This is a genomic window from Streptomyces sp. MS06 (assembly GCF_047200655.1).
GTDB lineage: Bacteria > Actinomycetota > Actinomycetes > Streptomycetales > Streptomycetaceae > Streptomyces.
In genome coordinates, this window is the sequence record NZ_JBJZOJ010000016.1 from 1 (window position 1) to 57,671 (window position 57,671).

A 57,671-nucleotide genomic window follows, 5' to 3' on the forward strand; every position below is an offset into this window, starting at 1 on the left:
CTCCGCGTCGGCGACCCGGTCACCGTCCTGCCCTCCGGCCGCACCACCACCGTGGCGGCCATCGACGGCCTGGGGCACGCGGTCGGCTCCGCCCGGGCCCCGGAGTCGGTGACCGTCCTGCTGGAGGACGACATCGACATCTCGCGCGGCGACCTGATCGCCTCCCGCGCCGACGCCCCCGCGCCCACACGGACCATCGAGGCCACCGTCTGCCACCTCGCCGACGGCCCGCTCACCGTCGGCCGGCGCGTACTGCTCAGGCACACCACCCGCACGGTCCGGGCGGTCGTCGAGGACATCCCCTCCCGGCTCGTCCTCGACGGGCTCTCGAAGTCCGCGCACCCCGGGGAGCTCGTCTCCAACGACATCGGCAGCGTCACCCTGCGCACCGCGGAACCGCTCGCCCTCGACTCCTACGCCGACTCCCGCCGCACCGGCTCGTTCCTCCTGATCGACCCGTCCGACGGCACCACCCTCACCGCCGGCATGGCGAAGCCCCCGGCACCGGAGGGCAGTTCCGTCACGAGCACCACGGGAATGTGACCACCGTCGGTCGCTCGGTCCCCGTGGACCCGTGGACCCGTCAAAACGTCCGCAGCAGAGCCGTCAGCAGGCGCGGGCCGGCGGGTCGGCGCGGTCGGGTCCTGTGTCCGGCGTGGCCGCCGCGTGGCGGTGGTCAGCGGGAGAGGTCGGGCGGGAGGGCACCGGGGGTGGCCCGGTCGGCCTCGGCGGCGTCGGCGAGGGCCTCGGCGGCGGCTTCCTCGGCCTGCGCCTTGTCGCTGGCGGCCTGCGCTGCTCTGTCGTCCGGCTGCTCGTCGCGGGTGGCCGGTGACTGGGGCAGCACCTCGCTGAAGGCACGCGAAACGCCCTCGAGCGCGGAGGTCATCTCGCTGGGGACGACCCAGAAGGTGTTGCCGGGGCCCTGTGCGAGCTGGGGCAGCATCTGGAGGTACTGGTAGGCCAGCAGCTTGGGGTCGGGGTCGTTGCGGTGCACGGCCTGGAAGACCTCGTCGATGGACCGGGACTGGCCCTCGGCCTGGAGGATGGCGGCGGTGCGGTTGCCCTCCGCGCGCAGGACGGCGGCCTGCTTGTCGCCTTCGGCGGTGAGGATCTGCGACTGGCGCTGCCCCTCGGCGCCGAGGATCGCGGCCCGCTTGTCCCGCTCGGCCCGCATCTGCTTCTGCATGGCGTCCTTGATGGTCTGCGGGGGATCGATGGCCTTGATCTCCACCCGGTTGACCCTCAGCCCCCACTTCCCGGTCGCCTCGTCCAGCACGCCGCGGAGCTGGCTGTTGATGGTGTCCCGCGAGGTCAGCGTCTTCTCCAGGTCCATGGACCCGACGACGTTGCGCAGGGTGGTCACGGTGAGCTGCTCCACCGCCTGGAGGAAGTTCGCGATCTCGTAGAAGGCCGCTCGCGGGTCGGTGACCTGGAAGTAGAGGACGGTGTCGATCTCGACGACCAGGTTGTCCTCGGTGATCACCGGCTGGGGTTGGAACGAGACGACCTGTTCCCGCAGGTCGATCATCGGGTGGACGCGGTCGATGTAGGGGATGACGAGATTGAGGCCCGGGGTCAGTGTCCGGTGGTAGCGGCCGAGCCGCTCGACGTTGCGAGCGCGCGCCTGGGGCACGATACGGACCGCCCGCACCACGGTGAAGACCGCGAAGAGCGCGACGATCAGGCCTGCAATCAGGTACGCCGAGTTTCCCATGGTTTCAGTCCCGGGGGTAGACGATCGCTGTGGCACCACTGATCTCGATGACGTCGACGACCGTGCCCGAAGGGATCACCAGCGTCTCGTCGTAGGCGCGGGCCGTCCACTCCTCGCCGTCGATGCGGACCCGGCCGTCCCGGCCGGTCACCTCCGCGACGACGTAGGCGGCCTTGCCGACCAGCGCCTCCACGCCGAACCGCGCTCCCGGGGGCTGGATCATGTGGCGGAGCGCGAGTGGACGCACGAACAGCAGCGTGACCGTGGCGACGGCGGTGAACACCAGGAGCTGGAGCGGCAGCGGCAGTCCGGCCGCGGCGGTTCCAGCCGTGACCAGCGCGGCCGCACTCAGCATCCCGAGTGCGGCGGTGAGGCTGAAGATCTCCGCCAGGGCGAGCACGGCGGCGATGACCAACCAGATCACCCACAGTTCCATTGCCTGCCCCCTCCGGCCGGCGCGGTTGTGCGAGGCGTGACGTCCACCATTGGACCCCGGCGGGGGCCGGCCCGGATAGCCCCGGGAAGGTGCTCGTGGCGCGAGCCCCGGTGGGGCCTGCCCGGCGGCGGACCTCCGCTGCGGTCTTTACGGTCATATTGCCCGTACCGAACGAAGTAACCACCGGGAGGCGTGTGAGTGCGCCGGGTGGGCGACGGTCGGTCCGGGCCGGGCGGACGCCGGGGACCGGCGGACGGGCGGACCGGCGTGGTCCGGTCAGCCGCGTGGAGGGGTCCCTCCCAGGCGCTCGGGCCGGCGTCCGCGACCTGGCGGGGCCGCGGCGGCCGGTACGAGGACGTCCCCCGCGGAACGGCGGCACAGGTCCGGTGCGGCTGCCGCACCGTTCGAACCGTTCGAACCGTTCGAGGACCCCGGCGGTCGTCACGGCCGGGTTCGCGCCGACGAGGCCCGTCAGGCGGCGCGGTCGCGGGCGGCGAGCCGCGCGAGGTAGGCGTTGTAGGCGGCGAGTTCGGCGTCGTTGTCCCGGTCGGCCTGCCGGTCGGTGCGGGCGGCGGTGCGGCGGTCGCTGGCAGCCCACTGGACGAGTACGGCGAGCAGCACGAGCACGGTGGGAATCTCGCTGAAGGCCCAGGCGATGCCGCCGCCGGTGGTCTGGTCGGAGAGCGGATCGAGCTGCCAGGCGGCCGGAGGGTGCCCGAAGAACGTGACGACCAGCGTGCTGGACATCATCACGGCGATGCCGAAGAACGCGTGGAACGGCATGCCGATGAAGAGTTCCAGCAGCCGCATCAGGTGGGTCGGGCGGCGGGGCGCGGGGTCCACTCCCAGGATGGGCCAGAAGAACAGCAGGCCGGTCATCAGGAAGTGGGCGAGCATGAACTCGTGGCCGAGCCAGCTCCCCATCAGGAAGTCGAACAGCGGGGTGAAGTACAGCCCGTAGAGGCTGGCGATGAACAGCGGCAGGGTGAACAGCGGGGAGGACACCACGCGGGCCAGGCGGCTGTGCAGGAGCCGGGTGAGCAGTTCCCGCGGGCCGGTGCGGCCGCGTCCGGCGGTGGGCAGGGCCCGCAGGGCGAGGGTGACCGGGGCGCCGAGCAGCAGCAGGATCGGGGAGAGCATGGAGAGCACCATGTGCTGCACCATGTGGACGCTGAACATCTCCATCCCGTAGCCGTTCACCCCCGTGCAGGTGACGGCTGCGGCGGTGAGGACGCCCGCGGTCCACAGCAGGGTGCGGTGGAGCGGCCAGCGGTCGCCGCGCCGCCGCAGCCGCCACACGGCCAGGCCGTAGAGGGCGAGGGCGAGCAGGCAGGCGAGCGGCTCCACCGGAACCGGCTGGGGGTGCCAGTCCAGCAGGCGCCCCAGGGTCGGCGGTGCCGTGGGCATCCACATCGGCCCAGTCATGTGCATGTGCTGCATGCCGTCCATGCCCCCCATGCCGTTCATCCCGTCCATGCCGTCCATGTCATCCCTCCAGCGGCCTCCGGCCGACGTTCTCTCCCGGTGCGGCACCGCCGGGCACGGCTGACTCGGCACGCGACACGTGCCGGATGAGGCGGGTCGGGCGGGTCCGCTCCCTCGGGCGGGATCCGCGCCGTGGGGCGGGATCCGCGCCGTGGGGCGAGGTCCGCGCCTGACCCGCGTGCGGGTCAGTTCGGGGGTTGGTACGTCGCCGGCTTGACCGGGACGTGCAGGGTCATGGTGTCGGAGGCGCCGAACCGCAGCTGCAGGGTGACCGTGTCACCGGCGGTGAGCTTCTTCTTGAGGTTCATCAGCATCAGGTGGTTGCCCCCGGTGCGCAGGGTCAGCGAGCCGCCCGCGGGTATGGGGAACGCCTTCACCGCCTCCATCTGGTTCTCGGCGGTGGTGCGGTGCATCGTCACCATGCCGGCGATGTCGCTGGTCACGCCGGTCAGTTTGTCGGGCAGGCGGCCGGAGTTGGTGATGGTGAGGTAGCCGGCCGCCATCTCGGTGGTCACCGGCTGCCGGATGTAGGCCCCGGTCACCTGCAGCACGGGCTCGTCGTAGGCCACGGAGCCCGCGGGCGCCGGGGACGCCGGGGACGTCGTGGGCTGCTCGACCGCGGGCGACGTCGAGGGCGACGCGGCCGGGGAGGCCGGATCCCCGGCCGCCGAGGGCGAGGAGGAGCAGCCGGCCAGCGCGGTGCAGCCAGCCAGCAGTACGGCGACGGAGGTCAGGCGGACGCGGACGCCGCCCTTTCGGAGGCGGGCGGGACGGCGGGTGTTGCGGGACGTCATGGCATCTCTTCCTGGACGGTCTGGGGCAGGTCGGTCGGTTCACGGCTGCGGCGCGGCACCACCGGTCCGGGGAGCACGCACCCGGGACGGTGCCGCCCGCAGAACGAGCGGGTCCCGACCCCGGCGCGGCGGCCGGCGCGCTCCGGCCCCGGATCGACGTGCGCGGCGGTACCGCGCGCGGCGCGGAGCCGGTACGTGCCGGGCGGACGCGCGCAGGACGGATCCGCCCCGCACGGTGGGTCTCGCCGACGGGTGCCGGACAGCCCGGCCGCGCCCCGGCCGACCGGCGCGGGGAGGCTCAGGCTGCCACGGCCGTCGCGGGCGGGCCCCGCCGGGCGACCGCCGACCACACCACAAGGGAGCGGGCCCGGCGGGACGGGCCGTCCTGCGCGCGGTACGGGGCGAACGCGCGCAGCAGCCGGTCCAGCAGAGCCGCCACGCTGCCCCTGCGGACCGCGGTCAGCAGGCCGGTGGCGCGTGCCAGCAGGGCCAGCCGGACCAGTTGGTCGGCGACCAGCGCGGGCAGGCGTACGACCCGCCACAGTGCGATCTCGCAGCGGCGCAACAGCACTCCGGTGACTACGGCGGCGGCCAGGTGCGCGGCGAGCATGGGCAGCGAGAACATCGAGGCCATCGTCATCATGTGCGCGCCAGGGCCGCTCACCGCCCCCGTGCCGGGGCCGAGGTGCGCCTGCTGCACGATACGGGCCGCCTGCGATTCCGTGAGGTGGGCGGCCTGTCCACCGCACAGCAGCCGTTCGGCCAGCGCCACCACGTGGTTCGGCCCGCCGCCGACGTGGCCGGGCAGCGCCGGCAGGGAGTGTCCGGGCATCGCCGAGAGCTGGCCGGCGCAGAAGAGCAGGTGGAGGCCGAGCTCGCCGGCGAGCAGAGTGAGGGCGATGCCGGGCAGGGAGCGCTCCCGTCCGGCCAGCGGGCCGACCGCACCCAGTACGGCGGCCCAGCCGGCCACCAGCGACCACAACGGGACCCAGGTGCCCGAGGCCAGCACGTGACCGGCGGCCGAGAGCGCCACGCAGACCGCGGAGAACACCGTGGCTCTCAGCAGTCTCAGGTCGGCGGCGGCGCGTACCGGGACGTTCATGGCGGTGGCCATCATTCCAGGCGCCCCCCGGCTCCGGACGCGGGGGGTCCGCTGCCGCACCGCGGCGTGCGGGGGCCCGGCCTGGCTGTGCGCCGGGCCGGGCCGCTTGCCGCGACGACTGCTGTCGGCTCGCTCCGGTCACGCCCCTTTCACTGTCTCGGGTGCATCGGTCGTATCGGGTGTCTCGTGTGTGGTGTGCGTTCCGGAAGGCCCCGAACGTCTGCCGTCGTTCCGGCCGCCGCGGCCGCTGTGGCCGCTGTGGCCGCTGTGGCCGCTGTGGCCGCTGTGGCCGCGGCCGGGCGCGCCGGGCATCGCGGACGCCGTGGGCTCCGGATTACACGGCGGTCCTCCTCCTTCCCCTCGGCCGCGGTCGGCGGGTCCGGCGCAATGCCAGGGCTCCGGCGCCGGCGGCCACCAGCACGACCGCCAGGACGAGGAACGCGGCGCCGCGGTCGAGCCCGAGGATCGTGCCGCCCGCGTCCTCTCCGGCGCCCGGCGCCGCCAGGTTCAGCGTTCGGCAGGCGGTCGGCGCCGCCGCGACCGGTGCGCCGTCGGCGACCCGGAACTGGAAGGCGTTGGTCTGGGTGTCGCCGTCGGTGGCGGTGACGGTGTACGTGAGGGTGGTGACGCCCGCTTCCAGCGGGCTGACGGCGGCGCAGGCGACCGAGCCGCCGGCCATCGCGGGCTGCCCGACGGGCACCGGGCTGCCGTCGGCTCCGGTGATGCTGATCTTCGGTGTGGTGCCGGGCTCGAGCTTGACGAAGGTCAGTGCGACGACGCCGGTTCCGGTGCCGACCGTGGAGCCGGGTGCCGGAGTGGCGTCCTTCAGCGCGGTGTGGGCGAACGCGGGCGCACCGCCGCAGAGCAGCAGCGCGCACAGGCAGGCCAGCAGGGCGGCCGGCGCCCTCAGAAGTCGAAGTCCGCGCATGTTATCCGGTTGTCCATCGCTTCCACGGGGTGGACGACCAGGGCGACCGCGCCCTTGCCGGTCTTGCGGGGGTTGTTGACGGTGGTCATGGCCTTGCCGGCGGCGTCCGCGTCGAACTTCAGGTGCACCTCGTTGGGCGGGAGGGTCGGACCGCCCTCGGTGAACTGGAAGTGCGGCCCGCCGTTGTCAGCGGAGCAGTGCCGGGCGTGCAGGTGGGCCATGTAGTGCCCGCCGGGCTTCAGGCCGGTCAGGGACACGGTCACGGTGGTGCCCCGGGCGCCCTGCGCGAGCCAGGCGGTGCCCTTGACGTCGTCCATGCCGGGCGGACGGGTGTCCAGCAGCTTGAACGCGCCCTTGACCACCTCGGCGCCGGGCAGTTTGTCGGCGGGGGTGGCGTGGGGGTCGCCCATCGCCATGCCGGACATGCCGTCCGCGCTCGGGGCGGACGAGGCCGACGGCGCGGCGGACGCCGGGGGCGCCTTCTGCGAGGTGTCGGCGGAGGAGCCGCTCCCGCAGGCGGACAGCAGCAGGGCCGCCGCTGCGGCGGTGCAGCCGGCCGCGAGGCGGGCTTGCGGGATCCGGGGGCGCGGTCCCGGGCGTCGCGGGGCCGGCGTCGGCGGCGCGGCCGGCGCGGAACCGGACGAGGGCGCGGGGCCGGTGGTGTGGTGGTCCATGAAGAGGAACTCCTGATCGATGGCGGGGCCGGCTCCCGCCGGCGGCGTCGCGGCGGACGGCCGCGGCGGACGGCCGCGGTGGACGGCTCCCCGTCGGCGGAGCCGCCGGGCAGTCGGGCAGGGAGGAGGGGCCCCGGGGGGCGAGGGGTGGGCAGGCCGGTCGAGCCGGACGACCGTCGGCCGTCAGGCCACCTGTCCCCGGTTCGCACCGCCGGTCCGCGACCGGTCGGGATTCAGGACCGTGCGGCAGGGAGCGGAGCGAGGGCCGGGCAACGTGCTGTGGATCGGCGTCCGGGCGGGCCTCTGCGGACGACGACGTGTCGCAGTGCCGACGCGGCCGGCCGTCGGCGTTTCCCGTCCTGCCGTGTCACCCGCCGCGGCGGAGCCCCCGTTCCGCCCCGCGGGGCGAGGAGCGCGCGCAGGATCCTCCGCAGCGGGGCGAACAGTACGGCGGCCAGGGTGCGGCCGAGCCGGTGGGCCGCCGCCTCCCCCCGCCACAGCCACAGGCCGCACACGACCGCGGCCAGCACATGCGCCAGGAGCATCCCGCCGGAGCCGTCGTGCGGCACGGCGGCGGTGAGCGGCAGGTCGGGCAGTCCCGCCGGGGCCCCGGCGTCGCCGACGGCCGACGAGTGGCGCAGCGCCGTGCGCGCCGGGGAGGGCGTCACGCCCGCCGGGGACAGCGTCGTCACCGGCGTTCCGGAACAGCAGTCCGCCCGGGACCCCGGCACAGCCGCGGGCGGACCCGCACGGTTCGCGGACCGGGAGGCCGAGGCGAACAGCAGGTGCAGCAGCACCTGTGCGGCGACCGTGGTCCCCACGACCGTCGCCGCCGCACGCTCGCGCCCCGTCAGCCACCATCCGCCCGTCCCGGCCGCCGCGAGCGCGAGACCGGCCGCCCACCAGGGCAGAACCCGGCCTGACATCAGGGTGTGCCCCAGCGCGGTCGTCACCGCGCACACGGCGGCGAAGAGCCCGGCCCGGGCCAGGCGCACGATGTCCGCGGGGTTCCGTGCCGGGGCGGCCGCGCGGCGTCCGGGTGCGGCTCCGCGGCCGCGGTGACGCGCGCGGGGGGACATGGAGGAACTCCTCGGGTGGCCGGAGGACTGCGTCGGGCTTCCTGTCCCTTACGCGTGTCCGGGCACCGGTGTTCACCGCCCCCTGCGGGGCGCTCGCCACCCCCGCTCTTCCGGAGGAACCTCCGCCGGGCACGGTGGGACCGGGCAGCTCCCTCGGCTCACCGGGCCGGGCCGGCCGTCCCCCGGGCAGCGCGCGAGCGGAGCGCGAGGCGGGCGCCCACCGGGCTCCGGTGGCGGCCCGAGCTTCCGCCGAGCACCCGGTCGCGCTCCGGAGCTTCCGCCGCGCGTCGGTGACCGCCGGAGCACCCGGTCGGGGCCGCCGGAGCGCCCTCGGGCGTCAGTGGCTGCCGGCGAACTGGCCGGCCAGCCGGCCGTGCATCTCGGCGCTGGGCTCGTTCAGGCCGACGATGGTGACCTTCTTGCCGCGCTGGGCGTACTTGGTCTCGATGGCGTCCAGGGCCGCGACGGAGGAGGCGTCCCAGATGTGCGCCTCGGAGAGGTCGATGACCACGTCGTCCGGGTCGTTCCGGTAGTCGAACTGGTAGACGAGATCGTTGGAGGAGGCGAAGAACAGCTCGCCGGTGACCGCGTAGACGACCTGGTTGCCGTCCGGGTCGACCACTCCGGAGACGTTCGCCATGTGGGCGACGCGCTTGGCGAAGACGACCATCGCGGTGACGGAACCGACGACGACGCCGATGGCGAGGTTGTGGGTGGCGACCACGACCACCACGGTCACCAGCATCACGACCACCTCGCCGAGCGGCATCCGCTTCAGCGTCCTCGGCGCGATGGAGTGCCAGTCGAACGTGCCCACCGACACCATGATCATCACGGCGACGAGGGCGGCCATCGGGATGTCGGAGACCACCGGGCCGAAGACGACGCACAGGACCATCAGGAAGGAGCCCGCCAGGAAGGTGGAAAGGCGGGTACGGGCGCCGGAGACCTTCACGTTGATCATCGTCTGGCCGATCATCGCGCAGCCGCCCATACCGCCGAAGAAGCCGGTGACGATGTTGGCGACACCCTGGCCGACGGCCTCGCGGGTCTTGTCGGAGTGGCTGTCCGTGATGTCGTCGACGAGCTTGGCCGTCATCATCGACTCCATCAGTCCGACCAGCGCCATGGCGAGCGCGTACGGGGCGATCACGGTCAGCGTGTGCATGGTGAACGGGACGTCCGGCAGACCCGGCACGGGCAGCGAGGACGGCAGCTTGCCCTTGTCGCCGACGGTCGGGACGGCGATGCCGGCCGCGACGGTGATCACGGTGAGGATCACGATGGAGACCAGCGGAGCCGGGATCACCTTGGTGACCTTCGGGAACAGCACCATCAGCGACAGGCCCCCGACGATGAGGGGGTAGACCGCCCAGGGCACGTCGTGCATCTCCGGGACCTGCGCCATGAAGATCAGGATGGCGAGGGCGTTGACGAAGCCGACCATCACGCTGCGCGGCACGAACCGCATCAGCTTGGCCACCCCCAGCGCGCCCAGGATCATCTGGAACACGCCGGCCAGGATGACGCAGGCGACCAGGTAGCCCAGGCCGTGCTCGCGGTTGAGCGGGGCGATGACCAGGGCGACCGCACCGGTCGCGGCGGAGATCATCGCCTTGCGGCCGCCGACGACCGAGATGACCACGGCCATCGTGAAGGAGGCGAACAGGCCGACGCTCGGGTCGACCCCGGCGATGATCGAGAAGGAGATGGCCTCCGGGATCAGCGCCAGCGCGACCACCAGGCCGGCCAGGACCTCGGTGCGCAGGACCTTCGGGGACTGGAGCCAGTCCGGCTTGGACAGGCGGAACTTGGGGGCTGCGGGCAGCGGTGAGGACATGCAACCGTTTCTGTTCGGGCGCCCGCGTCCGAACAGACGGGACGCACACGCGCGTGTACCTGATTCCTCCGTGGAGAGGGGAATCCCTCCGGCGGCCCGACCGCCTGGGCGGGGCCGTGCCGGGCAGAGCGGCGGCTCGCCGGCCGCCGATCGGGCATCATTGCCCGGAAGTCTTCGGGTGCCGTCTGCGACCGGGCCCCGGTGAGGGCCCCGCGCTTCGGCGCGTGCACCGCCACCGCGGACCGGGCGGCACCGGCGGGCACCCTGGTGACTCTACCCTGACGTGAGGGCAGAGTGCGCTGCGCGGCTTGCGAAACACAGGCGAAGCGACCCCGAGACCCTGTGATTGTTCTCACGTAGACTGGTTCACTTCACGGTTTCGAAAACCGGCGGACATCCGAAGGAGACGACGCGGTGACGAATGAGCGGCGCATGCAGATCGGCGAGGTCGCCGAGCGGACCGGTCTGTCACTGCGCACCATCCGTCACTACGAGGAAGTCGGGCTGGTGACGCCCTCGGCACGCAGCAAGGGCGGGTTCCGGCTCTACACCGAGTCGGACGTCCAGCGGCTGATGGTGATCCGGCGGATGAAGCCGCTCGACTTCTCCCTGGAGGAGATGCGCGACCTGCTGGAGATCACCGATCGGCTCGGCGCCGCGGACGATCCGCCGGCCGGGGAGGAGCTCCAGCGGCTGCGCGAGCGGCTGGACTCCTACCGCAAGGTCGTCGACGCCCGCTGCGAGACCCTGCGGGCGCGGCTGGAGATGGCCGAGGACTTCGCGTCCACCCTGCGCCGCAGACTGGGATCGGCCGCACCCGCGGGCGGGTGACACCGGGCGGCGGGACGCCCCCGGGGGCGCCGGCGGGGCTCGGACCGGCGCCGGGGCCGTTTCCTCCGCTCCCCGGCACCGCTCAGTAGCACCACCACGAGCCGTCGGCGGGCTGCGGGAGCCAGCCGTAGCCGCCTCCGTCCACGGGGGCGCGGCGGAACACCGCGGTGACCGCCTCGGCCCGGTAGGTGTGCAGCCGCTCGCAGCGTCCGAGATCGTCGACGCGTTCCAGCACGACCTCTCCGGCGTCGGTGCGGCCGGCGACGTCCGCCTCGATCACGGCGTCGCGCCCCTCGGCGAGTTGCAGCAGGAACGTGGCCATGGTGCGGCTTCCTTGTCGTTCGGGCGGCGCTCGGTCGGGGACGGGACGGCACCGTCCGCGGGAGGCGACAGCCCGTGCCGGTCGCGCACGGCGTGCGAGGTGGGCGGGCCGGCCCGAGCGGGCGGCACCGGCGCCGTCCCGGGGAGGTGGCCGCGGCAACGGCGGCACCACCACCCGGGACAGCTGCGAAAGCAGACCGGCAGCGCACTGCCGGCGAGCACGCGCCACTCTAACGCAACGGGAAGGTTGCCGGAAAAACCGACCCCTCAACCCCGCGTGTCACAGCGGACGATGAGGCGGGAAGGGGCTTCCGACCCTGGGGCCGCAACCATCACCGCGGGGGAGAGTACGGGTGCCGACCGGACCTCGCGGACACCGGACATCGGGCACCGGGCGGGAGGCACGGGCCGGCCGGGACGGCGTCCCGCACGATGGTGCGGCCGATCAACCGGTCGTCGTGGTGGCGGTGTCGGGGAGCGTGGGGACGACGCACCGGCGGCGTCCGGTGCGGCGGGGAACGGGTGGCCGGGGCCCCGGGCGGGAGCGGCGCGTTCACCGGAGCGGAGGATCGGCGGCCCCCTCCAAGGTGCCGCGGCCCGTGCCGTCCCCGGAGAATGAGCACGCGCGGGCGCAGGCCCCGTGGAGCGGGCGGACGGGCGCGGGAAGAGACGGGCACGGGAAGAGGGGGCGACCTTGAGCGAGGCGGCGGCGTCCGGGGCGGAGCGGAGCGGACGGTGGCCACCGGTGCGGGTGGAATGGGACGACCGCGACCGGCACCGGTGGGTGGGTCCGCTGGCGGCGGTCGGGCTGGTCGCGGGGGCCGCGCTGGCGCTGTTCGGGCTTCCTCCGGTGGACCTGCACACCCCGCTGCACTACGCCGGGGTGATGACACCGATGTGCGGCGCCACCCGCGGAATCCACGCGGCGCTGCTGGGCCGGTTGGGCGATGCCTGGCGGTACAACCCGCTCAGCGTGGTCCTCGTGCTGGGTGCCGCCGCCGCGCTGCTGCGGGAGGCCGTCGGCCGGCAGCGCGGTCGGTGGGTGAACCTGCGCCTGACGCACCGCCCCACGGCGTACGTCGCCGGCGCGCTCCTGCTCGTGGCGCTGGAGGCCCACCAGCAGGCCCACGCCGACCTCCTGCGCAGTGGGGCGGCCGCCCGCCCGCCGGCCTGGCTGCTGCTGCCGATCGCCCTCCCGGTGACCGCCGCGGTGACGCTGCTGGTGCTGTCGCTGGTACGCCGGGCGGCTGTGCGGGAGCAGTGAGCGGGACGGTGCGCGGCGGCCGCGGGACGGAACCGAGGACGTCGGCCGGGGCGTACGCCGTACAGGGCCGTACGCCTGCGCCCACCCGACCCCTCGGGGGTCCCGCCCGACCCCTCGGGGGTCCCGCCCGCGCGTTCCCGGACACGGCCGGGCGGCGGATGCCGGGATGCGATCAGCGGCCGGGGGAGGTGCCATGGGGAAACAGGAGGTGGGAAGGCCATGGCACGAGCCGTCTGGAGCGGTGCACTCTCGTTCGGGCTCGTCGCCCTGCCGGTGCAGCTGTTCAGCGCCACGGAGAGCCACACGATCCGCTTCCACCAGCTCCAACGCGGAACGTCCGACCGCGTGCGCAACAAGCGGGTCAACGAACGCACCGGTGACGAGGTCCCCCCGCAGGAGATCGTCAAGGGTTTCGACATGGGCGACGAGTACGTGGTGGTCGAGCCGGAGGAGCTCGACGACATCGCCCCCGGCCAGTCCAAGTCGTTGGAGATCACCGGGTTCGTCGACCTGGACCGGGTCGAGCCGGTCTTCTTCGACAAGACCTACTACCTGGCCCCCAGGGGCAAGGAGTACGCCAAGGTCTACGCCCTGCTCCACAGCGCCCTGGCCCGGGCGAACAAGGTCGGTATCGCCACCGTCGTCATGCGCAACCGCGAGTACCTGGTCGCCGTGAAGGCCGAGGGCGACGTCCTCGCGATGCACACCATGCACTGGGCGGACGAGGTCCGCGACCCCCACCGGGAGATAGGGAGCCTCCCGGAGGAGACGCAGGTCGCCGACAAGGAGCTGCAGACGGCGGTGCAACTGGTCGAGGCGCTGAGCATCGACTGGAAGCCGGACGAGTACCGCGACACGTACCAGGAGAAGGTGCTCCAGCTGGTGGAGGCCAAGCGCACCGGTCAGACGGTCGAGAAGGGCGAGCCGCCGCCGCGCTCCACCAACGTCGTCGACCTCATGGACGCGCTGCGGGCCAGCGTCGAGCAGGCCGAGACGGCACGGAAGGAAGAAGGGACGGCAGGCGGGACGGCAGGCCGGAGGAAAGGCGGTGGGGAAGGGCGCGCCGGACGTGCGTCCGAGAAGGCCGCGAAGCCCTCGTCGTCGGAACTGGCGGAACTGAGCAAGGCCGAGCTCTACCGGCGTGCGTCCGACGCCGACATTCCCGGTCGTTCGTCGATGACCCGCTCGGAGCTGCTCAAGGCTCTCACCGGCAAGGGGGGCAGGCGCGCCGCACGGGCCTCGTGACCAGGAGAGGCCGTGGGCCGGACGTGACCGCGGCCTGCTGCCCCGTCACCCGCGCCGTTCCGGCGCCGACCGGCGTCCTCCGCCCTCGCTCAGGGCTGACGGTCACCACCCACCGCCCTGCGCCGACGCGAACCCTCCGAGCGGAGCAGAAACAGCCGGCGGCGTGAAACCCGTGCGGCCCGGGACCGCGAGAGCGCGCCGCCTGAGCGTGATCCGCCGCCCTCGATGCGACTCCGACCCATGTCTGGGATTGTCGTCCTATGACGCCGATCACGGAGGTGGAGGGGCGGCGGATCACGCTCAGCAACCTGGAGAAGGTGCTCTATCCGGCGACGGGCTTCACCAAGGGCGAGGCACTGCACTACTACGCCACGGCCGCCGGGGTGATGCTGCCGCATCTGCGTGACCGGCCGGTCTCCTTCCTGCGCTATCCGGACGGCCCCGGTGGCGAGGTGTTCTTCACCAAGAACGTGCCGCCCCGGACCCCCGAGTGGGTCACCACCACCGAGGTGCCGCGTACGGAGGGGCCGGCCCGGATGGTGCTCGTCCAGGACCTGCCGACCCTGATGTGGGCGGCGAACCTCGTCGCCGAGTTCCACACCCACCAGTGGGTCGCGCGGGCGCCGGGCCTGGCCGACCGGCTCGTCCTCGACCTCGACCCGGGGGCGCCCGCGACCGTCGTGGAGTGCTGCGAGGTCGCCCTCTGGCTGCGGGAGAGGCTGGCCGAGGACGGGATCGAGGCGTGTCCGAAGACCTCCGGCGCGAAGGGCCTGCACCTGCTGGCGGCGCTGCGGCCGGACCACTCCTCCCGGCAGGCGGCCGACTACGCCAGGCGGCTCGCCGTGGAGGCGGAGCGGGCCATGCCCCGGCTGGTCGTGCACCGCATGACGCGCAGCCTGCGCCCGGGCAAGGTCTTCGTGGACTGGAGCCAGAACGCCGAGCGGAAGACCACCGCCGCGCCGTACACACTCCGGGCCCGGCAGCAGCCCTGGGTGTCGGCGCCGGTGACCTGGGAGGAGGTCGCGCGGTGCGAGGCGCCCGCGCGGCTGGCCTTCACGGCCGCCGACCTGCCCGCGCGGCTGGGGACGTACGGCGACCTGCTCGCGCCGCTGCTCGATCCGCGGAATGCGGGCACCCTGCCCTGAGCACGGCGTCCCCCGGCCGCTGCGGGCTCCGGCCTGCCGGTTTCACACCGCCGTCCAGGTGTGCCGGTCCCTCGCCATCGCGTGCAGGGCCTCCACGTCGGCGGGTTTGAGTACCGCGGCGCCGCGGGCCAGGTCCGGGAGGTCGGTGTCGGACAGGACGCGCACCCCGCGGGGCGGGGTGGCGAGTCCCACCTCCGCCGGGCCGGCCAGCGCGAGCACGGGGCGGACCTCGGCGGTCAGGGCGTGGGAGGCCCGGCCGGCGGCGGCGCGGACCCGGTGCAGCAGCGGCTCCGGCGCGCCGCGGCCCAGGGAGACCAGCGGGTCGGCCACGTGGACCCGCTGCCCCCGGGCGTTCAGCGCGTGCACGGCGAACAGCCCGCCGGGGCCGATCAGCAGGTGGTGGAGGCGGTCTCCGCCCGGCAGGGGCAGCGAGTGCAGCGTGTGCCAGCCGGCGCCGTCGAGCCGGTCCAGGGCCTCGCCCACCGTCTGCTCGGCCTCCAGGGCGCGGCGGCGCGGATCGGGGCGCAGCCAGCGGTGGGTGCGGGAGGGGGCGCGGTCGAGGGCGACGAGCAGGGCCTCGCCCGGGCGGTTGGGGGCGAGGTCGTCGTCGGGATGCAGGGTCAACCGGGCGAGTTCGGCGGGATTGGGCGGCGGGGGCGGGCCGATCGCGACCTCGCCGGTCAGGAACGGGCCGAGCGCGTCCAGCACGTCGTCCCTGCTGTCGTCGCTGAGCAGGTTCACGCGGCCGGCGTCAGGGTCGTACCAGGCCACGTTGCTCCCGTCGGTGCGGCAGACGTACAACTGTTCGTGGCCGTGCCGCCAGGTCGGTATGACGCGCAGTCGGCTCATGCACCATCACCCCAATCGCCCCCCTGACCATGGGAACAGGTGGGGTGCTCCGGCGGCAAGAAGACGGCTACTTTGGAGGGGGTCCGGGCGGCTCGGCGACCCGACCGCCCGGAGGGCACGGACATGCGTGTGGCCGGTTGGGGAGGCGCCGTTGCGTACCCGCAGGAGAGAACCCGACGTACCGGCTCCGGACAGCCCGTGGAGCGAGATCTCGCCCGGCCTGTGGATGGGCGGGCACGAGTACCGGCGGCGCGGCGGGCAGCTGGAGCGCGCCGTCGTCCGGGACGAGTTCGACCTGGTGCAGACGCTGCTGCGGCTGCCGGGCCACGGACCCGCCTCCGGCGTGGAGCACCACGTCTGGCCGATCCCGGACGGTCCGCTCGACGCGACGCAGCTGGCGGGCGTGATCCGGCTGGCCCAGGCCGTGGGCGAAGCACTGGACGGGGGCCGCCGGGTCCTGGTCCGCTGCTACCACGGGTACAACCGTTCCGGCCTGGTGGTGGCGCACGCACTGGTGCGCCGGGGGTACCCGCCCGAGGCCGCGATCCGGCTGATCCGCTCGCGCCGCTCGCCCTGGGCGCTGCACAACGAGCTGTTCGTCGCCTACCTGCGGGCGGGGCTGCCGACGGCGCGCCTGCTGGAGGAGCTGGCGGAGTAGGGCGCCCGGACGGCGGACCCGGCGGGGCGGGCGGCGGGGCGGCCACCGGATGCGGACGTGCCCGCGCATACCTGCCTATTGAATGACGCATAGGGTGGACGGGGCCGTCGACGATCCAGACCGCAGGAGTCCCGTGCCCCGCCGCCGCCCCGACCGAGCCGCCCTCGCGGCCGCGGCCGCCGTCCTGCTGGCGACGGCCACGGCCTGCGGTGACACGGGCGGTCTGCGCAGCGCCGGGCCGACCCCCACCGCGATCACCCCGGCCCGGCTCTGGCCGGGTCTGACGCCGGCGTCCTCGCCCGCCTACGACATCGACGAGGTGGAGCGGGAGACGGTCAAGAGCGTCACGGTCCCCGGTGACGACATCCGGGCGGTGGACCCGGCCGCGATCGTGCGGGCGGAGATCGCGGCGAACCCGGACGACTACACCGGGGCCAAGGCTCCGTACCGGGAGACCGCCGCGCGGATGGCCGACTGCGCGTCCGGCGGCGACCGCGCCCGCTGCCCGGTGCTCGAGCCGTACTACTGGGACCTCACGGGGGACGGGCACGAGGACCTGGCGCTGGGGTTCCGGCAGCTTCCGGGCCCGCTGACGGCCGTGCGGGTCTACACCGTCGAGGGGCACCGGCTGGTGCAGGTCATGGCGTGGGAGGACGCGGTGAGCGCCGTGGAGCTCGCCGGACGCTCGCTGGTGATCAGCTCGCCGTCCGACCTGGCGCGCTACGAGTACCGCCTGGAGTGGACCTGGGACCCCGAGCAGCGGGCGATGCTGCTGACCCACGACGAGATGGTCCGCACCGGCGGCGGGCCGGGTGGGCCGCGGACGCCCGGCCTGCCGCGCCGGTCGCCGCCGAGCGTGTCGCCGTCCGCGCGCCCCGCCCCGTCGCCGTCCGGCCCCGCGGGGGACCGATGAGGCGGGTGTTTCCGCAGTGGGCCGGGGCGCTCGCGGTGAAGTCCGCGCTGTTCATCACCGTGATGTGCTGCGCGCTGGCGGCGCTGCTGGGCGTGCTGGTGCACGTGCAGGTCACCGACCGGACCGTCGGCCAGGCCCGCGATCTGGCGCTCGACCGGCTGACGAACGCCACCCGGGCGTACGAGGCCGGGGACGCGCTGCTGCCGGGCAGCGCCGTCGACCCGCGGGACCTGCCCGGACCGCTGCGGCGGCTCACCGCCGGCGGGCAGCGCGGCACCATGGTCGCCGTCAGCCGCGGCCGGCCCACGATGTGGGCGGCCGGTCCGGTGGACGGCGGCCGGGCGCTGGCGGTACGGGTCGACTACACGCAGCAGGCGAGCACCATCGAGGGGTTGGACGACGCCATCCTGTGGTCCTCCCTGCTGGCGATCGGCGCGACACTGCTGGTCGGGGCGTTCGCGGTGACCCGGGTGACGCGGCGGCTGCACGCCACCGCGCGGGTGGCGCGGCGGATCAGTGCGGGCGACCTGCACGCGCGGGTCGACGATCCGCGGGCGCGGAACGGAAGCCGGCCGCAGGACGAGGTCGCGGCGGTCGCCTCGGCACTGGACTCCATGGCGGCGTCTTTGCAGGGCAAACTGCTGGCGGAGCAGCGGTTCACCGCGGACGTGGCGCATGAGCTGCGCACCCCGCTGACCGGGCTGCACGCGGCGGCCGAGCTGCTGCCGCCGGGCCGGCCGACCGAACTGGTGCGCGACCGGGTGGCGGCGCTGCGGACGCTGACCGAGGACCTGCTGGAGATCTCCCGGCTGGACGCCGGGCGGGAGCGGCTGGACGTGGACTCCGAGGAGCTGGGGGCGCTGGCCGCGCGGGTGGTGCGGGCCTCCGGCACCGACACGGAGGTGGAGATCGCGCGGGACGCGTGGGTGGAGACCGACCGGCGGCGGCTGGAGCGGGTCCTGGGCAACCTCGTCGCCAACGCGCACGGGCACGGGCGGGCGCCGGTGGTGCTGCGGGTGGACGGACCGGTGGTCGCCGTGCGGGACCACGGGGACGGCTATCCGCCGTACCTCGTGGCGCACGGCCCGCAGCGGTTCCGCAGCGAGAGCGGATCCCAGGGGCACGGACTGGGCCTGACCATCGCACTGGGCCAGGCGGAGGTCCTGGGGGCGCGACTGGCGTTCGGCAACGCCCCCGACGGCGGCGCGGTGGCGACGCTGACGCTGCCGGCGACTCCCCCGGCCCCGTCCACCGCACCCGCCCCGCCTTCCCCGGCCTCCCCGCCGGCCGGCCCCCCGGCGGCGCCCTGACGCACGCACCCGCCCCGCGCAGCCGACGGGGCCGCGCGCCGCCCGGCGCGAGCGCGTCCGCGCGTGCCGCCCCACGCCGTACCACCCCACGCCGTACCACCCCACGCCGTACCACCCCACGCCGTACCGCCCCCGCCCCTTCCCGCCCCGATGGCCCAGTGCGACGCGCACACCCCGGAGCGCACTCCTAATGTGGCGTTTAGTCAGTTACGCCCCATCCGGAGGTACTCCGCATGTCCCTGCGTTCCTCTCTGACCCGCCTCGCCATAGCGGGGGCCGCCGGCGCCCTCGCCACCGCCGCCGCCGTCACCCCCGCGGCCGCCTCCGGCGACCGGGGGGACGACCCCGGCGCCGCCCGCCACGACGACGGCGCACACGAGACCTGGAGCCATCACGGCTCCCACGAACACGAGCAGACCGGCCCTTACAAGGGTGTGGTCACGGCGTCGACACTGCTGCTGCGCAGTGCACCCAACCGCGGCGGCCAGGTCATCCGCACCGCCCACCGCGGCGACGTCGTCTCGATCTTCTGCAAGACCGCCGGCCAGAACATCCAGGGCAACCCCCTGTGGTACCTGCTCACCGACGGCACCTGGGCGTGGGGTGCGGCCCGCTACATCGACAACATCGGCCCCGCGCCGCGCTGGTGCTGACACGCGCCCCCGATCCGGCGAGCAACTCGCCTCATTTGGGTAGGTTCCGGACATGACGAAGGCCGGAACCGGAACACCCCCGGCGGCGGTTCACGCCCCCACCCCTGCGGTGCCCCTCCCCCGGCGCCGCGGCGTCGAGCTCTCCCTCACCGTCGTCGCCGTGCTGCTGTCGGTGTACGGCTACTGCGAGGTCGGACTGGCCCGCACCGGGTCCCTGCCGCCCGGCGCCGTCGGTTACGGCGCCGGGCTCGGCGCACTGGCGCTTCTCGCCCATCTCGCGGTGCGGCTGCGCGCACCCTGCGCCGACCCGCTTCTCCTGCCGATCGGCGTCCTGCTCAACGGGCTGGGCCTGGTGCTGATCCACCGGCTGGACCTGGAGACCCCGAACGACCGGGCCGCCCCCGCCCAACTCGTGTGGTCGGCGCTCGGCGTCGCCCTGTTCACCGCCGTCGTCGCGGTGCTGCGCGACCACCGCGTCCTGCAGCGCTACAGCTACGTCTGCGTCGTCGCCGCCCTCGCCCTGCTCATGCTGCCGATCCTGTTCCCCGCGGTGAACGGCGCACGGATCTGGATCCGGATCGCCGGGTTCTCCATCCAGCCGGGCGAGTTCGCGAAGGTGCTGCTCGCGGTGTTCTTCGCCGCCTATCTGGCCGCCAACCGGGGAGCGCTCGCGTACGCCGGCCGCCAGGTGTGGCGGCTGCGCCGGCTCCGGCTGCCGACCGGGCGGGTCCTCGGCCCGATCCTCACCGTCTGGCTGGTCAGCGTGGGCGTGCTGGTCCTCGAACGCGACCTCGGCACCTCCCTGCTGTTCTTCGGCCTGTTCGTCGTACTGCTGTACGTGGCCACCGGCCGCACCGGCTGGATCGCGGTCGGCCTGCTGCTCGCCGCGCTCGGCGCCTTCGCCGTCGGCCACCTCGAACCGCACGTCCACGCCCGTGTGCAGGACTGGCTGGCCCCGTTCGCGTCCATCGAGGCCGGACGGGGACCCAACCAGCTCGCCCAGTCGCTGTTCGCGTTCGCGGCCGGCGGGGTGACCGGCACCGGACTGGGAGAAGGCCACTCCGTCCTGATCGGCTTCGCCGCGAAGTCCGACTTCATCCTCGCCACGGCGGGCGAGGAACTGGGCCTGGCCGGCCTGTCGGCGATCTTCCTGCTGTACGCGCTGCTGGTGGAGCGCGGCTTCCGGGCCGGGCTCACCCTGCGCGAGCCGTTCGGCCGCCTGCTCGCCGTCGGGCTGGCCTCGATCGTCGCGCTGCAGGTCTTCGTGATCGCCGGCGGGGTGACCGGCCTGATCCCGCTGACCGGCATGGCGATGCCGTTCCTGGCGCAGGGCGGCTCGTCGGTCGTCACCAACTGGGCGATCGTCGCCCTGCTGATCAGGGTCAGCGACTCCGCGCGCCGGCGGTACGACGGAGAGGCGACGCCTTGAACCTCCCCCGGGACCTCGACCACACCCGGCCCGGCGGCACGCCGGCCGTCCGCCGCGCCGCCGCGTTCTGCGTCCTGCTGCTGGTGGCGCTGCTGGCCAACGCCACCCGCGTGCAGCTCGTGCAGTCGGACACCTACGACGACAACCCCGCCAACCGCCGCGCGTCCATCGCCCGCTACGCCCGACCCCGCGGGGACATCCTGGTCGGCGGGCGCCCGGTGACCGGCGCGAAGGACACCCGCGAACAGCTCCGCTACGAGCGGACCTACGCCGACGGCCCGATGTACGCGCCCGTCACCGGCTTCTCCTCGCAGGCGTACGGCACCACGCTGCTGGAGCACACCGAGGACGGCGTGCTGGCCGGCACCGACCCCCTGCTGTCCCCGCTGCCGCTGCTGGACGGCCTCACCGGGGCCCGCGCTCCGGGCGGCGACGTCGCCACCACGCTGAACCGGGCCGCGCAGCGGGCCGCCTACGCGGGGCTGTACGGGCGCAAGGGCGCGGTGGCGGCGGTCGAGCCGGCCACCGGCCGCATCCTGGCCCTGGTGTCGGCCCCCTCCTACGATCCGGCGCTGCTGTCCGGGAACGGGCCGGCGGCGGCCCGCGCCTGGGCCCGGCTGAACGGTGACCCGGACCGGCCGATGCTCAACCGGGCCGTCCGGCAGACGTACCCGCCCGGCTCCACCTTCAAGGTGGTCACCGCGGCGGCGGCGCTGGAGGCGGGCGTGGTGAGCGACCTCGACGCGCCGACGGACTCCCCCGACCCGTACCGGCTGCCCGGCACCACGACCTTCCTCACCAACGAGGGCGCCGGCTGCGCGGACGCCTCGCTGCGCGCGGCGTTCGAATGGTCCTGCAACACGGTGTTCGCGCGGCTCGGCGTGCGGGTGGGCGTGGACCGGATGGTCGCCGCGGCCCGTGCCTTCGGCTTCGACGGACGGAGCCCGCGGGTGCCGTTCCCGGTCGCTCCGAGCACCTTCGACACCACCTCGGACAAGGCGCAGCTGGCGCTGTCGTCGATCGGCCAGTACAACACCCGGGCCACACCGCTGCAGATGGCGATGGTCGCGGCGGCGGTCGCCGACGGCGGGCGGGTGCGGACGCCGTACCTGGTGGAGCGGACGACCCGGGCCGGCGGGACGACCGTGTCGGCGGCCGGCCCCCGCCCGGCCCGGCAGGCGATGAACCCGATGACCGCGAGGCGCATGCGGGAGCTGATGACGGACGTGGTGCGGGAGGGGACCGGCACCAACGCCGCCATCCCGGGTGCGGTCGTCGGCGGGAAGACCGGCACCGCGCAGCACGGCGTCGGCAACTCCGGAACCCCGTACGCCTGGTTCGTCTCCTGGGCGCAGGGCGAACGGGACGCGGTGCCCCGGGTCGCGGTGGCGGTGGTGGTGGAGGACGCGGACGACGACCGCGGGGACATCAGCGGCGGCGGGGACGCGGCGCCCGTCGCGCGGGCCGTGATGGAGGCGGTGCTCAGGTCGTGAGACGGGGGCTACCGCCCTGCTCCGCACCGGCATACCGTCGCCGGATGACCGACGACGCCCGCTGGGATCTCGCCCAGGTGAACATCGCCCGCCTCAAGGCACCGCTGGACTCCCCGCAGTTGAAGGACTTCGTCGACGCGCTCGACCCGGTGAACGCCGACGCGGACGCCGCCGAGGGCTTCGTGTGGCGGCTGCAGGGCGAGAGCGGATACGCCACGGACGTGCCGGTCCTCGGCGACGACTGGCTGATCGTCAACATGTCGGTGTGGCGGGACGCGGACGCCCTGACGGCGTACATGTACCGGGGCCGCCACCGGGAGATGCTGGCCCGGCGCCGGGAGTGGTTCGAGCGGCTGGCGGAGGCGGCGACGGCCCTGTGGTGGGTGCCTGCGGGACACCGGCCGAGCGTGGCGGAGGCCGAGGAGCGGTTGCTGCACCTGCGCGGCCACGGACCGACGCCGTACGCGTTCACCCTGCGCAGCCCCTTCCCGGCGGCCGCGGCGGAACCGGTCGCCGCCGAGGGCCGGGAGGGGCTCGGCAGCGCGGTGTGAGGCACCGCGCTGCCGCCATGCCGCCGCACCGGCTGTGCAGTCGTGCCGGGCGTGCCGGGCGAGCCGGGGTGCCGCCGCGCGACGGCGCCCCGCCCTCGGCCCCGGCGAACGCCCGGCGGGCTCCCGGCGGGCTCCCGGCGGGCTCCCGGCGGGCTCCCGGCGGGCTCCCGGCGAAGCCTGTCCGCGCCGTTCGGCCCCCGCTCGCGGGGAGGGTGATCAGGCGTCCGGGAGCCGGCCCTCGGCAATCGCCTGCTCGACCTCCGCGACCCGCTCCTGCTCCTCCGCCGCGAACCGCTCGGCGTCCAGCTTCTCGGCGATCTCCTCGTCCTGCGCCATCAGCAGGTCGAGGTTGGAGTCGCCCAGTTCGAGGACGCCCATGTCGACGTAGGCCTGCTGGAGCCGCTTGCCCCACAGGCCGATGTCCTTCACGCAGGGCACGATGCGGGAGAACAGCAGCCGCCGGAACAGGGCGAGGAACTCGGACTGCTCGCTGAGCGCCTCGGCCTCCGCCTTCGGGATGCCGAAGTTCTCCAGCACCTCCACTCCGCGCAGGCGGTCGCGCATGAGGTAGCAGCCCTCGATGACGAACTCCTCGCGCTCGCGCAGTTCGGCGTCGCTGAGCTGCCGGTAGTAGTCGCGCAGGGCCATGCGCCCGAAGGCGACGTGGCGGGCCTCGTCCTGCATGACGTAGGCCAGGATCTGCTTCGGCAGCGGCTTGTCCGTGGTGTCCCGGATCATCCCGAACGCGGCCAGCGCCAGCCCCTCGATCAGCACCTGCATGCCCAGGTACGGCATGTCCCAGCGGCTGTCGCGCAGGGTGTCGCCGAGCAGGGACTGGAGGTTGTCGTTGATCGGGTAGAGCAGGCCGATCTTCTCGTTCAGGAAGCGGCCGTAGATCTCGGCGTGCCGGGCCTCGTCCATCGTCTGGGTGGCCGAGTAGAACTTGGCGTCCAGGTCCGGCACCGACTCCACGATCCGCGCCGCGCAGATCATCGCGCCCTGCTCGCCGTGCAGGAACTGGCTGAACTGCCAGGAGGCGTAGTGCTTCCGCAGCTCGCCCCGGTCGCGTTCGGTCATCTTCGCCCAGTGCGGCGTGCCGTACAGCGACATCGCCTCGTCCGGGGTGCCGAGCGGGTCCTGCGGATCGACCTCCAGTTCCCAGTCGATGCGCCGCTGCCCGTCCCACTGCTTGTCCTTGCCCTTCTGGTACAGGGCCAGCAGGCGGTCGCGGCCGTCGTCGTACTCCCAGCTGAAGCGGGCCTCGCCGGTGGCGGGCACCTGCCAGTGGGGGTCTCCCGGATCGCGGGCGTACAGGTCGTAGGTCGGCATGCCCGCAGGCTCACACGCGGTAGACGCCGGGTCAACAAGTCCCGCGGGAGGGATTGACGTGCTTGCTGACAAGCAGTCTCATAAGAGCGAGCGGCGGGGACACCCGCCCTGTCCCGCGGGCCGTGTCCCGCCACGCCCCCGTACGACGAGGTGGATCAGCCATGACGACCCTGACGGAAGCCGACGCGCTGGACGGGCTGCGCGACGCGCTCGGTCTGCTCAAGGACCGGGAGCAGGTGGCCGAGCGGCTGCTCGCCTCCTCCGCCAAGCACTCCTTCGACCCGGACAGGGAACTGGACTGGGACGCGCCCTTCGAGGAGGGCAAGTGGTTCTGGCCGCCGGAGCTGGTGTCCCTGTACGACACACCGATGTGGCGGCGGATGAGCGAGGAGCAGCGCATCCTGCTCTCCCGGCACGAGGCCGCCGCGCTCGCCTCGCTCGGCATCTGGTTCGAGCTCATCCTGATGCAGCTGCTGGTCCGCCACGTCTACGACAAGGCGGCGACGAGCGCGCACGTGCGCTACGCGCTCACCGAGATCGAGGACGAGTGCCGGCACTCGAAGATGTTCGCGCGGGTGATCTCCCGGGGCGGCACGCCCTGGTACCCCGTCGGCAGGGCGCACCAGAACCTGGGCCGCCTGTTCAAGACGATCTCCACCACCCCCGGCTCCTTCACCGCCACCCTGCTGGGCGAGGAGGTCCTCGACTGGATGCAGCGCCTGACCTTCCCCGACGAGCGGGTGCAGCCGCTGATCCGCGGCGTGACGCGCATCCACGTGGTGGAGGAGGCCCGGCACGTGCGCTACGCCCGCGAGGAGCTGCGCCGGCAGATGGTGACCGCCCCCAAGTGGTCCCAGGAGTTCACCCGGGTCACCTCCGGTGAGTTCGCCCGCGTCTTCTCCGTCGCCTTCGTCAACCCGGACGTCTACGCCAACGTGGGTCTGGACAAGCAGGAGGCCATGGCGCAGGTGAAGGCCAGCGGGCACCGCCGCGAGGTGATGCAGAACGGCGCCGGGCGGCTCACCGACTTCCTCGACGACATCGGTGTGCTGCGGGGCGTCGGACGGCGGCTGTGGAGGTCCTCGGGCCTGCTGGCCTGAGGAGGTCCCCCCAGCGGGCGGCGGGAGCGGCCGGCCCGGGCGCCGCGGGCCCGTACCGGTTAGCCTGCCACCCATGACCCCCTCCGCCGCCACCCCCGCCTACCGCCGCCTCAGCGTCGAGGAGCGGCGCAGCCAGCTGCTGCAGGCCGCACTGTCGCTGTTCGCGCACCGGGCGCCGGAGGAGGTGTCGCTGGACGACGTGGCGGAGGCGGCCGGGGTGTCCCGTCCGCTGGTGTACCGGTACTTCTCCGGCGGCAAGCAGCAGTTGTACGAGGCGGCGCTCCGGTCGGCCGCGGACGAGCTGCGGCAGTGCTTCGACGAGCCGCACCACGGCCCGCCGCTGCCCCGCCTCGCCCGCGCCCTGGACCGCTACCTCGCCTTCGTCGACCAGCACGACGCCGGTTTCAGCGCACTGCTGCAGGGCGGCAGCGTGGTGGAGACCTCCCGCACCGGCGCCATCGTGGACGGGGTCCGCCGGGCCGCCGCGGAGCGCATCCTCAGCCACCTGGAGGTCGGCGACCCCGGCCCCCGGCTGCGGATGACCGTGCGGATGTGGATCACCGCGGTGGAGGCGGCCTCGCTGATCTGGCTCGACGAGGGCAAGGAGCCGCCCGCCGACGAGCTGCGGGACTGGCTGGTGGAGCAGTTCGTGGCCGTGCTCACCGTCACGGCGGCCCGCGACGCCCAGACCGCGACCGTGCTCTCGACCCTCGCGGGGGATGGCTGACACTGGTGGGGTGAAGAGCGAAGACACCCCCTTCGAGGGCGGGCCCATGGACGGCCGGGTACTGCCGGTGCTGCTCGGGCCGACCGGGCAGCCGCCCAAGACCTACCGCATCCCGGTGCCGGAACCGTCCGGCGGCCCGCCCACCGTGCTGGTGTACCGGAGGGAGCCGCGGGGACACAGCAAGCGGCTGGGCCTGCCGCGGGGCTGGAAGTACGTCTTCGACCCCGCGGGCGACCCGTACGGCGGCCGGCTGCGGTGGCCCTGGTCGAAGCCCGTCACCGGCCCGCGCCCCCAGCCCGCGGACGACCTGCCGCACCCCGCACCCCCGACCGGGCCGCACGACGGAACCGCGGCCGGCCCGCACGACGGCGGCCCGGACGGACCGGACGCCACGCCGGGCGGCGGCGGGAAGGACGCCGACGGGTGACGCGGTTGCGCCGTTCCGCGCAGTTCGGCGCGCGGACCCGGCGCACCCCGCCCCAGGCTCGCGGTGCGGAGCAGAGGGGCTGCTGCGCACCGGAGGTGATGGCATGTCGGGAAGGGTGCTGCGGCTGGTCTGTACGGCGATGGTGGCGGCGCAGCTCGCCCTGGCCCCCGGCCCCGCCGGGGCCGCCCCCGAGCCACCCGCCCCGTCAGGACCCTCGGGGCCCTCGGGGCCCTCGGGGCCCTCGGGGCCCTCGGGGCCCTCGGGGCCCTCGGGGCCCTCGGGGCCGTTCGGGGCACCGGGGCCGTCGGCCGGGCCGGACCCGGCGAGCGCGCCGGAGGCGAACCCTCCCGCCGGGCAGCGCTCGGCCGGTGAACTGCTGACCGAACTCCAGCGGCTCTACCGGCAGGCGGAGCAGGCCAGCGAGGCCTACAACGCCACCGAGGAGCAGCTCTCCCGACGCCGCGCCGAGACCGAACGGCTGGACAGCGCGCTCGCCCGCACCCGGCTGTCCCTCCAGGACACCCGGGGCGCCGCCGGACGGCTCGCCCGGCAGCAGTACCAGGCCAGCACGGAACTGTCCCGCTACCTGCGCCTGCTGCTCGCCCGCGATCCGCAGCAGGCCCTCGACCAGGGCCATGTGATCGGCCGGCTCGCCCGGAAGCGGGCCGAGGCCGTGCAGCGGCTCCAGGGCACCGAGCGCCGCAGCGACGCGCTCGCCCGGCGCGCCCGGAAGGCCCTGGACGACCAGCTCACCCTCACCGCACGGCGCAAGGAGCAGCGCGACGACGTCCGCGACCGGCTGCACGAGGTCGAGTCGCTGCTCGCCTCCCTGAGCCCCGAGCAGCTGACCGCGGTCGCCGCACGGGAACAGGCCGGCATCGACACGGCCCAGCGGACCTTCATGGCCTCCGGCGCGCTCGACGAAGGCCGCCCGCCGTCCGCACAGGGCGACCGGGCCGTCCGCTACGCCGTACGGCAGCTCGGCAAACCGTACGAATGGGGTGCCGAGGGTCCCGATGCGTACGACTGCTCCGGCCTGACCTCGCGGGCCTGGCAGTACGCGGGCGCCCCGATCCCGCGCACCAGCCAGGAGCAGTGGGCGCGTCTGAGGCGGGTGCCGTTGGGCGAGCTCAGGCCCGGCGACCTCGTCGTCTACTACCCCGAGGCCACCCACGTCGCCCTGTACCTGGGCGACGGCACAGTGATCCAGGCACCCCGGACCGGCGAGCGGATCGAGGTCTCCCCGATCGCCTCGCACCCGATCCTGGGCGCGGTACGCCCCGACCCCCGGCAGACCCCCCTCAGCCGCTACGAGGCGCCGCCGCTCCCCGGCCTGCCGGAGAACCCTCCGGGACCCTCCCACCCGTAGTTCGCATCGGGGGGACCGAGCGCCGGCGGACACGGACGGCCCCGTACATCCGGGGCCGTCTGCGGGCCGTCCGAGGGCAGTCGACGCCGGCCGACAACGGCGGAGGGCGACAGTCAGAGCCGGGGTCGGGGCCCGGTCAGGGCCCGGTCAGGCGCCGGCGGCCGAGGCCAGGTAGGCGCCGGTCTTCTCCGGGTCGTAGAAGAAGTTCTCGAAGTCGGCCGGGTCGTTGAAGGCGTTGGCGAACCGGTCGGCGACCGGCTGCATCTGGCCGGCGGCGCCGATGAGGTCGAGGATGTGCTCGGGCGGGGGCGCCAGCATGGCGTTGGTCCACTTGGTGACGTGCTGCGCGGTCTGCCAGTACCGGTCGAAGGTCTGCCGCATCCAGTCCTCGTCGAACTCCTTGTCCCCGTGTTCGAGGACGGCGTCGAGGTAGGCGGCGGCGCACTTGGACGCCGAGTTGGAGCCCTGACCGGTGATCGGGTCGTTGGCGACGACCACGTCGGCGACGCCGAGGACCGCGCCCCCGCCGGGAAGCCGGCCGATCGGGTTGCGCACGGTGGGCGCGTAGCGGCCGCTCAGCGTGGCGCCCGCGTCGGTCAGCTCCACCTTGGTGGCCCGCGCGTACTCCCAGGGCGTGTACCGCTCCATGAGCTCCAGGGTCAGGGACAGGTGCTCTGCGGGGTCCTTGACACCCCTGAAGACGTCCAGCGGGCCGCCCGGCACCCCCTCCCAGAACAGTATGTCGGCCGGGCCGGAGAGGGTCAGCGTCGGCATGACGAACAGCTCGCCGACGCCCGGGACCAGGTTGCAGCGGACGGCGTACCGGTCGGGGTGCTCGGGGCGCGGGCCGAGCCCGTGCACGTAGGCCACGGCCAGCGCGCGCTGCGGCTCGCGGTACGGGGAGCGCGCGGCGTCCCGCTCGAACATGGACACCAGTTCGCCCTTGCCGGCCGAGACGAGGACGAGGTCGTAGGCGCGGGAGAAGTAGTCCAGGTCGGAGACGGCGGCGCCGTGGATGACGAGTTGGCCGCCGCGCTGGGCGAAGGCCTCCATCCAGCCGGCCATCTTGACCCGCTGGTCGACCGACTGGGCGTACCCGTCCAGCCGGCCCATCCAGTCGATGGCGCGGGCCGCCGGGCCCTCGGCCCAGGAGCCGGGTGCCGCCACCGAGACGCCGAGCCCCTCGATCCTCGGGGCCTGGGACTCCCAGAAGTTGAGCTGGAGATCGCGCTCGTGCTGCAGCGCCGTGTGGAACATGCACTGGGTGGACATGACCCGGCCGGAGCGGATCTCGTCCGCGGTCCGGTTGGACATCAGGGTGACCTCGTACCCGTGCGACTGGAGGCCGAGCGCGAGCTGGAGGCCGGACTGGCCGGCCCCTATGACGAGTATCTTCCGCATGCGGGTGGTGTCTCCTACGGGGAGCTACGGGTGCTGGGGACTCAGGGCTGAGGACTGGGGAGTGCGCTGCGGCGGGGGCGGCACGGCGCCGCCTATTCGGGGGTCTCGTCCAGGGCGTGGCCGACGAGGGAGAGCAGGGTCTCGACCACGGGGGCCCGCAGCCGCGCGTCCATGATCATGACGGGTATGTGCGCGGGGATCGTCAGGGCCTCGCGGACGTCCGCGGCCTCGAAGAGTTCGCTGCCGTCGAAGTGGTTGACCGCCACCACGTACGGCAGGCCGCAGCTCTCGAAGTAGTCCAGCGCCGGGAAGCAGTCCTTCAGGCGCCGGGTGTCGGCCATGACGACCGCCCCGATCGCGCCGCGCACCAGGTCGTCCCACATGAACCAGAACCGCTGCTGCCCCGGCGTACCGAACAGGTAGAGCACCAGGTCGTCGTCGAGGGTGATGCGGCCGAAGTCCATGGCCACGGTGGTGGTCAGCTTGCCCGGAGTGGCGGTGAGGTCGTCGGTGTCCTCGCTCGCCTCGGTCATCAGCGCCTCGGTCTGCAGGGGCGTGATCTCCGAGACGGAGGTGACCAGCGTGGTCTTCCCGACGCCGAACCCGCCCGCCACGACGATCTTCGTGGCGATGGGGGCGCGGGCGGGGTCCGTCTGCCCGCGTTCGGGATCCGGCCCGACGGCCGGGTCGGCGGCGAGGGGGGAGACGCCCGGTGCGGCGTCAGAGACGGCGGAGTCCACTCAGCACCCTTTCCAGCAGAGCGCGGTTCGGCCGGCCCGTACCATGGCCGGTACCCGTTCCGTACACACGGATCTTTCCCTGGTCCGCGAGGTCGCTCAGCAGCACGCGGACCACGCCGAGCGGCATCTTCAGCAGCGCGGCGATCTCGGCCACCGTCCGCATACGGCGGCACAGTTCGACGATGGCCCGCATCTCCGGCATCACGCGGGTGGCGAGCGTACCGCCCCCGCCCTCCAGCGCGTGGGCGGCCCCCCCGGTCAACTCCCTCTGCTCCGGAGGGGACTCCAGCGCCGCCACGTAGGTCTCGACGAGGAGCACGTGCCCGAAGCGGGTGCGCCCGCCGGTGAGCGAGTAGGGGCGGACCCGGGCCGGTTTGCGGCCGCCGCCGCGCACCGGGAGCTTCTTCGGCGCACCGTCGCCGCTCATCGCAGGCTCTCCGGCGACTCGGGCCCCGAGGACTCCACGGACTGGCGGAGCTCGCTGCGCAGTTCGGGGGTGAGGACGTGGCCGGCGCGGCCGACGAACAGGGCCATGTGGTACGACACCACGCTCATGTCGCAGTCGGCGGAGCCGTGCACGCCGAGCAGCGAGCCGTCGCTGATCGACATCACGAAGAGGCTGCCCTCCTCCATCGCCACCATGGTGTGCTTCACCCCGCCGAACTGCATGAGCCTGGCGGCGCCGACGGTGAGGCTGCCGATGCCGGAGACGACGGTGGCGAGGTCGGCGGAGGAGCCGCGGGGGCCCGCCGTCCGCGCCTCGCGGGTCTGCTCGGCCTGCCGGGACCGGACGTGCTGCCCCGGGTCGGAGGAGAGGAGCAGCAGGCCGTCGGAGGAGACCACCGCGACGGACTGGATGCCCGGCACCTCCTCGACGAGATTGGTCAGCAGCCAGTGCAGGTTGCGGGCCTCATTGCTCAGTCCGAAGGTACTGGGCGCGGTCAACTGCTTGCCTCCTCGACGGTGCCCCCCGTGGGTTGATCTACATGTGCGGGGCGCGTGGCGGGGTCGGCCGCGGGCGCCCTGTTCCGGCCGGTCTGCTCGGCGATCTCCGCCTCCGCGGCTCGGTAGCCGGCCTGGGCGCCGCTGCGGAACCCGCCGAGGCGGCGGCGCAGGGCGTCGGCGTCGACCGAGCCGCTCCGCCGGCGGGGTGCCTCGGCGGGTGCGGTGATCTTCGGGGTGCGCTTGGGCAGCCCCTTGTCGGTGAGCCGCTCCTCGGGCTCCGCGCCGGTGCCCCCCGCACCTGGCGCGGGGCCGCCCGGAGGGGCCGGTTCGGTGTCCCGTTCGGAGGCGGGACGGTGGTGCGCGGTGTGCTGTCCTCCGGTCCGCGCCGGGTCCTCGCCGCGGGTGTGTGCGGGAGACCCGTCGTCGCTGTGCGCCGGGTGCTCGCCCCGGGTGGCGGGGTCGGCGGGCGGGACCGCCGGGTCGGCGGACGGCGCCGTTTCGGCGGGCGGGACCGCGGGGTCGGTGGGCGGCGCCGTTTCGGCGGGCGGCGACCATGCGCCCTCGGCGCGTGGAGCCGGCTGCCGGGGATCGGCGGTCCGCTCCGCCTCCGCGTCCTGCCGATCCGGGTGCCGGGTGCGCGGAGCCGGGATCAGCAGTTCCATGGTCGTCTCGGCCGGGCTCTCCGGATGTCCGTCGCCCGCGGGGACACCGGACGCGGCGGGCGCGGCGGAGGTCGCCGGGGATCCGGTCGCGTCCGGGCCCGCGGGTCTCGCGGCCGCTTCGGTCGCGGCGGGGTCCCGGGGCGCCTCCGGCGCCCCGGGGGCGGTGGGCCTCCGGAGGGCGTCCGGCGCGTCGAACTCGCCGGGAGCCGCAGCCGACCCGGCGGCATCAGCCGCGCCGGCCGGATCGGAGGCGCCGTCGTCGGGCCGTGCTGGCCCGTGCCCGGCGTCGGACGCCGCGTGGGCCGTGCGAGAGGAGTCCCCCTCGTCCCGGGTCCGGGCGGCCGCGTCATCGGCGGCATCGGCCGGGTGAGCCGCGTGGGCCGCCGGGTCGGCGGGGTGGGCCGGGGTCGCCGGCTCCGGTGGCTGCGCGCCTTCCGCCTCCGGTGCGGCGCCGGTCGGGGTCTGCGCCCCCTGCTCCCGCACGGTCCGCTCGGCGAGCGCGACCAGCGGGTCTCCGTCGGCCGTCCGGCCGTGCAGGACGTTGGAGTTGGCCTCCGCGTCGGCGCCGGGCAGGGAGAAGGCGCCGGTGGTGCCGTCGGCGTGCGCCGTGCTCGGCGGGGCGGCGGTGCCGGCCAGCAGCACGGTCGGCAGCACGACTACGGCGGCGAGGCCGCCCTGCTTCTGCTCGCGCAACCGCACCCGTACACCGAGCCGGTGGGCGAGGCGGGCGACGACGTACAGGCCGAGCCCGAGGCCCTCGCCGCCCTCCTGGTCGTACGGTACTTCCGGGTCGAAGTCGGCGAGACGGGCGTTGAGCCGCCCCAGACGCTCCTCGGGCAGCCCGATGCCCTCGTCCTGCACGGAGAGCATCACCTCGCCGTTCTCCAGCAGCCAGCCGGAGACCTCGACGGGCAGGTCGGGCGGCGAGAAGGCGGTGGCGTTCTCCATCAGCTCGGCCAGCAGATGGGAGAGGTCGTCCGCGGCGAACCCGGCCACGTGCGCGTGCGGAGGCAGCGCGGCGATGCGGACCCGCTCGTAGCGCTCGATCTCGCTGACCGCTGCCCGGACCACGTCGACCAGCGGCACCGGGCCCGGGTGCTGCTGGACGTGCTCCGTCCCGGCGAGGACCAGGAGGTTCTCGCTGTGGCGGCGCATGACGGTGGCGAAATGGTCCAGCTTGAACAGGGTGGCCAGGCGGTCGGGGTCGTGCTCGCGCTCCTCCAGCCCCTCGATCACGGCGAGCTGCCGCTCGACCAGTCCCAGGGTGCGCAGGGCCAGGTTGACGAAGGTGGAGCCGATGGTGGCGCGCAGCCGTTCCAACTGCGCTGCGGAGTCGGCGAGTTCGGCACGCAGTTCCTCGCGGGCGTCGGCCGTCTTCTGCCGTTCGCCGACCAGGTGCCGCCGGTCGGCCTCCAGGGTGCCGACGCGTTCCCCGAGGGCCACGGCGGTCGCGTGCAGGGTGTTGACGGAACGGACCACCTCGGCGAACTCGTCGTTGCGTCCGGTGAAGCGCACCGGTTCCTCGGTCGCCGGTTCCGCGGCTTGGGCGAGCCGGCCCGAGCCCAGGCGCAGCGCGGCGAGCGGGCGGGTGAGGCTGCGGGCCATGGCGGTGGCGATGCCCACGGTGAGCAGCACCAGCGCGCCGAGTGCGGCGATGCGGATCTCCAGGGCGGTGACGTCGTCGTCCCGCAGCCGCTCCAGGTCCTTGACCCGGTGGTCGTAGAGCGCGGACTCGGCGCCGCGCATCAGGTCCAGCCGGGCGGTGAGCGCGGCGTCGACCTTCTTGGCGCTGGTGTCGAGTTCGCCGTCGTCCAGGGTGGGCCGGTCGGTGAGCGAGGCCAGGTACCGGTCGGCGGTGTCCACCTCGGGTCCGGTGACGGTGGAGTCGTAGGCCGTCGTGCTCTGCTTCGGCGCGGTCTCCCGGAAGCCGGCCAGGTCGGCGTCGGAGCGCAGCCGGGCCTGCTGGGCGGCGGCGGTGAGCGCGTCCCGCTTCTTGGCGTCCGCGTCCGAGGAGTCGGTGACGGTGTCCGACAGGCCGGTGACGGGGTCGTAGACGGTCCGGGTCCGGGTGGGCACGTTCAGTGCGGCGACCAGCAGTCCGCGCGCGGCGGCCGCCTGCTGGACGGCGGAGTCCAGTTCGGCCTGTGCGTGGGCCCCGGCTCCGGCCCGAGGCGGCATCCGGTCGGCGAGCTGCTCGGCGAGCCGGTGCAGTTCGGCGATGGTGGCGGAGTACGTCCGATGCGCGTCGAGAGCGCTGCTCCTGCCGGTGAGCGCCGCTCGCCGGACGGTGGCGATGCCGTCGAGTTCCGCGCGCAGTGAGTCCGGGGTGTCGGGGTCCGCGCGCAGTTCCTCGACCTGCCGGTCGACCCGGGCGCTGCGCTGCTCGTCCGGCGCCTTCGACTTGGGCCGGCCGGCGGCGACGTACGAAGTCACGTCGTCGCGTTCGTCGGCGAGCGCGTGGGCCAGGACGAGCGCCTGCTGGGTCTGCTCGGCCAGCGTCACCAGATCCTGCGAGTCCTTCAACCGGCCGGAGGCGGCGAGCACCGACGGCGCCCCCGCCCCGGCGACGGCGGCGGCCACCACGGCCACCGCCACGATCAGCCGATTGCGTACGTGGGTCGGTCGGCCCCTTCCGACGGGAGGACGCTCCGGGCCTCCCTCGGGGGCCGACTGCCTGCCTGTGCGCCGAGGCCGCTTCTTCTGCACCGGTGCTCGCATTCCTGACTCGTGTACCCATGGGCCCGGATGACGCCCCGTCAACAGGCGGCACGTACCTCCGGTACGGTTCCCGACCCTCCCAGTGCCGGTGGGCGGTGGTCTCACATCACCTGACCCGCCACCCGAAGGAGTGAACCCTGGGGAGGAGTTGGCGGGCAAGTTGCGCCGGCACGGCCAGTGGCCCTGTCCGGCAGGCCGGTTGGACGTCCGCGACAGGCTTTGGCAGGATTCGCCGCCACGCCTCCCGCCGGTCGGCCATTCCCGCCCAAACCAGGCGTCCGACCTGCACGGGCGCGCGGGAGGCGGGGTGGATACCGGCCTTTGGCGAAGCCTGTGAAGACCTGGTGCAGACTGGCCTGATGCATACGGAACTCGTCTCCGAGCCCGGCGACCCCGACCGTCCCAACGAGGACTTCGCGAGCGTCGGCGTCCCGGCCCACGGGCAGGGCGGGACCCTGGTGGTACTGGACGGGGTGACACCGCCGCGGGGCAGGACGGGGTGCGTCCACTCGGTGCCCTGGTACACCGCGAGGCTCGGCGGCGCACTGGCCGAACTGGCCGTTTCCCGCCCGGACATACCGCTGCAGAAGGCCCTGAGTCAGGCCATTGCCCGTACCTCCGCAGCGCACGTCGAAACCTGTGACCTTTCTCACCCCCGCACCCCGCAGGCGACGGTCGCGCTGGCCCGCTGGTCCGACACGGCGGTCGAGTACCTGGTCCTCTCCGACTCGGTCCTCCTGCTGGAGGCCCCCGACGGCACGGTCGCCCCGTTGCTCGACGACCGGCTGGCCCGGTTGCCCCGCGCCCTCCTCGCCACCGACGAGATCGCCGACGCGAGGGCCCGGAACAGGGAGGGCGGCTTCTTCACCGCCGCGGCCGACCCGTCGGTCGCCGAACGGGCGGTGACCGGCTCCGTCCCCCGCTCCCGGGTCCGCGCCGTGGCGGCGCTGACGGACGGCGCGGGACGCTGGGTGGAGAAGTTCGAGGCGGGCGACTGGGCGGACTGCCTGGCCCTGCTGCGGAAGGAGGGAGCCCGGGCACTGGTGGCGCGGGTCCGCGAACTCGAGCGGTCCGACCTGGAGCGGGTGTTCCTGGGGCGGAGCAAGACGCACGACGACGCGACGGTGGTGTACGCCGAGCTCTGAGCCGGCGCGCCACGCCGTCGCGCCGACCCGGGCGGAGCCACGGGGCCGACGGGGAGCTCCGCCGGCAGGGGCCCGACGGAGGCGGGGCGGGCAGGGGCCCGACGGAGGCGGGGCCGGCAGGGGCCCGACGGAGGCGGGGCCGGCAGGGGCCCGACGGAGGCGGGGCGGGCAGGGGCCCGACCGGCGGGGGTGCGGCCGGCGGTGCACGACCGGCGGAGGCCGGGCCGGCAGCGCGCGACCGGCGGGGGTGCGGCCGGCCGAGGGGGTGCGGCCTACTTCTCCATGCTCCGGTTCAACTGCTCCAGCAGTCGGGCCAGTTCGGCCACCTCGCGGCGGTTCCAGTGCGAAAGCTGGCTGACGTAGCGGGCACGACGGGCCTCCCGGACGCTGCCCACCCGGCGGCGCCCCTCGTCGGTGAGGTGGACCAGCCAGGCGCGGCCGTCCGCCGGGTCGGGCTCGCGGGCCACCAGGCCCAGGTGCTCCAGGGCGCGCAACTGGCGGGACATGGTGGCCTTGCCGACGCCGATGTACGCGGCCAGGTCGGTGGCCCGCTGCCGGCCGCACTCGTCGAGTCGTACGAGCAGCCCGTAGGCGGCGGACTCCAGGTCGGGGTGGACCTCGCGGGCCATCTCGCCCTGGCTGGCCCGGGCCCGTCGCAGGAACAGCGTCAGCTCACGTTCCAGAGAGAGGAACTCGCGGGAACCGTGCTCCACGGCGGCGGTGGGCGCCGCCCCGCCCCGTCGGCCGGTTCCGTCCCGGCCGTCCCCGCCGCCTCCGGCGTTCACGCCGTCCCCGCCGTCCCCGCCGTTCACACCGCTCGCGGAGCTGTCGCCCTCGTGCACGTCCGTCACCCGATCCGGTTTCCCGATGCTGAAAGTTTCCGCCGACGTACTTCATCGCCGCAGCTTGGCCAGTATTTCGCAGGGCTAGACCAACGGCAGCCCCCGGCCCCCTTCCCAGCAGCGGGTCTACGTGCGTAGCTTGTTCAGCGGGCAAGTGAATGACATGGCCACGACATGCTTACCGCCGCATGCACGCGCACCTCGCGTGGCCCGCCCGCGCCGCACGCCGCCCCAGCGTTCCCCCACCGACGCCTCCGGAGGCTCCCCCCATGCCTGTGCACGGATCCGTTCCCCTGCGTCCCAGCCTGGTCGCGGCAACCGCCGCGGCCCTGCTCGCCGCCCTCTCCCCGGCGCTCCCCGCGTCCGCGCAGACCGAAAGCATCCCCGCCCGCGGCTCCGCCTACATGGGCATGGGCGTCCCGGCCCACGACGGGGAGTCCGGCACCCCCGTCCCCGGCGACGCGACCCGGACCGAGGGCGTCGACGTCTCCGGCCACCAGGGCAACGTCGCCTGGTCGACCCTCTGGAACAGCGGCGTCAAATGGGCCTACGTCAAGGCCACCGAGGGCACGTACTACCGGAACACGTACTTCGCCCAGCAGTACAACGGCTCGTACAACGTCGGCATGATCCGCGGCTCGTACCACTTCGCGACCCCCGACACCACGAGCGGCGCCACCCAGGCCAACTACTTCGTCGACCACGGCGGCGGCTGGTCCGGCGACGGCAAGACCCTGCCCGGCGCCCTCGACATCGAGTGGAACCCGTACGGCGCCGCCTGCTACGGCAAGTCGCAGAGCGGGATGGTCAGCTGGATCCGCTCCTTCCTCAACCAGTACAGGTCCCGCACCGGACGCGACGCCGTCGTCTACACGGCCACCAGCTGGTGGAAGCAGTGCACCGGCAACTACGGCGGGTTCGCCACCGCCAACCCCCTGTGGATCGCCCGCTACTCCTCCTCCGTGGGCGAGCTGCCGGCCGGCTGGTCGTACTACACGATGTGGCAGTACACGTCCTCCGGGCCCACCGTCGGTGACCACGACCGGTTCAACGGCGCCCTGGACCGGGTGCGCGCCCTCGCCGACGGCTGAGCCCCGGACCGGCGGCGGAGCCGCCGACCGCACGGACGGGCGCGGCTCGGGCCCGGACCTCGCTCACGAGGTCCGGGCCCGAGCCGCGCGTCGGCGGCAGGTGCCGAGTGCCCGGTGCCTGCCGCCGGGGGGTGACCGCCTACCGCGCCGCGGCCGGAACGGCGGGCGCCGTACCGTTCGTCGCCGGCGCCAGGGCCAGCTCCAGCACCTGCCGGACGTCGGTCACGGTGCGGACGTCGAGCCCGTCCAGCACCTCGGCCGGGACGTCGTCCAGGTCGGGCTCGTTGCGCTTGGGGATGACGACCGTGGTGATCCCGGCGCGGTGCGCGGCCAGCAGCTTCTGCTTCACCCCGCCGATGGGAAGGACCCTGCCGGTCAGCGAGACCTCACCGGTCATCGCCACGTCCGGGCGGACCGGACGGCCGGACAGCAGGGAGGCCAGGGCGGTCGTCATCGTGATCCCGGCACTGGGGCCGTCCTTCGGCACGGCACCCGCGGGGAAGTGGACGTGCACCCCGCGGTCCTTCAGATCCGCCACCGGCAGCTCCAGTTCCGCGCCGCGCGAGCGCAGGAAGCTCAGCGCGATCTGCGCCGACTCCTTCATCACGTCGCCGAGCTGGCCCGTCAGGGTCAGACCTGCCGCGCCGGTCTCCGGATCGGCGAGCGAGGCCTCCACGTAGAGCACGTCGCCGCCCGCTCCGGTGACCGCCAGGCCGGTCGCCACCCCGGGGACCGAGGTGCGGCGCTCCGCCGGGTCCTGGGCGGACTCGGGCACGTGGTGCGGCCGGCCGATCAGCTCCCGCAGGTGCTCGGCGCTGATGGTGAACGGCAGTTCCCGCTCGCCCAGTTCGTGCTGGGCCGCCACCTTGCGCAGCAGCCGGGCGATCGACCGCTCCAGTGTGCGCACGCCCGCCTCACGGGTGTACTCGCCGGTCAGCCTGCGCAGCGCACCCTCGTCGAGGGTGACCTCGTCCGCGTCCAGGCCGGCCTGCTCGAGCTGGCGCGGGAGCAGGTGGTCGCGCGCGATGACGATCTTCTCGTCCTCGGTGTAGCCGTCCAGGCGGACCAGGTCCATGCGGTCGAGCAGGGCCTCGGGGATCGCCTCCAGGACGTTGGCGGTGGCCAGGAAGACGACGTCCGAGAGGTCGAGTTCGACCTCCAGGTAGTGGTCGCGGAAGGTGTGGTTCTGCGCCGGGTCCAGCACCTCCAGCAGGGCGGCGGCCGGGTCGCCGCGGAAGTCGGAGCCGACCTTGTCGACCTCGTCGAGGAGGACGACCGGGTTCATCGACCCGGCTTCCCTGATCGCGCGGACGATGCGGCCGGGCAGCGCGCCGACGTAGGTACGGCGGTGGCCGCGGATCTCCGCCTCGTCCCGCACCCCGCCGAGGGCGACCCGGACGAAGGAGCGGCCCATGGCGTGGGCGACGGACTCGCCGAGGCTGGTCTTCCCCACGCCGGGCGGACCGACCAGGGCGAGCACCGCACCGCCGCCCCTGCGCCCGCCGGCGGCACCGCCGTCCCGGACCGCGGCCGCCCGGTCGCCGTCGCCCCCGGTGACGTCCGAGGAGCGGTCGGCGCGGCGCCTGCGCACCGCCAGGTACTCGGTGATGCGCTCCTTCACGTCGTCGAGGCCGGTGTGCTCGGCGTCCAGCACCGCCCGGGCGCCCCGGATGTCGTAGGAGTCCTCGGTCCGCTCGTTCCACGGCATCTCCAGGACGGTGTCCAGCCAGGTGCGGATCCAGGAGCCCTCCGGGGACTGGTCCGAGGCCCGCTCCAGCTTGTCGACCTCCTTCAGGGCGGCCTCCCGGACCTTGCCGGGCAGGTCGGCGGCCTCCACCCGGGTGCGGTAGTCGTCGGACTCCCCGCCGTCCGGCTCACCGTCGAGCTCGCGCAGCTCCTTTCGGACGGCCTCCAGCTGGCGGCGGAGCAGGAACTCGCGCTGCTGCTTGTCGACGCCCTCCTGGACGTCCTTGGCGATGGTCTCGGCGACGTCCTGTTCGGCGAGGTGGTCGCGGAGCTGCCGGGTGGCGAGCTTCAGCCGGGCGACCGGGTCCGCGGTCTCCAGCAGTTCCACCTTCTGCCCGGTGGTCAGGAACGGCGAGTACCCGGAGTTGTCGGCGAGCGCGGACACCTCGTCGATGGCCTGGACCCGGTCCACGACCTGCCAGGCGCCGCGCTTGCGCAGCCAGGCGGTGGCGAGCGCCTTGTACTCCTTCACCAGTTCGGCGACGTGCCCGGGCAGCGGTTCGGGGGCAGTGTCGTCCAGCGTCGTCCCCTCGACCCACAGCGCCGCGCCCGGGCCCGTGGTGCCGGCGCCGATGCGGACCCGGCCGCGGCCCCGGATCAGGGCGCCCGGGTCGCCGTCGGCGAGCCGGCCGACCTGCTCGACGGTGCCGAGGACGCCGGTCGCGGCGTACTCCCCGTCGATGCGCGGGACCAGCAGGACCCTGGGCTTCCCGGGTTCGGCACGCGCGGCTGCCTGGGCGGCCTCCACCGCGGCGCGCACCTCGGAGTCGTTCAGGTCCAGCGGAACCACCATTCCGGGCAGCACGACCTCGTCGTCGAGCGGCAGCACGGGCAGGGTGAGCGTTGCGGACGTCGATGCCATGATCTCCCCTTCGGCAGTCAAATTGAGCTGTACCGACTCAATGTCGAGGAGGCCTCCGGTGTTCCCGAGGTGGCGTTCGCTCTCAGCGATCATCGTGCGGGTGCCCGCCCAGGCACCCCCCGCCGCCTCCCCCGCCCCGCGCTTCCCGCCTCGCCCCCGCTCTCCCTCCTCAGCCGCGCGGGTACGGCAGCGCATTCCGCGCCCGCCACAGGTGACGGCGGCCCACCGCGGCGACATGCGGAGAGCCGCCTGCCGCCCGCTCCGCACCGCCGTCGCCGGCCACCGGCGCGGAACAAATCCGCCGCCGGAACGCCGCCGGAGTGCCAGGATGGCGGCATGGCCTCCCGGTACGGCACCTTCGAGCACACCCCGCGCGAGCTGCACGACCCGCCGCCGGTGCTCGGCACACCCGGTCCGCACGGCCCGTACGCGGTCGCGGCGCCCGAGGTCCTGGACCGCCGGGACGGGCCCTACGGCGAGGTCGTCCTGCGGCGGCACGGCGGGCTGCTCCAGATCATCGCGAACGGCTGCTTCCTGATGGACACCTCCGACGGCCGCTCCGAGCGGCTGCTCGTGGACGCGGCGCTCGACGCGCTCGACGACCGGCCCGGCCCGCACGTGCTGATCGGCGGGCTGGGAGTCGGCTTCTCCCTCGCACATGCGGCTGCGAATTCGCGCTGGGGGCGGATCACGGTGGTCGAACGGGAACCGGCCGTGGTCGACTGGCACCGCGAAGGCCCCCTGTCCGCGCTGTCCCGCGAGGCGCTCGCCGACCCGCGCACCCGGCTCGTGGAGGCCGACCTCCTCGCGCTGCTGGGTGAGACGTCCGACACGTACGACGCGCTGTGCCTGGACATCGACAACGGTCCCGACTGGACCGTGACCGAGGACAACGAGGGGCTGTACTCACCGGCCGGACTGGCAAGCTGTGCAAGGGCGTTGAGGCCCGGCGGAGTACTCGCGGTGTGGTCCGCGGCAGCGTCCCCGGATTTCGAAGAATCCTTGAGGAATGTCGGTTTCCCGCAGGTGCGTACGGAAGAGACGCCCGTTGCCCGAGGCGTTCCGGACGTCGTCCACCTCGGCATCCGCCCTGGATAGCAAAGGCGCGGCCACTGCCCGTACGCTGCTGCACTGACGCGGATCATCGGAGCGTCGAGCGCAGTCCTGCGCGGACGAGGAACCACCCCACTGGTTCCGGAAAGCACACTTCAGGGGCGGGCGATGGAGCAGACACACACCTCCCACAACGGCTCGACGGCTGCCGCCGGCGCGCAGCGCCGGGTACTGGTCGTCGAGGACGACGCGACGATCGCCGACGCCATCGCGGCCCGACTGCGCGCCGAGGGGTTCCTCGTGCAGGCCGCGGGCGACGGCCCGTCGGCCGTGGACACCGCCGAGGCCTGGCAGCCCGACCTGCTGATCCTCGACGTGATGCTCCCCGGGTTCGACGGGCTGGAGGTCTGCCGGCGGGTGCAGACCCAGCGGCCGGTACCCGTGCTGATGCTCACCGCGCGCGACGACGAGACCGACATGCTGGTCGGGCTGGGGGTCGGCGCCGACGACTACATGACCAAGCCGTTCTCCATGCGGGAGCTGGCGGCGCGCGTGCACGTGCTGCTGCGCCGGGTGGAGCGGGCCGCGCTGGCCGCGGCCACCCCGCGCTCCGGCATCCTGCGGTTGGGCGAGCTGGAGATCGACCACGCCCAGCGCCGGGTGCGGGTGCGGGCCGAGGACGTGCACCTGACCCCGACCGAGTTCGACCTGCTGGTCTGCCTGGCGAACACGCCCCGTGCGGTGCTCTCCCGCGAGCAGCTGCTGGCCGAGGTGTGGGACTGGGCCGACGCCTCGGGCACCCGGACCGTCGACAGCCACATCAAGGCGCTGCGCCGGAAGATCGGCGCCGAGCGGATCCGCACCGTGCACGGCGTGGGCTACGCACTGGAGACGCCGGCACCGTGAGCGGCGGGCGGTCGGCCGAGCGGAGGAGCCCCGAGGAGCCCTGGGGCGGCCTGCGCCCGTTTTCCATCAAGACCAAGCTGGGTGCGCTGGTCGTCATCGCCGTGCTGATCACCACGGGGCTGCTGATGATCGCGGTGCGCACCGACACCGAGCTGCGCTTCATCACCGTCTTCTCGATGATCGCCACGCTGCTGATCACCCAGTTCGTGGCGCACTCGCTCACCGCGCCGCTGGACGAGATGAACGCCGTGGCGCGGTCCATCTCGCACGGCGACTACACCCGCCGGGTGCGGGAGAACCGCCGGGACGAGCTGGGCGACCTGGCGGAGACCATCAACGTCATGGCGGACGAGCTGGAGGCGCAGGACCGCCAGCGCAAGGAGCTGGTGGCGAACGTCTCGCACGAGCTGCGCACCCCCATCGCGGCGCTGCGGGCGGTGCTGGAGAACGTCGTGGACGGTATCGCCGCCGCGGACCCGGAGACGATGCGGACGGCGCTGAGGCAGACGGAGCGGCTGGGCCGGCTGGTGGAGACGCTGCTGGACCTGTCCCGGCTGGACAGCGGCGTCGTGCCGCTGCGCGCGCGGCGCTTCGAGGTGTGGCCCTACCTGTCCGGCGCGCTCAAGGAGTGCAACATGGCCGCCTCGGCACGCCCGGGGCCGGCCTCCGCGGGCCACACCCGGACGGACGTCCATCTGCGACTGGACGTCTCCCCGCCGGAGCTGAGCGCCTGCGCCGACCCGGAGCGCATCCACCAGGTCGTCGCCAACCTGGTGGACAACGCGGTCAAGCACAGTCCGCCGCACGGCCGGGTGACGGTCCGCGCCCGGCGGGGTCCCGGGCCGCAGTCGCTGGAGCTGGAGGTGCTGGACGAGGGCCCGGGCATCCCCCGGTCCGAGTGGCACCGCGTCTTCGAGCGGTTCGACCGGGGCTCCGTCACCCGCCCGCACGGTCCCGGCAGCGACGGCGGCACCGGGCTGGGCCTGGCCATCGCCCGCTGGGCGGTTGATCTGCACGGCGGCAGGATCCGGGTGGCCGAATCCGAGCGGGGCTGCCGGATTCTTGTCACCCTCCCGGGAGAGACGTCCGTTCAAAGTTGACGTAAAGTTCGAAGCGGAACCTGAAGATCCACGGGAGTCCGCGCCGACGGACACGTGTGAGCAGGCACGGGCCCGCAGGATGATCCTGCAGGGTCTGCGTCGACGCATCCTTTCCAAGGCGGAACCCCGGTTGTTTCCCGCCATTTCCAGGCCCGAAACACGGGCTGAGATGTGACTTACACGACGATGGGCGGGCCCGGCCTGACCATTCGGGTCTTGGAGGCGTAGCCTTTATTCCCGCTGTCCATCACCTTGTGAAGCGGAAGAGGGCGGTTGCCGCCGTGTCGCCACAGTCCCCCAGTAACGCATCGAGTTCACCGACGACCGACGCGGACCAAGCGGGCAAGAACCCCGCTGCCGCGTTCGGTCCCAACGAGTGGCTCGTCGACGAGATCTACCAGCAGTACCTCCAGGACCCGAATTCGGTCGACCGCGCCTGGTGGGACTTCTTCGCCGACTACAAGCCGGGGGCGGCCGCCACCCCGGCCGCGTCCGGTGCTGCGGCCGCGGGGGCCGCAGGGACCGCCTCGGCAACCCAGCGGCCGGCGCCGCAGGCGCAGGCCGCGAGCGCCGCGCCCGCCGCCCCCGCGAAGCCCGCGGCGGCCCCCGCGCCCGCCGCGAGGCCGGCCGCCAAGGCGCCCGCGCAGCCCGCGCCCGCCGCGAAGCCGGCCGCCGCGAGGACGCCGGCCCAGGCGCCCGTGAAGGCGGCGCCCGCCGCCGAGGCCCCGGCCGGCCCCGAGCTGGTCGCGCTGCGCGGCCCGGCAGCCGCCGTAGCGAAGAACATGGACGCCTCGCTGGAGATGCCGACCGCGACCTCGGTCCGCGCGGTCCCGGTGAAGCTGCTGTTCGACAACCGCATCGTCATCAACAACCACCTCAAGCGCGCCCGTGGCGGGAAGATCTCCTTCACCCACCTCATCGGGTACGCGATGGTGCAGGCCATCAAGGCCATGCCCGCGATGAACTGGTCGTACGGCGTCAAGGACGGCAAGCCGACCCTCATCAAGCCGGAGCACGTCAACCTCGGCCTCGCCATCGACCTGGTCAAGCCGAACGGCGACCGCCAGCTCGTCGTCGCGGCGATCAAGAAGGCCGACACGCTGAACTTCTTCGAGTTCTGGCAGGCCTACGAGGACATCGTCCGCCGCGCCCGCGACGGCAAGCTCACCATGGACGACTTCTCCGGGGTCACGGTCTCGCTGACCAACCCGGGCGGCCTGGGCACCGTGCACTCCGTGCCGCGGCTGATGCCCGGCCAGTCCGTGATCATGGGCGTCGGCTCCATGGACTACCCGGCCGAGTTCCAGGGCACCAGCCAGGACGCCATCAACAAGCTCGGCATCTCGAAGGTCATGACGCTCACGTCGACCTACGACCACCGGGTGATCCAGGGCGCCGCGTCCGGCGAGTTCCTGCGCAACGTGTCGAACCTGCTGCTCGGCGAGAGCGGCTTCTACGACGACATCTTCGAGGCGCTGCGCATCCCCTACGAGCCGGTCCGCTGGCTCAAGGACATCGACGCCTCGCACGACGACGACGTCACCAAGGCCGCCCGGGTCTTCGAGCTGATCCACTCCTACCGGGTCCGCGGACACGTCATGGCCGACACCGACCCGCTGGAGTACCGCCAGCGCAAGCACCCCGACCTCGACATCGTCGAGCACGGGCTGACGCTGTGGGACCTGGAGCGCGAGTTCGCCGTCGGCGGCTTCTCCGGCAAGTCGATGATGAAGCTGCGCAACATCCTCGGCGTGCTGCGCGACTCGTACTGCCGCACCACCGGCATCGAGTTCATGCACATCCAGGACCCCAAGCAGCGCAAGTGGATCCAGGACCGGGTGGAGCGCGGGCACACCAAGCCCGAGCGCGAGGAGCAGCTGCGCATCCTGCGCCGGCTGAACGCCGCGGAGGCCTTCGAGACCTTCCTGCAGACGAAGTACGTCGGCCAGAAGCGGTTCTCCCTGGAGGGCGGCGAGTCCGTCATCCCGCTGCTGGACGCGGTCCTCGACAGCGCGGCGGAGTCCCGCCTCGACGAGGTCGTCATCGGCATGGCCCACCGCGGCCGGCTGAACGTCCTCGCCAACATCGTCGGCAAGTCCTACGCGCAGATCTTCCGCGAGTTCGAGGGCAACCTCGACCCGAAGTCGATGCACGGCTCCGGCGACGTGAAGTACCACCTCGGCGCCGAGGGCACCTTCACCGGACTGGACGGCGAGCAGATCAACGTCTCGCTGGTGGCCAACCCCTCGCACCTGGAGGCGGTCGACCCGGTCCTGGAGGGCGTCGCCCGCGCCAAGCAGGACATCATCGGCAAGGGCGGCACGGACTTCACCGTGCTGCCGGTGGCGATCCACGGCGACGCGGCCTTCGCGGGCCAGGGCGTGGTGGCCGAGACCCTGAACATGTCGCAGCTGCGCGGCTACCGCACCGGCGGCACGGTCCACATCGTCATCAACAACCAGGTCGGCTTCACCGCCGCGCCCGAGTCCTCGCGCTCGTCGATGTACGCGACCGACGTGGCCCGCATGATCGAGGCCCCGATCTTCCACGTGAACGGCGACGACCCGGAGGCCGTGGTGCGCGTCGCGCGGCTGGCCTTCGAGTTCCGCCAGGCGTTCAACAAGGACGTGGTGATCGACCTCATCTGCTACCGCCGCCGCGGGCACAACGAGTCGGACAACCCGGCCTTCACCCAGCCGCTGATGTACGACCTGATCGACAAGAAGCGCTCGGTGCGCAAGCTGTACACCGAGTCCCTGATCGGTCGCGGCGACATCACCCTGGAGGAGGCCGAGCAGGCGCTGCAGGACTACCAGGGCCAGCTCGAGAAGGTCTTCACCGAGGTCCGCGAGGCGACGGCGCAGCCCGCTCCGGGCGAGTCCCACGACTGGCAGGAGGGCTTCCCGGTCTCCGCGGGCACCGCGGTCTCCACGGAGGTCGTCAAGCGGATCGCCGAGTCCCAGGTGACCATCCCCGACCACATCACCGTCCACCCGCGGCTGCTGCCGCAGCTCCAGCGCCGGACGGCGATGGTCGAGGACGGCACGATCGACTGGGGCATGGGCGAGACCCTCGCGATCGGCTCCCTGCTGCTGGAGGGCGTCCCGGTCCGCCTGGCGGGCCAGGACTCGCAGCGCGGCACCTTCGGCCAGCGGCACGCGGTCATCATCGACCGCAGCACCGGCGAGGAGTACACGCCGCTGCAGTACCTCTCCGAGGACCAGGCCCGGCTGAACGTCTACAACTCCCTGCTGTCCGAGTACGCGGCGATGGGCTTCGAGTACGGCTACTCGCTGGCCCGCCCGAACGCGCTCGTGATGTGGGAGGCGCAGTTCGGCGACTTCACCAACGGCGCGCAGACGGTCGTGGACGAGTTCATCTCGTCGGCGGAGCAGAAGTGGGGCCAGACCTCCGGCGTCGTCCTGCTGCTCCCGCACGGCTACGAGGGCCAGGGCCCGGACCACTCCTCGGCCCGCCCGGAGCGGTTCCTCCAGCTCTGCGCGCAGAACAACATGACGGTCGCCATGCCGACCTCGCCGTCGAACTACTTCCACCTGCTGCGCTGGCAGGTGCACAACCCGCACCACAAGCCGCTGGTCGTCTTCACGCCGAAGTCGATGCTGCGCCTGAAGGCGGCGGCGGCGAAGGCGGAGGAGTTCACCACCGGCGGCTTCCGCCCGGTGATCGGGGACGACTCGGTCGACCCGGCCGCGGTCAAGAAGGTCGTGTTCTGCGCCGGCAAGGTGTACTACGACCTCGAGGCCGAGCGGCGCAGGCGCGGTGCCACGGACGTCGCGATCCTCCGCATCGAGCGGCTGTACCCGCTGCCGGGTGCCGAGCTGCAGGCGGAGATCGCCAAGTACCCGAACGCCGAGAAGTACCTGTGGGCCCAGGAGGAGCCGGCCAACCAGGGCGCGTGGCCGTTCATCGCCCTGAACCTGATCGACCACCTGGACCTGGCGGTCGGCGCGGACATCCCGGCGGGCGAGCGCCTGCGCCGCATCTCGCGGCCGCACTCGTCCTCCCCGGCGGTGGGTTCGGCCAAGCGCCACCAGGCGGAGCAGGAGCAGCTGGTGCGTGAGGTGTTCGAGGCCTAGGCCCGCACCGGCGACGACGGCCGGGGCCCGGTGGCAGGCGGTTGCCCGCCACCGGGCCCCGGCCGTTTCGGCTCCCCGGACCGTCTCGGCCACCCGGACCGCTTCGGCGGCCAGGACTGTTCAGGCCTGTTCAGGACCGTTCAGGACTGTTTCGGCAGCCCCGGTCGTCCGGGCCTTCCCGGCTGTCCCGGCCCCCTGGGAGGTGCTCCCCTCAGACCGGCTGCGGTTCGAAGTCCCAGTACGGCTGGCGGCGTTCCAGGATGTCGGAGAGATGTTGCGGGTTCGGGCCGAACAGCCCGGTGAGCCGGTCGACCGCCCCCTCACGGAGCGCCGCCGCCTCCTGCCGCTGCCCGAGTGCCGCCAGGTCGAGGGCGAGGCCGGCGCGCAGGCTGATCGTGAGGAGGTGGTTCTCGCCCAGCGTCCGGGCCGAGCGCCCGGCGGTCTCCCGGCCCAGTGCCGCCGCGGCCTCGGTGTCGCCGGCGGCGACGAGCGCCGCGACCGTGTTCTTGGCGCAGCCGACGGCCCACGGGTGGTCCGGCCCCACGGCCTCCGCCATCTTCCGGGAGCAGGACAGGGACACCTCCAGGGCGGTCCGGTGGGCGCCCGCGTCGCGCATCATGGTGGCGACGTTGTCCCTGGCCCCGGTCGTGTAGGGATGGTCCTCACCGAGTCGGGCCGCGTAGTGCTCGGCGGTGGCCTCCGCCAGCTCCCGGGCCTCGTCGGTGTGGCCCAGCTGGCGCAGCAGCATCGCGTAGTCGCAGGAGACCATGAGCGTCTCCGGATGCAGCCGCCCCCGGCGGCGCAGCAGCCGCTGCCGGACCCCGCGCATCATGGCGTGGGCGAACTGCAGGTCGCCCACGCGGCGGGAGCACAGCGCCAGGTTGTGCTCGGCCTGCAGGGTCTGGCCGTGGGTGCGGTCGAGGACCTGGCTGTGCAGGCGGGAGTTGTGCCCCTGGATGGCCAGCGCCTCACGGTAGTTGCCGAGCAGCCGCAGCATCCACGCGGCCCGCAGAGCGGAGTTGAGGGTGAGCGGGTCCTTGCCGCCGAGGAGTTCCACCCGGGCCTCGAAGATCTTCCGGTGCATGGCGAGGGACTGCGCGTACCGCCCCTTGAGCCCGAGGGCGACGGCGAGGTTGCTCCGTACCGCGAGGGTCCGCGGGACGCCCTCGCCGCCCAGCTCCTCGGTGGCCGCCTCGGCGGCCTCCTCGAACAGCGTGTGCGCCTCGTCGTACCGGCCGAGGGCCATGAGGGTGCCGCCCAGGCCGTCCTTGGCGCGGATCAGCTCGATGGGCCGGACGGTCGCGGTGCCGGTGAGGCGCCGCAGGGTCTCCCGGGCGACCCGCTCGGCCTCCGCGTACCGGCCCAGCCTGCGCAGCATGTTGGCGAGCTGGTGCACGGCGACGAGGACGGAGCGGTCGGTCTCCCCCGAGCTGGTGCGCCAGTGGGTGACGGCCTTCTCGGTCAGCGCCAGGCCCTCCTCGTACTCGCCCCGCATCCGTAAGTACTCGATGCAGTTCAGCACCAGGGTGCGCGCGTCGCCGTCGGAGGCCTCCAGCGCCCCGGACGGCTCCAGGTGGGAGATGAGTTCCGCGTAGCGCGCCCAGTTGCCCGCCGAGGAGGAGTCCCGGGGGTCGGCGGACGCCAGGATCCTGCGGGCGGCGGCGGAGTGGCGCCGGAAGTCCTCGGGTGACTGGATGGAGCGCACGAACCGGTGGAACAGCCGGTGCATGCGCAGGGTGCCGATGGTCTGGGTGTCCATCCGCGGGCCCTGTTCGTACTCGATCCGCATGGACGTGATCTCGGACAGGCGGCGCAGGGCGGTGTTCCAGCTGCTGGGCTCGGCGACCAGGTCGGCCAGCTCGGGCGGCAGGTCGCCGTGCCGGGCGGTCTGCAGCAGCCGCACCGGGACCAGGTCCGGTGAGAAGCAGGCGAGCAGGTTGAGCAGTTGCCAGGCGGACTCGGACGCGTCGCGCAGGGTGTTGACCGTCTTCGCCCAGGCCACCTCGAAGCTCTCCGGGTACTGGCCGGAGGGCATCACGCCGAAGAGGTCGGGGCGTCCGGTGCTGATGTCCCGGATGTAGTCGTCCACCGGGACCGTCGGGTTCAGATCCAGCCAGGCGGCCGTCTGGTCGAGCAGCAGCGGCATGTCCTGGACCGCCTCGGCGAGGTCGCCGGCCTGGCGGTCGCTGAGCCGTTCCGTGCGGCGGGCGACGAAGGCGAGGCTCTCCCGGCGTTCGAAGACCGGCACGGTGACCGTGTCGGCGTGCGCGCCCCACTCGCTGCGGGTGGTGGTGACCAGGACGTGCCCGCGCCCCTCGGGCAGGAGGTCGAGCAGCGGACCGTCCGGGGCTCGGGCCCCGTCGAGGACCAGCAGCCAGGGGCGGGCGGTGTCGGCGAGTTCGCCCTTCACGGCGGTGATGGTGGCCGCCAGGTCCTCGGCCTCGGTGTCCCGCAGGTCGAGCCGGGGGGCGAGCTCGGCGAACTGGTTCCGGGCGGTGGCCCGCTGGGCGGCGTTCACCCACCAGACGATGTCGTAGTCCCCGGCGTACCGGTGGACGTACTCCAGCGCCAGCTGGCTCTTGCCGACACCACCGGGCCCCCGCAGTGCCACGGCGGCGCCCCCGTCGCCGCCGCCGGAGAGCGCGCCGTGCACCTTCTCCAGCAGCTCGGTCCGGCCGACGAAGCGGCGGTTGCGCCGCGGCACCTGCCACACGCCGGGCGGATCGTCCGGGAAGCGGGGGCCGCGCCGCAGGTCGACGAGGGTGCCGGGGGCGGGGATGCCCGCGCACTCCAGGACCCGGGAGCGGGCCACCTCCGGGCGCAGTCCGCGCAGCTCGATCGGCGCCAGGGCGATGACGGCCGCCGGCATGGGCCGGGCGGTGACGCTGACCGCGGCGAGCCGGTCGCGGTGCTCCGGCAGCGCCTCGCGCAGCACCGCGGCCCAGGCCTCGAACCGGTCGCGGTCCAGCCGCTCGTACCAGTCGTCGATGACGAGCAGGACGCGGCCGGGGGCGCTGAGCAGTTCGGTCAGCGCCTGCGGCGTGGGCAGCCGCCGGAGCGGGTTCCACCGGACGAACGTCGTGGTCCGCCCCGCCGCACGGATCTGGTGGTCGACCCACTTGGCCCAGGACTCACTCTGCCCGGCGAAGACCACCGTGACGTGTCCGTGCTCCGCCGTCATCTCCCAGTCCCCTCAGCCGAACCTGGTCACGACTGTGCACAGGCTAGTCAATTATGCGTCAAAAGGGTGTTCGCACAGAGGAGTTGGAGCAGATTGCCGGGGCGCCTCGGCAGCCGGGAGCGGTCGGGTGCCGGGGTCCGGCCGGGAGGCGGGCGGGGCCGGCGGGGAAGCGGGCGGGGCCAGCGGGGAGGCGGGCACGGGCGGCGGGGAGGCGGGCACGGCCTGTTCCACCCGGTGCGCCACATGCCGGACGAGTCGTTCCAGGTCGGCGCAGTAGACACTGGCGTGCCGGAACCCCGAGCCGGGCGCGTAGCGGTGCACGTAGTTGCCGCCCCCGCACACCCCGCCCACGGGACAGCCGCGGCACTCCGCGGCCAGCGCCCGCCGGCCGAGCTGCCGCGCGGCGACGCCGGGGTGGCGCAGCGCGTGGTCGAAGGTGTTCCGGAACACGTCGAGGCCGGTCTCCGCGGCGCCCGGGTAGGCGGATCGCAGGGAGTCGACCTGCTCGATCGCGCCGTCCGTCTCGACCACCACGGCGGCCACCGGGGAGAGCCCCACGGCCTCGGCCCTGCTCGGCGCGCCGAGCAGCAGCGCGACGACCTCCTGGAACAGCCGCACCCGGGTGCGCATCCGCCCCTCGTCCCACCAGGCGTCGAAGACGGCGGCCAGCCAGTCTCCGTAGGGGGTGGGTCGCGGGCGGTGCCGCCCGGGGGCACCGCCCGGGAGGCCCGGCGGCGGATGGGCCCAGTTCGCGTGCGGGAGCAGGAGGTCCACGCCGGGCGGGTGCAGCTCCAGCAGCGAGCGGTAGAGGTCCAGCGGGTCGGTGTCCAGGTCGATGGTGCACAGGATCCCGGCGTACGCCGCCGGTCGTGCGGCAAGCCGCCGGGCGGCGGCCCGCGCGGCGGGCCAGGCGGGGCGTCCGGCACGGTCGACGCGGCGGGCGTTGTGGGCGGCGCGGCCTCCGTCCAGGCTCAGCCCGACCCTCAGTCCGGCGTCGGCGAGCCGGTCGAGGGCGGGGGCGGTGAGGCGGGTGCCGTTGGTCTGGACGGTGGCGGTGACCCGGCAGTCCGGCGGCACCGCCGCGCGTACCGCGCGGGTGTACGCGAGCACGGGGTCGGGGCCGGCGAGGAGGGGTTCGCCCCCGTGCAACTCGATGCGGATGCGGTCCAGGCCGTGGGTCCGCACATGCTCTGCGATGCGGGCGGCGGTGCGGAGCATCGTGGGCCGCGCGGTGCGGGGCGGGCGGTCCCGCCATCCCCGGTCCTGGCCCCGGTAGAGGTAGCAGTAGGTGCAGTCGAGGTTGCAGCGGTTGTGCACCTTGAGGACGAACTGCCGGAAGGGGGTGGGGCGGTGGCCGTGGGGGTCGAGCAGGAGGTGGGGCCAGCGCGGGTGCGCGGGCCGGCCCGGCTCGGGCGCGGGACCGGAAGTCGGGGCGCGGCTCACGGGGCGTCTTCGTAGTGTGCGACCACGGTGGGCTCCGAGTCCCGGGCGCGGAGTTCGATGAGGATCGCGGCGAGAACCGGGTGGTCGGTGCGGTCCGGTCGCTGGACGTCGGGCAGGGGTGTGCCGGTGTCCTCGAGGGGAGTGGTCACTCGTCGGCCGTCCCGGGTTCCAGGGCGTCGAGGCGGGCACGCAGGAAGCGGGCGGTGTCCGGCTCGCTCGTCAGCAGCAGCGCCTCGCGGTAGTCCGCCAGCACCCGGGTGGTCTGCGCGAGCTGCTCCCGCGCCCGGCCGCGGTACAGCAGGCACTGGGCGAGCAGTTCCTCGTCCGGCACCTCGCGGGCGTGCGCGGCGCCCCGGGAGAAGCAGTCGATCGCCTGGTGCAGCCGGCCGGTCGCGCCGGTGCCGGCGTGCAGGGCGTCCAGGGTCCGCCCGCGGTCGGTCCAGCAGCGGGCGGTGAGCGCGGGGTCGGCGGCGTCGCGGGCGGCCTCGTCGAACAGCCAGTCGGCCTCGTACAGGTAGGACAGCACCGGCTCGGCGCCGTACCGGCGGAAGTAGGCGGTGCCCAGCAGGTGGCGCCGCCGCGGCAGGGCCGGATCGCCGGCCGGGGACTCCTCGACCGCGCGGCGCAGCAGGTGGACGGCCCGCCCCACGTCGGTGGCAGAAGACCGGGCATCCGCCCGGTCGAGCAGGGCGAGCCCGCACTCGGCCAGCACGGCCGGCCGGCGCGGGTCGTCCCCGCCCAGCAGCGGCTCGGCCTCGGTCCACGCGGCGACGGCGCGGTCAAGGTGGTCCAGGTCGCCGGTGGCGTCGTAGCGGGCGCGGTGGACGGCGGCGGCGCGGGCCCGGCACTCGTACCTCAGCGCCGGGTCCCCGCCCGCGGCGCCGAGGCCCTGCTCCAGAGCGTGCAGCACCGCCTCGGCTCCGGCGCCGGCGTCGGGCCGGGCGAGTTCCTCGGCCTCGGCGAGGTCCAGCCAGGCGGGCCCGCGGTCGGGCTCCGGCAGCGCGCTCGGGTCGCCGAGCAGCGCCGACCGCAGCTCCCGTGCCGCGCGCTCCGCCAACTCCGCCGCGAGCGGCCGCACCAACTCGGAGGCGGGGACGGGGCCGCGTCCCGCCCGGTGCCGGGCCAGGTCGAGCAGCAGTCGCCCCCGCGCCGCACGGGCCTCCGCCGAGGTGTCGAGCGCGACCCACACGTCGGCGGCCTGCTCGGCCCGGTGCAGTTGCAGGGCGTACCAGGTCTCGGGCATCGGGGCCGCGCCGACGGCCCCCGGTCCCGGGCCCGACTCGGCGAGGGCCCGGCGGACGGCGGCCAGGGTCCGGGCGGCGCTCCGCCGCTCGTCGGTCGCCGCGGGTGGCGATCCCTCCCCCGCCAGGAGGTCCGTGAGGAAGGTGTCGGCCAGGTACAGCAGAAGTGCGCAGGCCCGGTCCCGGGGCCGGCCCTCACCGGCGGCGGCCCAGGAGCGCACGTCCTGGGAGAGACCCGGGAATCCGGTCCCCGCGGCACGCACCTCGCGCGCCTGCGCGAACAGCACCAGGCCGCGCACCAGCCGCCCGCGGGCGGTCACCGGCGGGCGGTCGCCGAGCGCCTCCCAGGCCTCCCGCAGGTCGTCGCCGACGGCCCGGGCCTGCCAGCGGGCCAGCAGCGCCCCGGCGAGTTCCTCGCGGGCCGCGCGGAGCACGCGGTCCGGTCCCACGGCCCCGATCGCCTGCCGCAGGTAGCGGACGGCGGTGTCGAGTTCCCGGGTGAGCCCTTCCCGCTCGAAACGGGCGAACGCGACCTGTCCCCGCTCCAGCAGCTCCGCCGCCCGCAGCCCGGGGCCGGCCGGCCCCGGCGGGATCCGCGCGCCGAACTCCCGCAGCACCTCCGTGGACACCTCGGCGAAGGCCCGCAGCCCGGGAGGCTCCTCGTCACCGGGGTGCGGCGCCGGCGACGCCTCGACGCCGGGAGCCACCACGCCCCGCAGGAACGCCCTCGCCATGGCGGGGAAGTTGCGCACGGTGCGCCCGTAGTGCCGTTCCACGTAGTGCGAGCAGTGCTTGAACAGCAGGTCGGCGTCCTCGGCGGCCAGCAGGGCCCGCAGCTCCCCGGCGACCTGGGGGAGGTAGCCGTAGCGCACGGCCGCCGGGTCGTCGGCGTCGGCCCGACGTCTGAGCAGCCCGCCGAGCAGTACCTCCGACAGCACGTCGGGGCCGCTCCCGGCGAGCATCGCGTGCTGGACCATCTGCATCACCGGCAGGTAGAGCGGAACCGCGGACAGGTAGACGGCGAGGCGGCGGGCCTCCGGGGAGGCCGCCCGCCAGAACGCGCGCACCCGCTGCGCTCCGTCGAGGTCCTCGGCTGCCCGGACCGCCGCCCCGGACGCCGGGTGGTCGGGCCGCACCCAGCCGGCCGCGGCCGCGAGGGAGCGCCCGGTGGAGCCGGCGACGAGGCGCGCCCAGCCCTCCACCGCCTCCCGGCGCAGTGCCAGCACGGGGACGGGCAGCGCGGGCCGCCCTCCCGCACCGGTCCGGCCTCCCGTGTCGGAACGGCCCACCGCATCGGGCCGGAAGTCCAGGGAGCCGGCGGCCCCCTCGCGCCGGTGCAGCCGCCCGCGGCGGGCGGGCAGATGGGTGCGCCGCCACATCCGCTGCGGCAGCGGCTGCACGACGGCGACCGGGCCGGTCGCGGCCCACCGGTGCAGCAGGCGCTGCATGCGGCCGCTGCGCCACATCGGTCCGGCGCAGTCGCTGAGCACGAGGGTGACGCGCCGCCCCGTCGGATCGCTGAGCTGCTCCGGCGGGTACAGCACTCCGGCCGGGTCCGGTCCGGCGGCGCAGCCCGGTCCGCCGTCCGGTGCGGGATGCAGGTAGCGCACCTGCACCTCGCGGAAGGCTCCGGCCCGCGCGCACACCTGCCGCAGCTCGTCGAGCGCCTGCTGCCACACCACGGTGGACGTGGAGACGTCCATCACCAGCAGCAGCCGGGCGGCACGGCGCCGGTCGGCGCGCAGCACCGGCAGTACGATCCCGGACTCCGCGGCCCGTTCGGCGGTGGCCTCCTCGTCGAGGATTCGCGGAACGGGGCGCGTCGGCGGGTGGTAGCGCTGGAGGGGACGCAGCCCGCGTTGCAGGGCGAGCGGCTCCGGCAGGGCGGGCGCGGCGGGCACCCGGACGGACGTCATCGGGGCTCCGGTGCCGGCCCCGCCTTCTCCGGCGTCCGGACCGGCGGCGCCGTCCCCGCCGGCTCCCGGGGCGGCCCGGGCTCCCGGGCCCCCGGGGGCTCCCGGCACGAACAGCCGTGCGCCGCCGAGCCGGTGGGGCTCGCCGCCGGCCTCCGGCGGGGACGGCGAGGGCGGGACCGCGCCGGGGGTGCGGGGTGGTTCGGCGGTTCCGCCTCGGGAACCGGTGCCGCCCCCGGCCGCGGACACCCCGGAGCCGGGCAGCCAGCGGGCCAGCCAGAGCGCGTCCGCGAGCGCCTCGGCGTCCGGGGTGAGACCGGCTCGGCGCAGATGCGCGACGAGCGCCGTGAGCGCGGGGCTCGCGGCGCCGACCGGGGTTCCGGATGCCTGCGGTTCCATCGGCTACCGCGGCCCGCGGTCCAGGGGCTGCATCAGCAGCTCCGACAGTTCCTCGCGCCCGCCCTCCGCGTCCCGGGCGGTGTACTGGGCGAGGTAGATCGCGTTGAGCAACTGGTCGGTGGGGCGCAGCGCCCCGTCGGTGCCGGCCTGCGTGAAACGTTCCACGAGGTCGCGGTGGTCGTCGTACACCTCCTGGCCGAAGTGCGCCTGGACCAGGGCGGCGAGGCGCTCGTCTCGGGGGGCCCTGAGGTCGAGCGCGATGCAGCGGCGCAGGAACGGCGCGGGAAACTCACGCTCGCGGTTGCTGGTCAGGACGACGAACGGGAACGCCCGGCAGCGGACCTGCCCGTCGGTGACGGCCACCCGGCGCCCGTCGTCGGTGAGCACCTCCACGACGGGGGCGCGGTCGGCGATCCGCTCCAGTTCGGGCAGGGCGAACCTGCCCTCCTCCAGGACGTTGAGGAGGTCGTTGGGCAGGTCGATGTCGCTCTTGTCGAGTTCGTCGACGAGCAGCACGCGGGGGCGGTCGGCGGCGAGCAGCGCGGTGCCGAGCGGACCGAGCTTGACGTACCGTCCGATGTCCTCGGGTGAGGTGCGGTCGGTGGTCGTGCGGTCGCCGGCCAGCTGGGAGTCCTGGAGGCGGCCGATGGCGTCGTAGCTGTAGAGGCCTTCGCGGAGTTCGGTACGGCTGACGACCGGCCACTCCAGGACCCGGCCGAGACCGAGCTCGTGGGCGACGGCGTGCGCCAGCGTCGACTTGCCGACTCCCGGATCGCCGGTGACGAGCAGGGGGCGGCGCAGGTAGAGGGCGGCGTTGACGAGTTCCAGGGCACCGGGGTCCTGGATGGGCAGCGGCGCGGCGTCCCGGCCCAGCCTGCGACGGGTGGAGGAGTCGACGTCCGGCACCTCGTACGGCACGGCGGGGGCGTCGAAGGACCGCCAGGGCGGCGGCGCGGGAAGCTGCTCGATCCTGGCGCGATCCGGACGTCCGGTACCCCGGTAGATGTACCACTGGCTCACGATGTGCTCCTCGCCGACGGTCGGTGGTTGTCCACGGCCTGGCCGACGGGGGCGCTGCTCGCCCACAACGGGCCCCTGGAAATGTACCCACGCAGGACCTGCGGCGCGGTGGATTCCGGCCAGTTGGCGCGGTTGCGGCGCACGGCGCTCACAGCGGCGCGTCCAGGACGGCGGTCTCCTCCGGCGGCAGCGGGCGCCGCGGATCGTCGTAGAGCAGGGCCACCGGCTCCGCCCAGCCGCGGCCCGTCCGGCGCTCGCTGACGTCCTGGCGGAGATGCCGCAGCCGGTCGGGGAGCTCGGCGAGGGACCCGAGGGCGCCGAGCAGTTCCTCCGCCTTGGCGTAGAACGTCCCGCACTCCGGGGTGCAGGCGCGGGAGGCGTGCCCGTCGACGTGCCAGAGCGCGACGCCGTGGCCGTTCTCCAGGGCGAACCGCATCACGGTGCGCCCCGGTTCGCGGCCCGCCGGGCGGCACAGGACGGGGATGCGGTCGGTGTCGGCGTCCCGGTAGCTGCCGGTGCTCGGGACGGCCGCCTGGGCCAGGGGCCGCCAGCCCCGGAATCCCCGCCGACCCGACATCGCCTGCCAGCGGTCGTCCCACAGTTTGTCCGGTTCTCCCCGGCGCTCGAGGGCGCGCAGGACCACCCCGCGGCGCGCCCCCAGGTGCCGGGCGTCGTGCAGTGCCGCTATGTCGTCGAACCGCCAGCGGTGCACCTCGGTGTCGAAGTGCTCCGCGGGCAGCGCGACCTCCAGAGGCACCGGGCGGCCCTGGCGGTCCTTGGCACGCAGCAGCCGGCCCAGCGGCCCGCGCAGGCACTGGACGAGTTCGTGCGGGGAGCAGCCGCCGACGGAGCCGTCCGCCTCGTACAGTTCGGGTTCGCCCTCGCCGTCGCCGTCGCCGTACCAGAGCTGCCAGAAGAACCGGGGGCTCTGCGCACCGATCACCGGATCGAGCAGCACGGTGACGACGGCGCCCTCGCCGGGGCCCGGATACGGGATCACGATGCGGCGCGTGGCCTCGTCGGGTGCGGGGCGCAGCGCCTCCGGGAGGCCGGCCTCCCGGACGAAGTCGTGCATGGCCTTGTTCGGCTCCCCGCGCAGGCGGCGGTCGATCCAGGCGCCGAGTTCGGCGCAGTCGGCGCCCCGGGAGCGCAGGTACTCCTGCACGTACTTCAGGTAGCGCAGGAAGGTGAGCGCGCCGAGCGGCTGTCCCCCCTCGTAGAGCAGCCCGGCTCCGTCACGCCAGGTCAGCAGCTCGGGTGTGCCGCCCGGCCACCTGCTGCCGCTGCGCGCCTTGACCGCGAGGACCTCGACGGTGGGCGCGTCGGGCGGCGGGGGCAGCTCGGCGAGCAGCCGGAGCGCGCTGCGGCGGTCGGCGGGCGTCCACCGCTCGCCGTCGCCGCCGGCCGCACCGCCCTGCAGGTCGATCCAGTTGTCCCCGGTCGTCGCCTGCGGCTCGGCGCCGTGCCAGCGGTCGTGAGCGGCCAGGACCGTGCGGTAGG

At 74.1% G+C, this 57,671-nt stretch carries 47 protein-coding genes (1 of these 47 running past the window's edge); 22 read left to right on the forward strand and 25 right to left on the reverse strand.

Going from position 1 to position 57,671, the window contains the following annotated elements; genetic code table 11:
- Positions 1–543: elongation factor 1-alpha C-terminal domain-related protein (locus tag ACL02U_RS10865; protein WP_412790510.1), on the forward strand; the 543-nt coding region annotated here is incomplete at its 5' end.
- Positions 544–676: 133 nt separating this feature from the next.
- On the opposite strand, the gene ACL02U_RS10870 is transcribed toward ACL02U_RS10865, so the two are convergent.
- From ACL02U_RS10870 to ACL02U_RS10910, 9 genes are all read right to left on the reverse strand, one after another.
- Complete coding sequence (locus ACL02U_RS10870; RefSeq protein ID WP_412790511.1) at positions 677–1,714, reverse strand: SPFH domain-containing protein; 1,038 nt, start codon at positions 1,712–1,714, stop codon at positions 677–679.
- 4 nt (positions 1,715–1,718) lie between these two features.
- A complete protein-coding gene (locus ACL02U_RS10875) occupies positions 1,719–2,150 on the reverse strand; it encodes an NfeD family protein (RefSeq protein ID WP_412790512.1) in 432 nt (143 codons plus the stop codon).
- 471 nt (positions 2,151–2,621) lie between these two features.
- Positions 2,622–3,590, reverse strand: coding sequence for a cytochrome c oxidase assembly protein (locus ACL02U_RS10880; RefSeq protein ID WP_412790615.1), 969 nt, complete (start codon positions 3,588–3,590; stop codon positions 2,622–2,624).
- Positions 3,591–3,820: 230 nt separating this feature from the next.
- Positions 3,821–4,429, reverse strand: a complete 609-nt coding sequence (locus ACL02U_RS10885; protein WP_412790513.1) for a copper chaperone PCu(A)C — start codon at positions 4,427–4,429, stop codon at positions 3,821–3,823.
- A 298-nt stretch (positions 4,430–4,727) separates the two neighbouring features.
- Positions 4,728–5,531, reverse strand: a complete 804-nt coding sequence (locus ACL02U_RS10890; RefSeq protein ID WP_412790514.1) for a hypothetical protein — start codon at positions 5,529–5,531, stop codon at positions 4,728–4,730.
- Between the two features lie 334 nt (positions 5,532–5,865).
- Positions 5,866–6,459 (reverse strand): copper resistance protein CopC, encoded by a 594-nt coding sequence (locus tag ACL02U_RS10895; RefSeq protein WP_412790515.1) that lies wholly within the window; start codon positions 6,457–6,459, stop codon positions 5,866–5,868.
- On the reverse strand, positions 6,438–7,133 hold the full coding sequence (locus ACL02U_RS10900; RefSeq protein ID WP_412790516.1) for a superoxide dismutase family protein: 696 nt from the start codon (positions 7,131–7,133) through the stop codon (positions 6,438–6,440). The genes ACL02U_RS10895 and ACL02U_RS10900 overlap by 22 nt, the downstream gene beginning before the upstream one ends.
- A gap of 233 nt (positions 7,134–7,366) precedes the next feature.
- Complete coding sequence (locus tag ACL02U_RS10905) at positions 7,367–8,212, reverse strand: hypothetical protein (RefSeq protein ID WP_412790517.1); 846 nt, start codon at positions 8,210–8,212, stop codon at positions 7,367–7,369.
- Positions 8,213–8,549: 337 nt separating this feature from the next.
- Positions 8,550–10,052 (reverse strand): SulP family inorganic anion transporter, encoded by a 1,503-nt coding sequence (locus ACL02U_RS10910; RefSeq protein ID WP_412790518.1) that lies wholly within the window; start codon positions 10,050–10,052, stop codon positions 8,550–8,552.
- Positions 10,053–10,484: 432 nt separating this feature from the next.
- Between ACL02U_RS10910 and ACL02U_RS10915 the strand changes: the two genes are divergently transcribed.
- The gene (locus ACL02U_RS10915) at positions 10,485–10,883 is read left to right on the forward strand and encodes a MerR family transcriptional regulator (protein ID WP_412790616.1); all 399 of its coding nucleotides are present in this window, start codon (positions 10,485–10,487) and stop codon (positions 10,881–10,883) included.
- Positions 10,884–10,965: 82 nt separating this feature from the next.
- Here ACL02U_RS10915 and ACL02U_RS10920 read toward each other — a convergent pair whose 3' ends face one another.
- Positions 10,966–11,205, reverse strand: coding sequence for a hypothetical protein (locus ACL02U_RS10920; protein WP_412790519.1), 240 nt, complete (start codon positions 11,203–11,205; stop codon positions 10,966–10,968).
- Positions 11,206–11,898: 693 nt separating this feature from the next.
- Here ACL02U_RS10920 and ACL02U_RS10925 point away from each other — a divergent pair.
- From ACL02U_RS10925 to ligD, 3 genes are all read left to right on the forward strand, one after another.
- On the forward strand, positions 11,899–12,468 hold the full coding sequence (locus ACL02U_RS10925) for a DUF2752 domain-containing protein (protein ID WP_412790520.1): 570 nt from the start codon (positions 11,899–11,901) through the stop codon (positions 12,466–12,468).
- A 219-nt stretch (positions 12,469–12,687) separates the two neighbouring features.
- Positions 12,688–13,713: a Ku protein gene (locus ACL02U_RS10930; protein ID WP_412790521.1), complete on the forward strand. Its 1,026-nt coding sequence runs from the start codon at positions 12,688–12,690 to the stop codon at positions 13,711–13,713.
- Between the two features lie 260 nt (positions 13,714–13,973).
- Complete coding sequence (gene ligD, locus ACL02U_RS10935; protein WP_412790522.1) at positions 13,974–14,858, forward strand: non-homologous end-joining DNA ligase; 885 nt, start codon at positions 13,974–13,976, stop codon at positions 14,856–14,858.
- Positions 14,859–14,900: 42 nt separating this feature from the next.
- Here the strand turns inward: ligD and ACL02U_RS10940 are convergent, their stop codons facing one another.
- Entirely contained in the window at positions 14,901–15,707 is an 807-nt protein-coding gene (locus tag ACL02U_RS10940; RefSeq protein WP_412790523.1) for a nuclease-related domain-containing protein, read from the reverse strand.
- Between the two features lie 151 nt (positions 15,708–15,858).
- Between ACL02U_RS10940 and ACL02U_RS10945 the strand changes: the two genes are divergently transcribed.
- From ACL02U_RS10945 to ACL02U_RS10975, 7 genes are all read left to right on the forward strand, one after another.
- On the forward strand, positions 15,859–16,365 hold the full coding sequence (locus ACL02U_RS10945) for a protein phosphatase (protein WP_412790524.1): 507 nt from the start codon (positions 15,859–15,861) through the stop codon (positions 16,363–16,365).
- Positions 16,366–16,498: 133 nt separating this feature from the next.
- Positions 16,499–17,278 (forward strand): hypothetical protein, encoded by a 780-nt coding sequence (locus ACL02U_RS10950; RefSeq protein WP_412790525.1) that lies wholly within the window; start codon positions 16,499–16,501, stop codon positions 17,276–17,278.
- On the forward strand, positions 17,275–18,588 hold the full coding sequence (locus ACL02U_RS10955; protein ID WP_412790526.1) for an ATP-binding protein: 1,314 nt from the start codon (positions 17,275–17,277) through the stop codon (positions 18,586–18,588). Before ACL02U_RS10950 ends, ACL02U_RS10955 begins: the two co-directional genes overlap by 4 nt.
- 233 nt (positions 18,589–18,821) lie before the next feature.
- Positions 18,822–19,241 (forward strand): SH3 domain-containing protein, encoded by a 420-nt coding sequence (locus tag ACL02U_RS10960; RefSeq protein WP_412790527.1) that lies wholly within the window; start codon positions 18,822–18,824, stop codon positions 19,239–19,241.
- A gap of 52 nt (positions 19,242–19,293) precedes the next feature.
- On the forward strand, positions 19,294–20,670 hold the full coding sequence (locus ACL02U_RS10965; protein WP_412790528.1) for an FtsW/RodA/SpoVE family cell cycle protein: 1,377 nt from the start codon (positions 19,294–19,296) through the stop codon (positions 20,668–20,670).
- Entirely contained in the window at positions 20,667–22,163 is a 1,497-nt protein-coding gene (locus tag ACL02U_RS10970) for a penicillin-binding transpeptidase domain-containing protein (protein WP_412790529.1), read from the forward strand. The genes ACL02U_RS10965 and ACL02U_RS10970 overlap by 4 nt, the downstream gene beginning before the upstream one ends.
- Positions 22,164–22,207: 44 nt before the next feature.
- Positions 22,208–22,714: a DUF3291 domain-containing protein gene (locus tag ACL02U_RS10975; protein WP_412790530.1), complete on the forward strand. Its 507-nt coding sequence runs from the start codon at positions 22,208–22,210 to the stop codon at positions 22,712–22,714.
- A 216-nt stretch (positions 22,715–22,930) separates the two neighbouring features.
- On the opposite strand, the gene ACL02U_RS10980 is transcribed toward ACL02U_RS10975, so the two are convergent.
- Positions 22,931–24,043, reverse strand: coding sequence for a ferritin-like domain-containing protein (locus ACL02U_RS10980; protein WP_412790531.1), 1,113 nt, complete (start codon positions 24,041–24,043; stop codon positions 22,931–22,933).
- Between the two features lie 161 nt (positions 24,044–24,204).
- On the opposite strand from ACL02U_RS10980, the gene ACL02U_RS10985 reads away from it, so the two are divergent.
- The 4 genes from ACL02U_RS10985 (at position 24,205) to ACL02U_RS11000 (ending at position 27,666) form a co-directional block, all read left to right on the forward strand.
- Complete coding sequence (locus ACL02U_RS10985) at positions 24,205–25,143, forward strand: AurF N-oxygenase family protein (protein WP_412790532.1); 939 nt, start codon at positions 24,205–24,207, stop codon at positions 25,141–25,143.
- A gap of 73 nt (positions 25,144–25,216) precedes the next feature.
- A complete protein-coding gene (locus ACL02U_RS10990) occupies positions 25,217–25,870 on the forward strand; it encodes a TetR/AcrR family transcriptional regulator (RefSeq protein WP_412790533.1) in 654 nt (217 codons plus the stop codon).
- Positions 25,871–25,880: 10 nt separating this feature from the next.
- A complete protein-coding gene (locus ACL02U_RS10995) occupies positions 25,881–26,297 on the forward strand; it encodes a hypothetical protein (protein ID WP_412790534.1) in 417 nt (138 codons plus the stop codon).
- A 103-nt stretch (positions 26,298–26,400) separates the two neighbouring features.
- Entirely contained in the window at positions 26,401–27,666 is a 1,266-nt protein-coding gene (locus tag ACL02U_RS11000; protein WP_412790535.1) for an NlpC/P60 family protein, read from the forward strand.
- A gap of 147 nt (positions 27,667–27,813) precedes the next feature.
- On the opposite strand, the gene ACL02U_RS11005 is transcribed toward ACL02U_RS11000, so the two are convergent.
- The 5 genes from ACL02U_RS11005 to ACL02U_RS11025 all read right to left on the reverse strand — a co-directional run bounded on the left by ACL02U_RS11005 (position 27,814) and on the right by ACL02U_RS11025 (position 34,120).
- Positions 27,814–29,067 (reverse strand): styrene monooxygenase/indole monooxygenase family protein, encoded by a 1,254-nt coding sequence (locus ACL02U_RS11005; RefSeq protein WP_412790536.1) that lies wholly within the window; start codon positions 29,065–29,067, stop codon positions 27,814–27,816.
- Between the two features lie 92 nt (positions 29,068–29,159).
- The gene (locus tag ACL02U_RS11010) at positions 29,160–29,807 is read right to left on the reverse strand and encodes a GTP-binding protein (protein ID WP_412790537.1); all 648 of its coding nucleotides are present in this window, start codon (positions 29,805–29,807) and stop codon (positions 29,160–29,162) included.
- A complete protein-coding gene (locus ACL02U_RS11015; RefSeq protein WP_412790538.1) occupies positions 29,788–30,234 on the reverse strand; it encodes a DUF742 domain-containing protein in 447 nt (148 codons plus the stop codon). The genes ACL02U_RS11010 and ACL02U_RS11015 overlap by 20 nt, the downstream gene beginning before the upstream one ends.
- Entirely contained in the window at positions 30,231–30,752 is a 522-nt protein-coding gene (locus ACL02U_RS11020; protein ID WP_412790539.1) for a roadblock/LC7 domain-containing protein, read from the reverse strand. The genes ACL02U_RS11015 and ACL02U_RS11020 overlap by 4 nt, the downstream gene beginning before the upstream one ends.
- Positions 30,749–34,120, reverse strand: a complete 3,372-nt coding sequence (locus ACL02U_RS11025; protein ID WP_412790617.1) for a nitrate- and nitrite sensing domain-containing protein — start codon at positions 34,118–34,120, stop codon at positions 30,749–30,751. The genes ACL02U_RS11020 and ACL02U_RS11025 overlap by 4 nt, the downstream gene beginning before the upstream one ends.
- A gap of 371 nt (positions 34,121–34,491) precedes the next feature.
- Between ACL02U_RS11025 and ACL02U_RS11030 the strand changes: the two genes are divergently transcribed.
- Entirely contained in the window at positions 34,492–35,277 is a 786-nt protein-coding gene (locus tag ACL02U_RS11030) for a protein phosphatase 2C domain-containing protein (RefSeq protein WP_412790540.1), read from the forward strand.
- Positions 35,278–35,549: 272 nt separating this feature from the next.
- On the opposite strand, the gene ACL02U_RS11035 is transcribed toward ACL02U_RS11030, so the two are convergent.
- Positions 35,550–35,990, reverse strand: coding sequence for a MarR family winged helix-turn-helix transcriptional regulator (locus ACL02U_RS11035; RefSeq protein ID WP_412790618.1), 441 nt, complete (start codon positions 35,988–35,990; stop codon positions 35,550–35,552).
- A 398-nt stretch (positions 35,991–36,388) separates the two neighbouring features.
- Here ACL02U_RS11035 and ACL02U_RS11040 point away from each other — a divergent pair, with 398 nt between their 5' ends.
- Positions 36,389–37,210, forward strand: coding sequence for a lysozyme (locus ACL02U_RS11040; RefSeq protein ID WP_412790541.1), 822 nt, complete (start codon positions 36,389–36,391; stop codon positions 37,208–37,210).
- 139 nt (positions 37,211–37,349) lie between these two features.
- Here the strand turns inward: ACL02U_RS11040 and lon are convergent, their stop codons facing one another.
- Entirely contained in the window at positions 37,350–39,818 is a 2,469-nt protein-coding gene (gene lon, locus ACL02U_RS11045) for an endopeptidase La (protein WP_412790542.1), read from the reverse strand.
- A 336-nt stretch (positions 39,819–40,154) separates the two neighbouring features.
- Between lon and ACL02U_RS11050 the strand changes: the two genes are divergently transcribed.
- From ACL02U_RS11050 to ACL02U_RS11065, 4 genes are all read left to right on the forward strand, one after another.
- Entirely contained in the window at positions 40,155–40,916 is a 762-nt protein-coding gene (locus ACL02U_RS11050; RefSeq protein ID WP_412790543.1) for a spermidine synthase, read from the forward strand.
- A gap of 123 nt (positions 40,917–41,039) precedes the next feature.
- The gene (locus ACL02U_RS11055) at positions 41,040–41,777 is read left to right on the forward strand and encodes a response regulator transcription factor (RefSeq protein WP_412790544.1); all 738 of its coding nucleotides are present in this window, start codon (positions 41,040–41,042) and stop codon (positions 41,775–41,777) included.
- Positions 41,774–42,877 carry an ATP-binding protein gene (locus ACL02U_RS11060; protein WP_412790545.1) on the forward strand — a complete coding sequence of 368 codons (1,104 nt, stop codon included), beginning with the start codon at positions 41,774–41,776 and terminating at the stop codon, positions 42,875–42,877. Before ACL02U_RS11055 ends, ACL02U_RS11060 begins: the two co-directional genes overlap by 4 nt.
- 281 nt (positions 42,878–43,158) lie before the next feature.
- Positions 43,159–46,974: a multifunctional oxoglutarate decarboxylase/oxoglutarate dehydrogenase thiamine pyrophosphate-binding subunit/dihydrolipoyllysine-residue succinyltransferase subunit gene (locus ACL02U_RS11065; RefSeq protein WP_412790546.1), complete on the forward strand. Its 3,816-nt coding sequence runs from the start codon at positions 43,159–43,161 to the stop codon at positions 46,972–46,974.
- A gap of 211 nt (positions 46,975–47,185) precedes the next feature.
- Here ACL02U_RS11065 and fxsT read toward each other — a convergent pair whose 3' ends face one another.
- The 6 genes from fxsT to ACL02U_RS11095 all read right to left on the reverse strand — a co-directional run.
- The gene (fxsT, locus tag ACL02U_RS11070; RefSeq protein WP_412790547.1) at positions 47,186–50,155 is read right to left on the reverse strand and encodes an FxSxx-COOH system tetratricopeptide repeat protein; all 2,970 of its coding nucleotides are present in this window, start codon (positions 50,153–50,155) and stop codon (positions 47,186–47,188) included.
- Positions 50,156–50,206: 51 nt separating this feature from the next.
- On the reverse strand, positions 50,207–51,598 hold the full coding sequence (locus ACL02U_RS11075; protein WP_412790548.1) for an FxsB family cyclophane-forming radical SAM/SPASM peptide maturase: 1,392 nt from the start codon (positions 51,596–51,598) through the stop codon (positions 50,207–50,209).
- On the reverse strand, positions 51,595–51,747 hold the full coding sequence (locus ACL02U_RS11080) for a hypothetical protein (protein WP_412790549.1): 153 nt from the start codon (positions 51,745–51,747) through the stop codon (positions 51,595–51,597). Before ACL02U_RS11080 ends, ACL02U_RS11075 begins: the two co-directional genes overlap by 4 nt.
- Complete coding sequence (locus ACL02U_RS11085) at positions 51,744–55,151, reverse strand: SAV_2336 N-terminal domain-related protein (RefSeq protein WP_412790550.1); 3,408 nt, start codon at positions 55,149–55,151, stop codon at positions 51,744–51,746. The genes ACL02U_RS11080 and ACL02U_RS11085 overlap by 4 nt, the downstream gene beginning before the upstream one ends.
- 3 nt (positions 55,152–55,154) lie before the next feature.
- Complete coding sequence (locus tag ACL02U_RS11090; protein WP_412790551.1) at positions 55,155–56,171, reverse strand: AAA family ATPase; 1,017 nt, start codon at positions 56,169–56,171, stop codon at positions 55,155–55,157.
- 148 nt (positions 56,172–56,319) lie between these two features.
- Positions 56,320–57,671 carry the 3' portion of a trypsin-like peptidase domain-containing protein gene (locus tag ACL02U_RS11095; protein ID WP_412790552.1) on the reverse strand. It continues 613 nt past the right edge of the window, so the window shows 1,352 of its 1,965 coding nt (coding positions 614–1,965); the start codon falls outside the window, past its right edge; its stop codon occupies positions 56,320–56,322.

Coding starts and splice junctions, on each gene's coding strand:
- ACL02U_RS10875 (WP_412790512.1), bottom strand. CDS start 2,150: ATGGAACTGTGGGTGATCTGGTTGGTCATCGCCGCCGTGCTCGCCCTG.
- ACL02U_RS10910 (WP_412790518.1), bottom strand. CDS start 10,052: ATGTCCTCACCGCTGCCCGCAGCCCCCAAGTTCCGCCTGTCCAAGCCG.
- ACL02U_RS11085 (WP_412790550.1), bottom strand. CDS start 55,151: ATGGAACCGCAGGCATCCGGAACCCCGGTCGGCGCCGCGAGCCCCGCG.
- ACL02U_RS10955 (WP_412790526.1), top strand. CDS start 17,275: ATGAGGCGGGTGTTTCCGCAGTGGGCCGGGGCGCTCGCGGTGAAGTCC.
- ACL02U_RS10920 (WP_412790519.1), bottom strand. CDS start 11,205: ATGGCCACGTTCCTGCTGCAACTCGCCGAGGGGCGCGACGCCGTGATC.
- ACL02U_RS11050 (WP_412790543.1), top strand. CDS start 40,155: ATGGCCTCCCGGTACGGCACCTTCGAGCACACCCCGCGCGAGCTGCAC.
- ACL02U_RS11040 (WP_412790541.1), top strand. CDS start 36,389: ATGCCTGTGCACGGATCCGTTCCCCTGCGTCCCAGCCTGGTCGCGGCA.
- ACL02U_RS10940 (WP_412790523.1), bottom strand. CDS start 15,707: ATGAGCCGACTGCGCGTCATACCGACCTGGCGGCACGGCCACGAACAG.
- ACL02U_RS10960 (WP_412790527.1), top strand. CDS start 18,822: ATGTCCCTGCGTTCCTCTCTGACCCGCCTCGCCATAGCGGGGGCCGCC.
- ACL02U_RS10870 (WP_412790511.1), bottom strand. CDS start 1,714: ATGGGAAACTCGGCGTACCTGATTGCAGGCCTGATCGTCGCGCTCTTC.
- ACL02U_RS10890 (WP_412790514.1), bottom strand. CDS start 5,531: ATGAACGTCCCGGTACGCGCCGCCGCCGACCTGAGACTGCTGAGAGCC.
- ACL02U_RS11005 (WP_412790536.1), bottom strand. CDS start 29,067: ATGCGGAAGATACTCGTCATAGGGGCCGGCCAGTCCGGCCTCCAGCTC.
- ACL02U_RS10930 (WP_412790521.1), top strand. CDS start 12,688: ATGGCACGAGCCGTCTGGAGCGGTGCACTCTCGTTCGGGCTCGTCGCC.
- ACL02U_RS10990 (WP_412790533.1), top strand. CDS start 25,217: ATGACCCCCTCCGCCGCCACCCCCGCCTACCGCCGCCTCAGCGTCGAG.
- ACL02U_RS10895 (WP_412790515.1), bottom strand. CDS start 6,459: ATGCGCGGACTTCGACTTCTGAGGGCGCCGGCCGCCCTGCTGGCCTGC.
- ACL02U_RS10985 (WP_412790532.1), top strand. CDS start 24,205: ATGACGACCCTGACGGAAGCCGACGCGCTGGACGGGCTGCGCGACGCG.
- ACL02U_RS10905 (WP_412790517.1), bottom strand. CDS start 8,212: ATGTCCCCCCGCGCGCGTCACCGCGGCCGCGGAGCCGCACCCGGACGC.
- ACL02U_RS10880 (WP_412790615.1), bottom strand. CDS start 3,590: ATGCAGCACATGCACATGACTGGGCCGATGTGGATGCCCACGGCACCG.
- ACL02U_RS10975 (WP_412790530.1), top strand. CDS start 22,208: ATGACCGACGACGCCCGCTGGGATCTCGCCCAGGTGAACATCGCCCGC.
- ACL02U_RS10965 (WP_412790528.1), top strand. CDS start 19,294: ATGACGAAGGCCGGAACCGGAACACCCCCGGCGGCGGTTCACGCCCCC.
- ligD (WP_412790522.1), top strand. CDS start 13,974: ATGACGCCGATCACGGAGGTGGAGGGGCGGCGGATCACGCTCAGCAAC.
- fxsT (WP_412790547.1), bottom strand. CDS start 50,155: ATGACGGCGGAGCACGGACACGTCACGGTGGTCTTCGCCGGGCAGAGT.
- ACL02U_RS10885 (WP_412790513.1), bottom strand. CDS start 4,429: ATGACGTCCCGCAACACCCGCCGTCCCGCCCGCCTCCGAAAGGGCGGC.
- ACL02U_RS11000 (WP_412790535.1), top strand. CDS start 26,401: ATGTCGGGAAGGGTGCTGCGGCTGGTCTGTACGGCGATGGTGGCGGCG.
- ACL02U_RS11015 (WP_412790538.1), bottom strand. CDS start 30,234: ATGAGCGGCGACGGTGCGCCGAAGAAGCTCCCGGTGCGCGGCGGCGGC.
- ACL02U_RS11030 (WP_412790540.1), top strand. CDS start 34,492: ATGCATACGGAACTCGTCTCCGAGCCCGGCGACCCCGACCGTCCCAAC.
- ACL02U_RS11055 (WP_412790544.1), top strand. CDS start 41,040: ATGGAGCAGACACACACCTCCCACAACGGCTCGACGGCTGCCGCCGGC.
- ACL02U_RS10915 (WP_412790616.1), top strand. CDS start 10,485: ATGCAGATCGGCGAGGTCGCCGAGCGGACCGGTCTGTCACTGCGCACC.
- ACL02U_RS10980 (WP_412790531.1), bottom strand. CDS start 24,043: ATGCCGACCTACGACCTGTACGCCCGCGATCCGGGAGACCCCCACTGG.
- ACL02U_RS10900 (WP_412790516.1), bottom strand. CDS start 7,133: ATGGACCACCACACCACCGGCCCCGCGCCCTCGTCCGGTTCCGCGCCG.
- lon (WP_412790542.1), bottom strand. CDS start 39,818: ATGGCATCGACGTCCGCAACGCTCACCCTGCCCGTGCTGCCGCTCGAC.